This is a genomic window from Vibrio splendidus, from assembly GCF_024347615.1.
GTDB classification, from domain to species: Bacteria; Pseudomonadota; Gammaproteobacteria; order Enterobacterales; family Vibrionaceae; genus Vibrio; species Vibrio splendidus.
In genome coordinates, this window is sequence record NZ_AP025508.1 from 1325575 (window position 1) to 1383245 (window position 57671).

The 57671-nt window shown below is 44.7% G+C and carries 42 protein-coding genes (2 of these 42 only partly in view); 25 read left to right on the forward strand and 17 right to left on the reverse strand.

Going from position 1 to position 57671, the window contains the following annotated elements; genetic code table 11:
- The 4 genes from OCU90_RS05970 to OCU90_RS05985 form a co-directional block, all read left to right on the forward strand.
- On the forward strand, window positions 1-2902 hold the 3' portion of the coding sequence (locus OCU90_RS05970) for an efflux RND transporter permease subunit (protein WP_017079006.1). Its footprint begins 209 nt before the window's first position; 2902 of the gene's 3111 nt are visible here — the last part of the coding sequence; its start codon lies off the left edge, out of view; its stop codon occupies window positions 2900-2902.
- Window positions 2903-2978: 76 nt separating this feature from the next.
- A complete protein-coding gene (locus OCU90_RS05975) occupies window positions 2979-3545 on the forward strand; it encodes a DNA-3-methyladenine glycosylase I (protein ID WP_061022625.1) in 567 nt (188 codons plus the stop codon).
- Window positions 3546-3654: 109 nt separating this feature from the next.
- Window positions 3655-4593 carry a winged helix-turn-helix domain-containing protein gene (locus OCU90_RS05980; RefSeq protein ID WP_061022624.1) on the forward strand — a complete coding sequence of 313 codons (939 nt, stop codon included), beginning with the start codon at window positions 3655-3657 and terminating at the stop codon, window positions 4591-4593.
- Complete coding sequence (locus OCU90_RS05985) at window positions 4584-5054, forward strand: hypothetical protein (RefSeq protein ID WP_004734613.1); 471 nt, start codon at window positions 4584-4586, stop codon at window positions 5052-5054. The genes OCU90_RS05980 and OCU90_RS05985 overlap by 10 nt, the downstream gene beginning before the upstream one ends.
- Before the next feature lie 53 nt (window positions 5055-5107).
- On the opposite strand, the gene OCU90_RS05990 is transcribed toward OCU90_RS05985, so the two are convergent.
- The 3 genes from OCU90_RS05990 to cls form a co-directional block, all read right to left on the reverse strand.
- Window positions 5108-6348, reverse strand: a protein-coding gene (locus tag OCU90_RS05990; RefSeq protein ID WP_372215422.1) for an IS3 family transposase whose coding sequence is annotated in 2 segments (ribosomal slippage) — window positions 5108-5976 and window positions 5976-6348 — 1242 coding nt in all. Because the reading frame shifts where the segments join, the coding sequence is not laid out codon by codon here.
- A 104-nt stretch (window positions 6349-6452) separates the two neighbouring features.
- Window positions 6453-7637 carry a cystathionine beta-lyase gene (locus tag OCU90_RS05995; protein WP_004734614.1) on the reverse strand — a complete coding sequence of 395 codons (1185 nt, stop codon included), beginning with the start codon at window positions 7635-7637 and terminating at the stop codon, window positions 6453-6455.
- A gap of 183 nt (window positions 7638-7820) precedes the next feature.
- The gene (gene cls, locus OCU90_RS06000; protein ID WP_004734615.1) at window positions 7821-9275 is read right to left on the reverse strand and encodes a cardiolipin synthase; all 1455 of its coding nucleotides are present in this window, start codon (window positions 9273-9275) and stop codon (window positions 7821-7823) included.
- A gap of 367 nt (window positions 9276-9642) precedes the next feature.
- Here cls and OCU90_RS06005 point away from each other — a divergent pair, with 367 nt between their 5' ends.
- From OCU90_RS06005 to OCU90_RS06020, 4 genes are all read left to right on the forward strand, one after another.
- Window positions 9643-11076 carry a sodium-dependent transporter gene (locus OCU90_RS06005; protein WP_017093179.1) on the forward strand — a complete coding sequence of 478 codons (1434 nt, stop codon included), beginning with the start codon at window positions 9643-9645 and terminating at the stop codon, window positions 11074-11076.
- 212 nt (window positions 11077-11288) lie between these two features.
- A complete protein-coding gene (locus tag OCU90_RS06010; RefSeq protein ID WP_017090088.1) occupies window positions 11289-12905 on the forward strand; it encodes a methyl-accepting chemotaxis protein in 1617 nt (538 codons plus the stop codon).
- Between the two features lie 179 nt (window positions 12906-13084).
- Entirely contained in the window at window positions 13085-13783 is a 699-nt protein-coding gene (locus OCU90_RS06015) for a TIGR01621 family pseudouridine synthase (protein ID WP_017093180.1), read from the forward strand.
- Window positions 13784-13791: 8 nt separating this feature from the next.
- On the forward strand, window positions 13792-14745 hold the full coding sequence (locus tag OCU90_RS06020) for a class I SAM-dependent methyltransferase (RefSeq protein WP_061022623.1): 954 nt from the start codon (window positions 13792-13794) through the stop codon (window positions 14743-14745).
- Window positions 14746-14828: 83 nt separating this feature from the next.
- Here OCU90_RS06020 and OCU90_RS06025 read toward each other — a convergent pair whose 3' ends face one another.
- The 5 genes from OCU90_RS06025 to OCU90_RS06045 all read right to left on the reverse strand — a co-directional run bounded on the left by OCU90_RS06025 (window position 14829) and on the right by OCU90_RS06045 (window position 19766).
- Window positions 14829-15446, reverse strand: coding sequence for a CDP-alcohol phosphatidyltransferase family protein (locus OCU90_RS06025; RefSeq protein WP_061022622.1), 618 nt, complete (start codon window positions 15444-15446; stop codon window positions 14829-14831).
- On the reverse strand, window positions 15436-16086 hold the full coding sequence (locus OCU90_RS06030) for an ATP-binding cassette domain-containing protein (RefSeq protein WP_061022617.1): 651 nt from the start codon (window positions 16084-16086) through the stop codon (window positions 15436-15438). The genes OCU90_RS06025 and OCU90_RS06030 overlap by 11 nt, the downstream gene beginning before the upstream one ends.
- Window positions 16052-17752 (reverse strand): ABC transporter permease, encoded by a 1701-nt coding sequence (locus tag OCU90_RS06035; protein ID WP_061022616.1) that lies wholly within the window; start codon window positions 17750-17752, stop codon window positions 16052-16054. Before OCU90_RS06035 ends, OCU90_RS06030 begins: the two co-directional genes overlap by 35 nt.
- A gap of 5 nt (window positions 17753-17757) precedes the next feature.
- Entirely contained in the window at window positions 17758-18924 is a 1167-nt protein-coding gene (locus tag OCU90_RS06040; protein WP_061022614.1) for an ABC transporter substrate-binding protein, read from the reverse strand.
- Between the two features lie 395 nt (window positions 18925-19319).
- Complete coding sequence (locus OCU90_RS06045; RefSeq protein WP_004734625.1) at window positions 19320-19766, reverse strand: META domain-containing protein; 447 nt, start codon at window positions 19764-19766, stop codon at window positions 19320-19322.
- Window positions 19767-19953: 187 nt separating this feature from the next.
- On the opposite strand from OCU90_RS06045, the gene OCU90_RS06050 reads away from it, so the two are divergent.
- Both OCU90_RS06050 and OCU90_RS06055 read left to right on the forward strand, forming a co-directional pair.
- Window positions 19954-20217 (forward strand): DUF1289 domain-containing protein, encoded by a 264-nt coding sequence (locus OCU90_RS06050; RefSeq protein ID WP_017079017.1) that lies wholly within the window; start codon window positions 19954-19956, stop codon window positions 20215-20217.
- Between the two features lie 109 nt (window positions 20218-20326).
- The gene (locus OCU90_RS06055; protein WP_017079018.1) at window positions 20327-20494 is read left to right on the forward strand and encodes a hypothetical protein; all 168 of its coding nucleotides are present in this window, start codon (window positions 20327-20329) and stop codon (window positions 20492-20494) included.
- Window positions 20495-20585: 91 nt separating this feature from the next.
- Here the strand turns inward: OCU90_RS06055 and OCU90_RS06060 are convergent, their stop codons facing one another.
- The 3 genes from OCU90_RS06060 to OCU90_RS06070 all read right to left on the reverse strand — a co-directional run bounded on the left by OCU90_RS06060 (window position 20586) and on the right by OCU90_RS06070 (window position 22758).
- The gene (locus OCU90_RS06060) at window positions 20586-20888 is read right to left on the reverse strand and encodes a thiamine-binding protein (protein ID WP_017065764.1); all 303 of its coding nucleotides are present in this window, start codon (window positions 20886-20888) and stop codon (window positions 20586-20588) included.
- A gap of 142 nt (window positions 20889-21030) precedes the next feature.
- Window positions 21031-21252, reverse strand: a complete 222-nt coding sequence (locus tag OCU90_RS06065) for a hypothetical protein (RefSeq protein WP_004734659.1) — start codon at window positions 21250-21252, stop codon at window positions 21031-21033.
- 267 nt (window positions 21253-21519) lie between these two features.
- Window positions 21520-22758, reverse strand: coding sequence for a DEAD/DEAH box helicase (locus OCU90_RS06070; RefSeq protein ID WP_061022612.1), 1239 nt, complete (start codon window positions 22756-22758; stop codon window positions 21520-21522).
- Between the two features lie 258 nt (window positions 22759-23016).
- On the opposite strand from OCU90_RS06070, the gene OCU90_RS06075 reads away from it, so the two are divergent.
- Both OCU90_RS06075 and OCU90_RS06080 read left to right on the forward strand, forming a co-directional pair.
- Window positions 23017-23643: a LysE family translocator gene (locus OCU90_RS06075; protein WP_061022609.1), complete on the forward strand. Its 627-nt coding sequence runs from the start codon at window positions 23017-23019 to the stop codon at window positions 23641-23643.
- Window positions 23644-23861: 218 nt separating this feature from the next.
- Window positions 23862-24218: a hypothetical protein gene (locus OCU90_RS06080; RefSeq protein ID WP_004734656.1), complete on the forward strand. Its 357-nt coding sequence runs from the start codon at window positions 23862-23864 to the stop codon at window positions 24216-24218.
- 154 nt (window positions 24219-24372) lie between these two features.
- On the opposite strand, the gene OCU90_RS06085 is transcribed toward OCU90_RS06080, so the two are convergent.
- Entirely contained in the window at window positions 24373-25497 is a 1125-nt protein-coding gene (locus OCU90_RS06085; protein WP_029406069.1) for a M14 family metallopeptidase, read from the reverse strand.
- 138 nt (window positions 25498-25635) lie between these two features.
- Window positions 25636-25911 carry a nitrogenase-stabilizing/protective protein NifW gene (locus OCU90_RS06090; RefSeq protein ID WP_004734654.1) on the reverse strand — a complete coding sequence of 92 codons (276 nt, stop codon included), beginning with the start codon at window positions 25909-25911 and terminating at the stop codon, window positions 25636-25638.
- A gap of 317 nt (window positions 25912-26228) precedes the next feature.
- Between OCU90_RS06090 and OCU90_RS06095 the strand changes: the two genes are divergently transcribed.
- From OCU90_RS06095 to OCU90_RS06105, 3 genes are all read left to right on the forward strand, one after another.
- On the forward strand, window positions 26229-27323 hold the full coding sequence (locus tag OCU90_RS06095; protein ID WP_061022607.1) for a NapC/NirT family cytochrome c: 1095 nt from the start codon (window positions 26229-26231) through the stop codon (window positions 27321-27323).
- 19 nt (window positions 27324-27342) lie between these two features.
- Window positions 27343-29790, forward strand: a complete 2448-nt coding sequence (locus OCU90_RS06100; protein ID WP_029405185.1) for a molybdopterin guanine dinucleotide-containing S/N-oxide reductase — start codon at window positions 27343-27345, stop codon at window positions 29788-29790.
- Between the two features lie 145 nt (window positions 29791-29935).
- A complete protein-coding gene (locus OCU90_RS06105; protein WP_017093192.1) occupies window positions 29936-30148 on the forward strand; it encodes a TIGR02450 family Trp-rich protein in 213 nt (70 codons plus the stop codon).
- Between the two features lie 40 nt (window positions 30149-30188).
- Here OCU90_RS06105 and OCU90_RS06110 read toward each other — a convergent pair whose 3' ends face one another.
- Window positions 30189-30926 (reverse strand): HAD-IIB family hydrolase, encoded by a 738-nt coding sequence (locus tag OCU90_RS06110; protein ID WP_029405186.1) that lies wholly within the window; start codon window positions 30924-30926, stop codon window positions 30189-30191.
- Between the two features lie 744 nt (window positions 30927-31670).
- Here OCU90_RS06110 and proV point away from each other — a divergent pair.
- The 3 genes from proV to proX are packed head-to-tail and all read left to right on the forward strand — an operon-like array spanning window position 31671 to window position 34956.
- Window positions 31671-32858 (forward strand): glycine betaine/L-proline ABC transporter ATP-binding protein ProV, encoded by a 1188-nt coding sequence (proV, locus tag OCU90_RS06115; protein WP_017086175.1) that lies wholly within the window; start codon window positions 31671-31673, stop codon window positions 32856-32858.
- 3 nt (window positions 32859-32861) lie between these two features.
- Entirely contained in the window at window positions 32862-33956 is a 1095-nt protein-coding gene (gene proW / locus OCU90_RS06120) for a glycine betaine/L-proline ABC transporter permease ProW (protein ID WP_004734649.1), read from the forward strand.
- A complete protein-coding gene (gene proX, locus OCU90_RS06125; RefSeq protein ID WP_017090099.1) occupies window positions 33949-34956 on the forward strand; it encodes a glycine betaine/L-proline ABC transporter substrate-binding protein ProX in 1008 nt (335 codons plus the stop codon). The genes proW and proX overlap by 8 nt, the downstream gene beginning before the upstream one ends.
- 211 nt (window positions 34957-35167) lie before the next feature.
- Here the strand turns inward: proX and OCU90_RS06130 are convergent, their stop codons facing one another.
- Window positions 35168-35542, reverse strand: a complete 375-nt coding sequence (locus OCU90_RS06130) for a YybH family protein (protein ID WP_029222090.1) — start codon at window positions 35540-35542, stop codon at window positions 35168-35170.
- Window positions 35543-35683: 141 nt separating this feature from the next.
- On the opposite strand from OCU90_RS06130, the gene OCU90_RS06135 reads away from it, so the two are divergent.
- The 4 genes from OCU90_RS06135 (at window position 35684) to OCU90_RS06150 (ending at window position 40138) form a co-directional block, all read left to right on the forward strand.
- On the forward strand, window positions 35684-36550 hold the full coding sequence (locus OCU90_RS06135; protein WP_061022604.1) for a LysR family transcriptional regulator: 867 nt from the start codon (window positions 35684-35686) through the stop codon (window positions 36548-36550).
- Between the two features lie 187 nt (window positions 36551-36737).
- Window positions 36738-37985 (forward strand): paraquat-inducible protein A, encoded by a 1248-nt coding sequence (locus OCU90_RS06140; protein ID WP_240513388.1) that lies wholly within the window; start codon window positions 36738-36740, stop codon window positions 37983-37985.
- Window positions 37986-38009: 24 nt separating this feature from the next.
- On the forward strand, window positions 38010-39635 hold the full coding sequence (gene pqiB, locus OCU90_RS06145; RefSeq protein WP_061022601.1) for an intermembrane transport protein PqiB: 1626 nt from the start codon (window positions 38010-38012) through the stop codon (window positions 39633-39635).
- Window positions 39635-40138 (forward strand): PqiC family protein, encoded by a 504-nt coding sequence (locus OCU90_RS06150; protein ID WP_061022599.1) that lies wholly within the window; start codon window positions 39635-39637, stop codon window positions 40136-40138. Before pqiB ends, OCU90_RS06150 begins: the two co-directional genes overlap by 1 nt.
- 137 nt (window positions 40139-40275) lie before the next feature.
- Here the strand turns inward: OCU90_RS06150 and OCU90_RS06155 are convergent, their stop codons facing one another.
- Window positions 40276-42135, reverse strand: coding sequence for a helix-turn-helix domain-containing protein (locus tag OCU90_RS06155; RefSeq protein ID WP_061022597.1), 1860 nt, complete (start codon window positions 42133-42135; stop codon window positions 40276-40278).
- A 306-nt stretch (window positions 42136-42441) separates the two neighbouring features.
- On the opposite strand from OCU90_RS06155, the gene OCU90_RS06160 reads away from it, so the two are divergent.
- The 3 genes from OCU90_RS06160 (at window position 42442) to OCU90_RS06170 (ending at window position 57392) form a co-directional block, all read left to right on the forward strand.
- Window positions 42442-52836, forward strand: a complete 10395-nt coding sequence (locus tag OCU90_RS06160) for a DUF11 domain-containing protein (RefSeq protein WP_061022594.1) — start codon at window positions 42442-42444, stop codon at window positions 52834-52836.
- 27 nt (window positions 52837-52863) lie between these two features.
- A complete protein-coding gene (locus OCU90_RS06165; RefSeq protein WP_061022591.1) occupies window positions 52864-56379 on the forward strand; it encodes a hypothetical protein in 3516 nt (1171 codons plus the stop codon).
- Between the two features lie 62 nt (window positions 56380-56441).
- Window positions 56442-57392: an OmpA family protein gene (locus OCU90_RS06170; RefSeq protein ID WP_061022589.1), complete on the forward strand. Its 951-nt coding sequence runs from the start codon at window positions 56442-56444 to the stop codon at window positions 57390-57392.
- Between the two features lie 102 nt (window positions 57393-57494).
- Here OCU90_RS06170 and OCU90_RS06175 read toward each other — a convergent pair whose 3' ends face one another.
- On the reverse strand, window positions 57495-57671 hold the 3' end of the coding sequence (locus OCU90_RS06175) for a BLUF domain-containing protein (RefSeq protein ID WP_061022587.1). It continues 243 nt past the right edge of the window; the window shows 177 of its 420 coding nt (coding positions 244-420); its start codon lies off the right edge, out of view; the stop codon is at window positions 57495-57497.

Here is a 57671-nt window from a genome sequence, read left to right on the forward strand (position 1 = left end):
CCCAGGGGCCACACCTCAACAAGTTGAAGAAGAAGTTACTTACCCATTAGAAAAAGCGATTCAACAACTTACCTATGTGGACGAAGTGAACTCTATCTCTAGCCGCGGCCTATCACAGGTAACGGTGACGATGAAGAACAACTACGGCCCAGATGATCTTCCGCAAATATGGGATGAACTTCGCCGAAAAGTGAATGATCTCAAGGTTGAACTGCCACCCGGCGTCAATGATCCTCAAGTCATCGATGACTTCGGTGATGTTTACGGTATTTTGCTGGCGGTGACGGGGGATGGCTATAGCTACAAAGAGTTGCTGGATTACATTGATTACCTAAGGCGAGAGCTAGAGTTGGTTGATGGCGTTAGTAAAGTCTCCGTTTCCGGCCAACAACAAGAGCAAGTGTTCATTGAGATATCGATGAAACGGATAAGCTCTCTGGGTCTGTCTCCAAGCACGGTATTTAACCTTTTATCGACTCAAAATATTGTATCAAGTGCAGGAGCGGTAAGGATTGGTGATGAATATATTCGAATCCATCCAACCGGTGAGTTCCAAAACGTTGAACAGCTTGGAGATTTGATTCTTACGGAAGGTGGCGCTCAAGGGCTTATCTATCTAAAAGATGTGGCGAATGTAACTCGTGGTTACGTTGAGGTACCGAGTAACATCATTGGTTATAACGGCGAACTCGCGCTTAACCTGGGTGTCTCTTTTGCGCAAGGCGTGAATGTGGTCGCTGTGGGTGAAGACTTTGATCGAAGACTCGCCGAGCTTAAATATCAACAACCCGTCGGTATCGACATCTCCGAGGTTTATAACCAACCTAAAGAGGTGAACAAGTCGGTAAGCGGATTTGTGGTGAGTTTAGGGCAGGCGGTTGCGATCGTAATCGTGGTGTTACTGTTCTTCATGGGAGTACGATCGGGTCTGTTGATTGGTTTGATACTGCTATTGACCGTATTCGGCACCTTTATTTTCATGCAGTACTTCAAAATCGATCTTCAACGTATTTCACTGGGCGCGTTGGTTATTGCCTTGGGGATGCTGGTGGATAATGCCATTGTGGTGGTGGAGGGGATATTGATCGGCACGCAGAAGGGGCGAACCCGGATGCAGGCCGCCACTGATATCGTGACCCAAACCAAATGGCCACTGCTTGGTGCAACGGTGATTGCGGTCACTGCGTTTGCTCCAATTGGTTTGTCTGAAGATTCAACGGGCGAATACTGTGGCACCTTGTTCACGGTACTATTGATTTCATTGATGCTGAGTTGGTTTACTGCCATCTCGATCACGCCGTTCTTTGCCGATATCTTCTTCAGAGGACAGAAGGTTGATCCCGATAACGAAGGCAAAGACCCATACAACGGGATGGTTTTTGTTATCTATAAAAACTTCCTTGAGTTCTGTATGAAACGCGCGTGGCTAACCATGATCGTTCTGGTGATTGGTTTAGGTGCGAGTGTGTACGGTTTTGGCTTTGTGAAACAAGCATTCTTCCCATCTTCAACTACTCCAATGTTCCAAGTGGATGTTTGGATGCCAGAAGGTACGGATATTCGAGCAACTAATACCAAGTTGAGAGTGCTTGAGAGTTGGTTGTCGGAACAAAGTGAAGTTGAACATATCACGACCACGGCCGGTAAAGGTCTGCAGCGTTTCATGTTGACCTACTCACCCGAGAAGAGTTATAGCGCGTATGGCGAAATCACGGTTCGTGTGAAAGATTATCAGGTGCTTGAGGGGCTGATGCGTCGCTTCCGTGAACACGTTGACAGTCAGTTCCCAGAAATTGATTACAAACTTAAGCAAATTGAATTAGGCCCTGGTGGCGGTGCGAAAATTGAGGCTCGAATCGTCGGTTCAGATCCAACCGTGCTACGTTCAATCGCAGCTCAAGTTATGGACATCATGCGTGCCGATGACGGAGCGTTTAACGTTCGTCATGATTGGCGTGAAAGAACTAAGGTCTTAGAGCCTCAGTTCAATGAAAGCCAAGCGCGTCGTTATGGTATTACCAAGTCTGACGTTGATGATTTCCTAGCGATGTCTTTCTCTGGTAAGTCGATTGGTGTGTATCGTGATGGTACTACGCTGATGCCTATTGTGGCTCGTTTACCTGAAGATGAGCGAGTTGATATTCGCAACATCGAAGGTATGAAGATTTGGAGCCCGGCATTAAGCGAATATATTCCGTTGCAGCAAGTGACGCTTGGCTACGAATTGGAATGGGAAGATCCACTTATCATCCGTAAGAATCGTAAGCGCATGCTGACGGTAATGGCCGACAACGACCTATTGGGTGAAGAAACGGCTTCGACGTTACAGAAACGCTTACAGCCACAAATTGAAGCGATTGAGATGCCTCCGGGTTATTCGTTGGAGTGGGGTGGTGAATATGAGTCATCTGCTGATGCACAAGCGTCACTGTTTACCACTATGCCGATGGGTTACCTGTTCATGTTCTTGATTACCGTGTTCTTGTTCAACTCGGTCAAAGAGCCGCTGATTGTTTGGCTAACGGTTCCATTAGCGCTAATCGGGGTAACGACAGGCTTATTAGCCTTGAATACACCATTTGGCTTCATGGCATTGCTAGGCTTCTTGAGTTTATCCGGGATGCTACTTAAGAACGGTATCGTACTGCTTGATCAAATTGAGATTGAGATGAAGTCCGGTAAAGATCCGTATGTCGCGGTTGTTGATGCGGCACTGAGTCGTGTTCGTCCGGTATGTATGGCAGCGATCACCACCATTCTTGGTATGATCCCTCTACTACCGGATATCTTTTTTAAACCAATGGCAGTAACTATCATGTTTGGTTTAGGCTTTGCGACTGTACTCACGCTAATCGTAGTACCTGTGCTGTATCGTTTATTCCATAAAATTGAAGTGGCTTAACGTCAACTAACCTTTGAAATAATGCCCCTATTTGGGGCATTATTTTTATGTACGATTACTAAAAGAGACTATCGAAATGGAAGCGAATAAAGTGGATAGAACGTGTGCATGGGCGCTTAAACATGAGCTTGAAAGGGAGTACCACGACGCAGAGTGGGGCGTGCCTGTTTATGATGACCAAGTTCTGTTTGAGTTCATTACTTTAGAAGGCGCTCAGGCGGGCCTAAGTTGGATTACGATCCTTAAAAAGCGTGAAGGGTATCGTGCCGCGTTCGATAATTACGATCTAAACAAGCTAGCTGAGTTGAATGAAGACAACGTGCCGCACATCATTGAAAACTTCGATGTGGTTAAGCATAAGGGCAAGATCGCCTCTGTATACGGTAATGCTCGAGCAACACTTGAACTCCAGAAAGAGTTTGGCTCTTTATCAAATGCTTTATGGCAATTTGTCGATAACAAGGTGATAGAAAACAACTGGACTGAGATGTCTCAAGTTCCTGCTTCTACTGAGCGGTCTAAGGCAATGAGTAAGTTTTTGAAAAAAAGAGGCTTTAAGTTTGTAGGGGAAACAATCTGTTACGCGTTTATGCAAGCGACAGGTATGGTTAATGATCATTTAGAAGGTTGTACACACAAATAAAAGTGTTATTTCTCGTCGCGAAATAATTGCGTGAAAATTGGAAAATTTACTGGTCATTTGTAAACTATTCAATATCATATGCGACCGAATTCAAACCTAGAAGACGATAGTGAAACAACAAATCTACCAAATATGTGATGCTCGTTATGATCCCTTGCTTAGGCAGTTTGTGCGTGAAGATGGCCACGTAGAAACTATCGCGCCGTTAGAAGGTAAGGTGTTTCTATTCTTGCTTGAAAATGCCGGTGAGTGCATCGAGCGAGGTCTGATATTTGATAGGTGTTGGGGTAATGTAATTGTTTCAGAGCAAGCGCTGACTAACGTTATCTCAAAGATTCGAAAAACACTGTCTAGGGTAACTTGTGGTTGCGCGACGATTCGTACCGTTAGTAAGACAGGGTATTCTCTTGAAATCGACGAGTTGAGCCGGTTCACAGTCACTGAAGAGGTACCTTCTCAAGCGACTGAGAAGGTATCTAAAACAAACTCTTCGCCTGTCGAGCAAGAAGTGTTGGCTGCGACTGAAATCTCTACAGACGTTAACACGGCAACGGCACCTGATTCAGATCTCAAGACGTTTTCCAACCAAGAACTGAACTCAGCTGAATTAGAACCTTCAAATTCAAAAAGTAATACGCATCTCGCTAAAGCCGGTTATTTACTCGCTTTGGTTTGTGTCGCAGTAACGACGTTCAACCTTTTCCAAACCTACTATACGCCCCTGCCTTATTTTATTGATAAAGCGGAATATCGTGACAGTTATACCGACAATACCAACCACTACTTCTTCCATATTGCTCATAATGACTCCTATTCGTTGCCTGCGGTCACTCAAAAGCTTACAGCGGTGATACCGAGCCACTGTAACATTGATGTCTTTGTCCGTATTTACCCATCAGTCGACCAACCCGAAGATGACGCGTTATACATGTTGATTCAAAGGAAAGATGGTGAGGCTCTGAATTATAGTGCTTCGGTTTTCAATGTAGAGTCGTCTTTTGATTCCTTTGCTCAGTATATGAAGAAGAGGAGTTACTTTTGCGACTAATTGGGTTACTCATTTTGGTGGTAATTGCTGCTGTAAGTTTTTTGCCAGAACAGAACGTATTAGCGGGCACTCGATGGCATTGCAAAACGATTAAAACTGATTTTTTATCTCAGGCATTCCAACCATATCAATCGCTTTATGAGCGTATAAGCCTTACTTTTCAATCTGACCATACCTTTAGCATGAGAGAGTTTGTGACGATTACAGAGCAAGACGGTAAGGAGAGTACTATGGAAAATCTGTATTTCGGGCACTATGAGCTTGATGGGAATAATTTGTCGATGAGCATTATAGATGTGAGAACGGCGACCCCTTTCCATGATCCAATTATTAACAATGAATATAGTGAGTATAAAGGGGTGACGATTGATTACGCTATTGCAGTTAAGGATCAGTCTTTGTACTTGTTCAATGAACACCGCTCTGAAATTTTCAATTGGGCGTGCTTTGACGTTCAGTAGCTTTTTAAAGCGATGTGTCTAATGCTGTCTCGTCCTAAAATACGTTGACGATTTTAGTAAGCCAGTAACGCAAGTTGCTGGCTTTTTTCATGCATCTTATTTGGCGTATTCATACCTAGGCTGAGATGTGGCCTCATTTCGTTGTACGTATATATCGACTCTTCAACAAGTGTTTTCAACTCGCGAAGATCTTTGCACTGAGTAAGCAAGAACTCTTGCTTGAGGATACCATTGACCCGCTCAGCTAAAGCGTTTTGGTAACAGTCATAACCATCTGTCATTGATGGTGTTATGCCATACTTTTTAAGTTTCTCTTGATAGAGGTTTGAGCAATACTGAAGCCCTCTATCTGAGTGATGGATTGTCGCATGACGATAACATCGAGTTTTTACCGTCATATCTAAAGCCTTCACAACATCGCTCGCTTTCATTTCATTGCTGACTTCATACCCCATTATTTTACGGCTGAAAGCATCTGTGACCAATGACAAGTAGTGAACGCCCTCGTTCGATTGAACATAAGTGATGTCGCTCACCAGAACCTCTTCGGGTTTTGAAGGAACAACTTCTTTTAGCAAGTTCGGATGTTTTTTCATCCAGTGCCTGCTGTTCGTTGTTTTGGTATAACTCCGTTTTGGCTTAACGAGTAAGCGCTCTTCTCTGAGGTAATCAAACAAAGCATCACGCCCAAGTTTTATTCCCATAGCTATCAGCTTAGGTTTCAATAAGAAATAGAGCTTACGAGTTCCTAATCGAGGCATGAAGCGTCTTAGTTCAAGGACCATTCCTTTCACTGGAGCAAGCTCAGCCTGACGAGTTTTCTTACGTTTTTCTCTCTGATAGACACATTGACGAGATATATCGAGCAATGAGCAAGCTTTACTTAAGCTTACTTTCCTCTCTTTTTGAAGGCTTCTTGCTCCTTCGCTATATACTTTTTTCTTAGCGACATCCCATGCTCAGCGTCAAGAATATCGACAACTCTGTTGAGAAGAAGGCATCTAAGACGTTCATCTTCGAGCTCTTGTTCAAGCCGTTTTATTTTTTGGGCAGGTGTTTCATTTGCTCTTGGTGATTTAGGCATCGTGTTCTTCCTTGGATTGGTAGTCCAATCCATTTTTCCATGCTTCCTTAACCAAGTAAGAACGGTTGAACGACCTTGTATGCCGTAAATTGATTGGGCTTGTTTATAGGTCATGTCGCCTTTTTCAATGGCGTCTACAACCTGTAATTTAAAGCCTAGTGTGTAATCACGCTGAGTGCGCTTAATGTAGTGTTTATTTGGAATGGTCATCATTAGTCCTCAATGTGTAAACACATTTCAGGACGGGACATGCGCTAATCTGAAAAAGGCAGGAATATCCTGCCTTTTTGGTCTGAGTCTGCTAACGCTTTAAATTAAACGAGCGCGTTGTAACGCTCCAATCCAGCCTCTAGGTCTGCAATCAGATCATCAACGTCTTCTAAGCCGATATGAACACGTACCAAGGTTCCTGTGAAGTTAGGGTTCGCTACTGTTCTTAGGCTATCAAAGCTGTTCGGTTCGTTCGCTAGAATTAAGCTTTCAAAGCCACCCCATGAGTAACCCATACTAAAGTGCGTCATACCATCAAGCAGCGCTGTGGTTGCTTTTGTATTTGAGTTCTTCAGCACGAAAGAGAACAAGCCATTACCACCAGTGAAATCTCGTTTGAAGAATTCATGGCCTGGGCAAGACTCAAGGGCAGGGTGACGAACATGATCAACCTCAGGTCGAGTCTCCAACCATTTTGCGACTTTCAAACTGCTCTCTGCATGTTGGCGTAGTCGAACGTCAAGAGTACGAATACCACGAAGGGCAAGGTAAGCGTCATCTGGTGATACACATTGCCCCATCAAATAGCTCTGTTCTCTTAGTTGATCCCAACACTTCTCGTTGGCAACAGCAGTACCTAACATCACATCAGAGTGACCAACAATGTATTTGGTCGCAGCTTGAATCGAGATATCAACGCCAAAATCAAACGGTGAGAAGTTCACACCAGCAGCCCATGTGTTATCTAGCATCACGATGATGTCGTGTTCATGAGCAATACGCGCTAGCGTTGGAATGTCTTGCACTTCCATGGTGACTGAGCCCGGAGATTCGGTAAACAGCACCTTAGTGTTTGGCTTAATAAGGTCTTGGATGCCTTCACCGATCGTTGGCTCGTAGTAGGTCGTCTCTACACCCATCTTCTTCATGATGGTGTCACAGAAATCACGCGTCGGTTCGTAGCAGGTGTCGACCATCAGAATATGATCGCCTGTTTCTACAAAAGAAAGAATGGCATTTGAAATGGCTGCAGTACCACAAGGGTAAAGTGCACAGCCTGCGCCGCCCTCGACTTCAACCATGGCATCTTGGAAAGCGAAGTGAGTGTTGGTTCCACGGCGTCCGTAAAAAAGCGTTTTATTAGCGCGATTAATCGTAGCTTTACGCTTTTCTTCTACTGAGTTGAACACGACAGTAGAGGCGCGCTGTACTGGTGGGTTAACGACACCATTGGTCCACTTCTTATCACGACCAGCAGTGATCAGTTTAGTGGTTTTGTTCTCGGACATGCTGTGAATTCCTTATCAATCGGTTATGTCCTATTTAAAACATGCCAATAGCATTCAAAGCAAGAGCAGAGGGAGAGTTTTTATGCTTTTCTTTCGCTTTTTAACCTTTCACGTCGTTTATCGTGAAAGGTCAAAAATCTGATAAGCAGAGAGATATGAGTCGCAGTGGGTCCATTGATTGGATTACAGCAGGGGATTGAACAAATAGAACAATCGTTCGAAGAAGCGGTTACGTAAATTTCTCTGCTCCCATTGCTCCAATTCCACTGGATGAGATGATTCAATATAGGATTGCTGCAAATCAAACAGTTGCTTGGTGAAGTGTACGTCATCAACGGCTAGCGTCACTTCGAAGTTTAGCCAAAGGCTACGCATGTCGATATTGACCGTTCCGATTAAGCAAAACTCTTCATCAATCACTACCGATTTGGTGTGAAGAAGGCCACCGTAAAATTCGTAAATCTTAACGCCAGCTTCAAGTAACTCTGTATAGAAAGCGCGAGAAGCCCATTTAACCATCAATGAATCGTTGTTATGCGGAATGATCAGTTCGACGTTTACGCCCCTTTGCGCTGTCATTTTAAGCGTCTCTAACAAGTCGGCACTCGGTACAAAATAAGGCGTAGTGATGCGCACAGAACGATTGGCTTGATTAATGGCAATAGTCAGAACTTGTAGGATCAAATATTCCGGCATACCAGGGCCAGACGGAACGACCTGAACCGGATGGTGCGTCATTATTTCTTCAATCGGGCATTCAGGTAAATCAGGAAGAATGCGTTCGCCTGTTTCTACTTCCCAATCCCAACCATGAATAGCCGAAAGCACGTTAACGGTTGGCCCCGTGACTCGGACCATTACGTCGATCCATTGACCAACGCCTGAACTCTGCTTGAAATGCGCCGGATCCACCATATTCATTGAACCGGTATAGGCGATGGATTCATCAATCACGATGATCTTACGGTGCTGTCTTAAATCAAGGCGACGTAAGAAAATACGCCATGGGCTTACTTCTAATGCTTGCACAACTTGCACACCTGCGTCTTTCATCATTGAACGCCAATGGCTTTTGAAAAAGCGTGGACTACCTGCTGAATCGAGTAAAACCTTAACATCTACGCCACGCTTGGCCGCTCGAATCAGTGCAGAGGCTACGGAGTCGGTTAGACCACCAGGATGCCAAATATAGAAAACCATTTTGATACTGGTTTGTGCGTTTTCTATATCTTCGATAATTGCGTGAAGGATCTCATTGGGTGAAGCTTGCAGTGAAAGTGTGTTTCCACTAAGTGCAGGAATACCCATTCGATTATTACAAAGCTCATCAATCTTGTGGATTGGGGAGCCAACTTTACCTGGGAGGTGAACCTGACAATCATTTAATTGGCGGAACCAATCACCGAACGGAGTAAACATGCGATGTGCGCGCTCAGCCCTCTTTCTACCTAGGTTTAGCTCGCCGAAAAGGAAGTAACAGGCCACGCCAACAATCGGGATAATGTAGATAACCATCAACCACGCGAGAGAAACGCTGACAGAGCGTCGTTTTAGTACGACACGAAAGGTCACACCGGCGACGAGAACCCAGTACAAAGCAACGGAAGCTAAAGTTAAAAAATGGTAGAGCTTTTCCACATTGAATACTCGAAAAAAGAGACACTTAGATAGTAATGCTATTTTGAGGATATGGGAATTTAAGGAATCAACTATTTACAAAATAGAGCAAAAGCTGTAAACAGGTTATAGTTGTTAAGTTTTGGTTAACTTAAGACGAAAACGATTGTTTTGTATAAAAAGACGGCATTTAACCATAAAAATTTACATTGGTAACGAAATATGTACGGTTCGGACTTCCAATTTTATTCTTAAACTGGTTTACTTGCCATACAACGAGCGTCAATCAAATCTTTTAAGTGTGTAAATCTTTTTATACACCTTATCTTTTAAAGACGCCACCCAAAGCAAAACACAACATCACACAACACAAAAGTTTGGAGTACACGTGGCTACTAGTAATACAACCACAACACCCCGCGATACCTGGGGTTCGAAGTTAGGATTCGTAATGGCTGCAGCAGGTTCTGCTGTTGGTCTAGGTAACATCTGGAAATTCCCTTACACAGCAGGCGAAAGTGGCGGCGGTGCATTCGTTGCAATTTACCTGTTTTTTGTAATCTTCATCGGTTTCAGTGTCATGCTGACTGAATTTGCGATTGGCCGTCATACGCAAAAATCAGCAGTAGGTGCATTTAAATCAACTGACCGTCGTTGGACGTTCGCTGGTGTTATCGGCGTAGTCAGTGGTCTACTAATCATGGGTTTCTACCCTGTAGTAGGTGGCTGGTCTATCGCATACATCGGTAAGATTGCTGGTGGTCTACTAGACGCACCTGAAGCAATTGGTGACAGCTTCGGTGGCTTTATCTCAAACCCAGTTCAACCACTTATGTGGATGGGCCTATACCTACTACTTAACGTTGTCATCGTTATGAAAGGTATTTCTGGCGGTATTGAGAAAGCGGGTAAGATTCTGATGCCACTTCTTTTCATCATCCTTATCGTGGTATCAATCAAAGGCCTAATGCTTCCGGGCGCGATGGCTGGTCTTGAATTCCTATTCAGCCCTGACTTCTCTAAAGTAGACAGCGGTGTAATTCTAGCTGCACTAGGTCAAGCATTCTTCTCACTATCTCTTGGTATGGGTTGTATGTTGACTTACGGTTCTTACCTTAAGAAGAAAGAGAACCTAGTTCAAACTACAGCTATGGTTACGGCGATGGATACAGGCGTTGCTATCCTAGCTGGTGTAGCTATGTTCCCTGCAATGTTCGCATTCGGTATGGAACCTGCAGCGGGTCCTGGTCTAGTATTCGTTGTTGTTCCTCAGCTATTCGCTGAAATGGGCGGCGTAGTTGGTCTTCTATTTGCTCTAATGTTCTTCGTTGGTCTAAGTGTTGCGGCACTAACTTCTTCAGTATCTCTACTTGAAGTTGTGGTTTCGTACCTAATCGATGAGAAAGGCATGAAGCGTGTGACTGCAGTACTGTCTGCAAGTGTAGTGATGGCGATTCTATGTATCTTCGCTTCTCTATCACTTGGCGGCTTCGGTCCAACATTGTTTGGTACTGGTGCATTCGATATCTTCGACTTACTAACGGATAAAATCTTCCTAGCAGTTGGCGGTATGTTGGTATGTATCTTCGCTGGTTGGAGACTAAACCGTGCTGACCTAGAGAAAGAAATCACTAACGACGGTGAAGTATCTTTCCCTCTATTCGGTCTATGGTACACACTTGTTAAGTACATCATCCCAGTAGCTATCGCTATCGTAGCGTTCATGGGTATCTCTTCTGGCTTCGACAGCGGTAAAGGTGCAATCATGCTACTAGGTATTGGTATCATTGCTGGCTCTGCGGTCATCTCTAAGAAGTTATAGTTCTAAGAAGCTAAAGCTCTTAGAAACCATAGCTCTTAGTAGCACAATCGCGAGTTAAAGTAAGTTAAGAAACGGGAGCCATTGGCTCCCGTTTTTTTATGCTACTAACTTAATTATCAAAGAAAAATAAATACTTAAAGTTATTGGTCTGGTAGCCGATATAATGAAAAGTAATAGCTGATTGAGCTGTATTTTATTTAAGTAGGTGTTGTGTGAAATTGTCAGTTAGGAAGAAGTTGTACGCCGGGTTTGGCTCTATATTGGCGGTGCTTGTCACGTTAGTCGGTATTGTATGGATAGAAGTCATTGGAGCTCACAAGAGCGCTGATGAAATTAGGATGGATGATGTACCGGGAACGGTGACCTACCTTGTATTGATAGATGAAGCCGGGGATGTTTATCGCGATGCACTTGGTGCGATTACTCAGGCCGACAATGCGCTTAATGATTATCGAACCAACAAGAATGAATTTGCTCAGGCTATTAAAGAAGCAAAACGTTTAGAGAGTCGAGGTTCAGAAGACCATCGCCGTATTGAGCGAATTGAAGACCTGATGGGGCGCTTTACTCAAGAGTTTGAATCTAAGCTTGTACCTATGATCAACGATGAGTCTGCGCTGTTATCGAATATCCAGCAGCTTCGCTCCTTATATGAGAGCAATCTAATCCCGGTTGAAAACTTACTGGACCAAGCGTCTGCAAGTGAGCGTGCCGATACAGAACAATCGCTGCTTGTATTAACCGATTCGTTTACCACCATCGAACGTACCATCATGGTGTTGTCTGCCATTGCGATTGTGTTTGGTTGTGTGATTGCGTTTGTATTATCTAGCTCCATCACTAACCGTCTAACTCGTGTTGAACAAGTTGCGCGACGCGTGGCAAATGGCGACCTTACTGCTGGAGATATTGTTGATGATTCTGGCGATGAACTGGCCGATCTCGCTACGTCGATTAACCAGATGCAGAAATCTTTGGTCGACCTATTGGGTTCAATCTCTTCTGTGACGAACCAAGTTCAATCGGTGACAGGTGAGCTATCATCAATCAGTCAAGACATCGTTTCTGGTGCCTCTGCACAAGCTGATAAAGCTAACCTGATTGCGACTGCCGCAGAAGAGCTAAGCTTGACTATTTCGGAAGTCGCTCAGCAAGGTACTTCTACTTATGAAGAGGCGCGTCGCTCAGAAACGTCAGCAGAAGATGGCCGTAACGTGATTGTTGAAATGGTGGCAAGTATCCAACAAGTGTCGACTCAAATGAGCGACATGTCGGTACAAATGAATACGCTAGGTTCACATGGTGAACAGATTGGCAGCGTTATTAAGGTAATCGAAGACATCGCTGGGCAAACTAACCTACTGGCGCTGAATGCTGCGATTGAAGCGGCACGTGCTGGCGAGTTTGGACGTGGCTTTGCAGTGGTTGCTGATGAAGTACGAGCACTGGCAGAGAGAACGACCAAAGCGACTCAAGAAGTGTCTGGTATCATTCAGTCGATTCAATCTGGTACGCAAGAAGCGGTGACTTACACTCAAGATAACTGTCGTCTAGTTGAGATTGGTGTTGAGCAAAGCTCTGGCGCAGTTTCGGCGCTAGAAGCGATTGTAAGTGGTGCTGGAAACGTACAAAGCATGGTCAATTCTATCGCTACCGCGGCAGAAGAACAGACAGCGGTGACCAAAGAAATTGCAGCGGATATTACGGCGATCAGTGATATTTCTGAGCAGTCTTTGCAATTAGCGACTCGCAGCTCTGAAAATACCTCAGGCTTGAACGCTAAAGTTGCTGAGCTAGAAGCATTAGTCGGTAAGTTCAAACTAGCGTAGGGCGGGTGGCTTTGTTCTATTTTCCGAATGCTAATAGAGTGAAGACCAAGCACTGATCGCTACTTGCTGAAAAGAAGCCCGATGATTCAATATTTATTGAGTGAGTTGGGCTTTTTCGTAGCTGGAATCTGGGTTCAGACACGGTATACTCCACGTTCTACAATGGAGCTAGCCTTTAAATGTTCGACATTCTTCTGAACCACTCTGATTTTTTACTCATAAACAAACATCCTGGCGTCAGCGTCCATAAAGACGATGGCGATACCATGTTGTTGCAAGAAGTTGCTAAGGCAATCAACGAGCCGAAGTTATACCTAGTCCATCGTCTCGATAAAATGACCTCAGGTATTCTACTGCTGGCAAAAAATGCCTCGGCAGCAAGTGAGCTTTCACAGCTATTTGCAAAGCGTGAAGTTGAGAAGTACTACCTTGCGATTGGTTCGAAGAAGCCTAAGAAAAAGCAGGGGCTGATTTCAGGAGATATGGAGCGTTCACGACGCTCGAGCTGGAAGTTACTGACAAGCAAAGAAAACCCAGCGATTACCCAGTTTTTATCTGCAACGGCTGAACCCGGTGAGCGTCTATTTTTATGTAAACCCTATACGGGGCGAACTCACCAGATCCGTGTCGCGATGAAGTCGATCGGCTCAGCCATTGTTGGTGACCCTATTTATAATCCATCGAGTGAGGCTGACAGAGGTTATCTGCATGCCTTCGCGATTCGATTTACCTATCAATCACAAGCCTACGACTATGTCTGCGATCCAAGAAGCCTAAACTCCTTGGGTGAGAAGTGGCATCAAGAGATCGTGTCTAATGGTTTAGACAACTGGCTTGAACCTTGGTCATTAACTTGGCCAAAGCTAAACACTAAGTGAGTGAAATAATGGAAGCATCAGCTTTACCTCTGTTTTTTAGTCATATTGAACAGCAACTTAATGAAGTGCCGAATGAACTACGCCGTATTTTTCACGGTCGTGGTAAGTTTTGGCCAGGCCTAGATCAACTGACATGTGATTGGGTTGATGGGCAGTTATTAGTTAACGTATTCAAAGAAGTGGATGACGAATTCTTATCATCTCTTAAAGCTGGATTGGTTGATTTGACTAATAAAGACATCTGGCAAGCAAAGCAGGGCTCCAGTATTGTTCTGCAACATCGTTATGCCGATGGTGCGCCTTCAGAAGTGTTATGGGGCAAACTTAATGATTCACCCGTTGTGGTTGAGCACGGTCTTAAGTACCAACTAGACATTGGTCGTAATCAGAATTTTGGCTTGTTCCTCGACATGCGTAATGGTCGTCAGTGGGTACAAGACAATGCCAAGGATAAGAATGTTCTTAACCTGTTCGCATACACTTGTGGTTTCTCTGTCGCGGCTATCGCTGGTGGCGCTCGCCAATGCATGAACGTAGATATGTCGCGCGGCTCTCTAAATAAAGGCCGTGATAACCACCGCTTGAATGATCACGACATGCGCTCGGTTAACTTCCTTGGTTACGATATCTTTAAGTCGTGGGGGAAAATCAAGAAGGGCGGCCCTTACGAGCTAGTTATCATTGATCCACCTTCGTTCCAAAAAGGCAGCTTTGCTTTAACTAAAGATTACAAAAAGATCTTACGTCGCTTGCCTGATCTTCTAACAGAAGGTGGAGAAGTGATTGCTTGTGTTAACTCACCAGCAGTATCGCCAAACTTCCTAATTGAGACGATGGTAGAAGAAGCGCCAAGCGTTGAATTCATTGAGCGTCTGGACAACCCACCTGAGTTTGTCGATGTCGACCTTGATTCAAGCTTGAAGGTGTTGAGATTTAAAATTAGCGCTTCTGCAGATGCCTAATTAGGTTTAAGTGTTAGCTAGAATATAAAAACGCCGCTCATATTGAGCGGCGTTTTTGTCTATGAGGGATGCGGAAATTCACACTAGTTGGTTTGATTCTTGAGTGTCTGAAACCCAAAGTAAATACGCATAAACGTAGTCAGCCAACACGCAGCGCCAAAGGTATAAGCGATAACTGCAAAGTGTTGAGGCCAAATACAGAAAGCAATGAAACAAGCGATGGTTTCTGTGCCTTCGGTTAGTCCAGACATGTAATAGAGAGACTTATGTTTATAGACTGGGTTTTCAATGCCTCGCTTACCAGCCATAACCGCAAACGCTAAAAAGCTACTGCCTGTGCCGATAAAAGAGAAAATCAAAAATGCACCGGCAATGGCGTTGTGTTCTGGGTTGGCGATAACAAAGCCAAAGGGGATTAACGAGTAGAAAAGAAAATCGAGGCTAATGTCGAGGAAACCGCCCGCATCACTAATGCCTTGGATTCGAGCCAAGGCTCCATCAAGCCCGTCGCAAACCCTGTTAAATACAATAAACCCTAACGCCCATTCGTATTGTTGAAATGCCAATGCTGGAAACGCTAAACATCCAACCAGAAACCCAAACAGGGTGGTTTGGTTGGCTGTGATACCGAATCTATTAAGTAGTTTGGCTGATTGATTTAATGGCCACTTAATGATCTTAATAGAGTACTTATCCAGCATAATTACTTCTCCATGGCCAAGACAGAACTTTTGCCCCTTGAGGAACATCGGCTTGGTCGTGCGTCACCATTAATGTCGGAATATTCGCTTTAGTGAGTTGCTCAAATACCCAGTCACGAAACTGGGCTCTAAGTTCTTGGTCGAGCTTACTAAACGGCTCATCAAGCAACGCCAATTTCGGTTTCGCCAATAGCATACGAGTTAAGCTAATTCTTGCTCGCTGGCCGCCAGATATTTGGTCGGGAAACGACTCAGCCAAGCGGGTCAGTTCAATGTCTTTTAATGCTTCCATTGCTTGTTGTTGGCGATCTGAACCCTTAACCGAGTTTGGTAACGAAAAGGCCAAGTTCTCCCATACTTTTAGGTGTGGAAACAACAAGTCATCTTGAAACAGAATGCCGACTTCACGCTGATGCGATGGGATCTCGTCTAGCTGAATATCGTTCAAAATAACGGTGCCAGAGTATGAGAACTCGTCATTCAGGTGACCCGCGATGGCATCTAACAAAGTCGATTTTCCGCAGCCGCTTGGCCCCATCAACGCCAATATTTGGCCTGATTCTAATGTTACGTTTAGCGCTGAAAACAGCGAATCACCACCGTTTTTATGGATGGCGAGGTCGTTGAGGTGCAGACTCATTAGTAAGAAAACCTTTAAAAGTAAGACGGCGATATCTAAGTTGAAGTCGGCTGACTAATATCGCTAAAGAGAAAAAGAACAGAGGCAACAAGGCCTGCCAAATGGCATAAATTGCGGTTACCCTGCGGTCGAAACCACTGGTTAGGGCAACGGCTTCTGTGGTGATGGTGCTAATACGACCAGCACCGAGCATCAATGTCGGCAAGTACTGAGCCAAACTCACACTGATCCCAACCGCCCAAGCGAAGGCGATGGCAGGAAGCAAAATGGGCAGTTTGATCGAATACCAACTCTGAAAGGGCGATTTACCTAGGCTAAGCGAGGCTTTAATCAACCCATCATTGAAGCTTTTCCACGGGCCGTCCAAAGACAGATACACAAACGGGAAAGCAAAGAAAACATGCGCCCAAATCACCCAGAACTCATAGGCACTGCTGCCAACGTAGAGGGTTGTGACCTGCATACCAAACAACACCGACAGTTGAGGTATTAACATTGGAATAGCGATAATAAAGCCTGGGACTTGCCACTTGTATTTGATTCTGTATTCGTGAGCAATCAGCGCAAGCAACAAAGCGGTTGAAGCAGCAATCAGACCAATCCATAAGCTTTGACCAACGGTGCTCATGATGCCATCCCACTCGAATTCCCAGAAGCGCATGCTGTAGCGGCTAGGCAGTAAATCAGGGAAGCGCCAGCGCTGAGCAAAACTCCAGATAATCATCAAAGGAATGATCATCAGTGACAAAGCTGCAAGAGCTGTGAATACGGTTTTCCCCGGTAAGTTAGCCCCTGTTCTTCCTGAATACTGCCACGTTCGAAAATATTTAAGAATTGCCCATTCAACTAATCGCGCCAAGGCGATGATCAACGAAGCCAAGCCAAATAAAACGATCGCACCAGCAGCAGCTCGTGGTAGTAGATTAAGATCTGGATCGTTGAACCATTGCCATACTAAAACGGCAAAAGTCGGCGGGTTGGTTGGGCCAATGATCAGAGCTATGTCGACAACCGATACGCTATAGGCGAGCACAGCCAGCATTGGGAAGCGAAGCTTAGTAAACCATTGCGGGAAAATACACTTCCACCAGATCTGAGCGCGGCTGTAACCGAGTGATGCACTCACCTTAGTGATACGTTCTACATCAATTTGTTGAAGTATCGATATGCTCATCAGCAACAAGAAAGGAACTTCTTTGAGTGCGAGCATTATGATTAGGCCAAACGCGTAAGGATCTTTTATCAGCAAAGCCAATTCAGAGCTTGTAGCCGATTCACCAAGTAAGTGATGCACGGCTCTTGCGCCAAGCCCTGTTGGGCTAAACAAAAAAGCAAAGCCGATAGCGAAAGCCACATGCGGAATGGCAAGCATTGGCGATAGCGTTAACTCAATCTTTCTCCAAAACTTGTTTCCCCAAGAGGCTTGAAGAATACAAAAGGTCAAGAAGCAGGCTATATAGCTGCTTGCAATTGCTGAGCCTAGGCTTAAGCCAATAGAGTGCCAAGCCCCTTCCCATTGAAAGACTTGGCTAAACCCGTTGAGTGTTGGCTCGTTTAAACCTAAGGGCGGGATGAAACTCAGTGACGAAGCCACGACTCCCGCTACCCCAGGAATGGTTGGGATGATACATACCGCTATAACAACAAAATATAGAGCGCGAAGCATGGAGGTTAGTTACCGTATCGCTTAAGCCACTCTTTCTCGAGCGCGTTTTGCCAACTAGGATGCGGTTCATCAATCGATTTAAATTGCTGAGTATTTTTAGCGCTGCCGGTTAAGTACTTACTGCTCAATACAGAAGGGTCACCCCAAACATTGAGGTCACCTTTGCGAGATTGTGCTTCTGGGCTCAACAAGAAGTTGATGGTCACTTGAGCACCCGCGGTTGCATTGGCATTCCAAGGAATCGCAAGGAAGTGAATGTTAGACAGAGCGCCGCTTTCTAACGCATAAGCCTTGGTAGTTTCCCCTAGGCGGCCACTTGATTGTGCTGAATATACAGAGTTTGGATTGAACGTAATCGCGAGGTCGATCTGTCCGTCATCCAGAAGCTGGATGCTTTCCGATGTGCCTGCTGGGAATTGTTTGCCACCGCGCCACGCCACTTTATGGAATTTATCTAAGTAGGCCCACAGTGGTTCCGTAACGTCTTGGAAGGTATCTTCTGAAACGGGTTTAGCAAGCGCAGGACTGTTGTTTGTTAGCTCAATCAGTAGAGACTTAATGAAGCTCGTACCGTGAAACTCTGGTGGGCGCGGGTAGCTTAAGCGATTCGGGAAAGCCTGAGCGTAGCTCAACATCTCTGAAAACGATTGTGGCGGATTGTGCAGTGTTTCTTGGTCGTGGATGAAGACCAGTTGCCCAACGCCCCAAGGTGCCTCCAAGCCTTCTGTTGGCTCCGAGAAATCGACATCGATCGGCAAAGACTTATCCACGTACTGCCAGTTTGGAAGTGTTTGAGTGAATGGCCCAAACAACAAGGCATTTTCTTTCATTGAACGGAAATTCTCGCCGTTAATCCAGACGATATCGACACTGCCTTCAGTGTTCTTTCCTGCCGCCTTTTCTGCGAGTAGGCGAGTGGTCGTTTCTGCAATATCGGTTACTTTCACATGTTTTAAGGTAACACCGTACTCACTTTGTAATTTCTTGCCCGCCCACTGTAGGTAACGATTGATTTCTTGGCTACCGCCCCAAGCGTGAAAGTAGACAGTTTGTCCCTCTGCCTGCTGTTCGATTTGGTTCCAGTTATTGGTTGATGTTGCTTCATCAGCATAAATGGTTGCGCTGTATGCAACGGTTGCCATGATTCCTAACGTACTTACTATCTTGTTCATAAACTTTTCCATTTGGTAGTGAACGGGTAAGAGCATTGTTATTTAGAACTCCCTACAGTTATTCTATCTGTTTCTGAAATAAATTCTAATTCAACAGTAAATTCAATCAATTACTTGAGAACAAGCAGGGAGGGCGTGCTGGTCTTTTTTGGTTAAACTTTGTTCGATATGCAATCGTCTCGAAAGCTCGACAGACTCTAGGCTCTTACCATCCTAGCAACAGACCGATAAACCAGTGAATTTATTGCATCTAAATGAGAGATATTTGAGGTTTATTGGAGGTTGGTACGAAAAGTAGGCGATGAGTGTTAATTTTGAAGGTGTTGTGAGGGTAAGCAGGCAATAAAAAAAGAGCCATGAAGGCTCCTTTAATCAATATCTATTTCGAGAACGGATTAGTTTACCCAATCACGAATTGTGTACGTTAGCGTGTGTACATCGTTTTTCAGTACTAGCGTATCGTTTGTTAGGGTTACGTCGCTCCACTCGCTTAGAGTAGCTGAAACCGACTGTTCGATTTCCATTGCTGAACCGTGACACATTTTCATTGTCATGCCCATTTGCTTGATACGGAATTGACCGTCTTTCAGCTCGCCTTGACCGAAGAAGTTGTTACAACCAGCCATGCCGTTTGCAGTCATCTTTTCGCCGATCTCTAGACGAGGAGCTGCTTGGTCTTCGCTTTTCACAATGTCCTTGCCATCAATTTGCGCAAGTTCCCAGTTATGGTGCTGTAGATCGGTTGGTGTTACTTGCATCGCGTTGTCACCTGTTGTTGTGCATGCTGCTAGCATCATAGGTAAAGCGGCTACTGCTAGTAATTTTTTTGAACTAAACTTCATATTATAAGGCTCCAAAGGAAAGAACGAAGTTACCGAATAAGTGTAACTTGATGGGTTCAAAGTATAGTTTACAAAACACTATATGTGTCAGTATAAGGTCATAGTTTAGTATGAATTTCACGAGCTGGGCGACAAATTAATCGCTTATTTTTTAATTAGTAAGCTCGATTTTGATGTGTAAGGAGGCATGGTGGAGCAGTTAGAGTTTTTCCAGGTTCCAAGCCCTTGCGTTGGGGTTTGCTCAAGCGATGATAAAGGCTATTGCAATGGTTGTATGCGCAAGAGAGAAGAGCGCTTTAATTGGATGTCGATGACTCCGTCAGAACAATTGCACGTGATTAAGCTTTGTCGTCAGCGCTATCGGAGAAAGATAATGAAGCAAAAAAACTTGGTTGGTAAGTCGGTCGACGAAGAGGGAAATACAAGTCCCCAAAGAGATCTTTTCGGTTAAAGAGGAAGTATCAAGATTTTATTTAACTCCGAAGTAACTATTACTTTACATAATGGTTGGGGTGTAATATTAAGGTAGGTACCTTTGTACCAGAAGGAGTGATGTCGGTATGAATAAAAAGAACGTAAAACTCAAAAAAGAACCGGTTAAAGCGCTGGATCGAAAAAATATTGGGGCGAAAAATGACCCTGAAGAGAGCCCGCGTGATTGGCATTCGATGTCAGAAGAAGAACGAATGGAAATCCTTTCTCACCTTTCAGACATGCCTTTTCAATAACATCACTGGTTCTTCAGAGTCTTTCTTAAAGCCCTGTTTTCTTAAATAAACAGCTTTCTGAAATAAACAGCTTTCTGAAATAAACATATTGCTAAACAAACATGTGATTCGCTTTCGTTACACCACGATGGTATGTACAAAATGTATCATCGGCCTCGGTGGTTTTACTATGAATCTTAATGTTGGTTATCACTTCTACAGCCCCTGCATCGTAACAAGCTTGCTCTGCCTTTTTAACGATATCGAGTAATTGATTGAGCTCACCTTTCATTGTGGTTTCCATCGCACCAACTTGGAAAGGCACATCGGCTGCTTTCACAACTTCAATGGCTTTATCAACTACTTCGAAGTTGTTGCCTTCTTTGACGCGAGGGATCACTTGGAAGGCAACCATCACTTCTTTTTCTCTTTTTAACTCAGACACTTTCTGCTTACTCAATGATAGGGATTTGTTGCAGATGATAGGTTAATGCGGAGATAAATTCTACAGCGGTTACGCTGCTTTATTTATGACACGAGTGACTGGAGATATCGGACTACTTGCTACCCCAGTGGTCGCTAACCCAACCACCAATATGCTCATCAAAATGACTACCACTGAACCTCTGGTTGCGTTCGACCGAGGTATCACAGTCGTCTTTGTTGTCGATTAGGTTTTGTATGTAGTTTGCCATTGGGTCATTGGAACTCTGACGATCTCGGCGAGTAGCCACTTCCTTAATCAGTTGTAATCGATATGTAGAGCTTGCACGTTTCATTTCAATGACCTCCCGGTTTTTAGACACTAATAGAAAAATTTAGTTGCCAGATATAGGGGCGTCAACGTGATCAGAAAGTATTTTTTTTGAGCAACCAAGAATCAATACCTTGGCATCATAATTCACAAAAGTGTCATTTAAATTGGCATTTTGTCTGAGTCGATAGGTTGTGATTTTACATCTGATTGCATATAAAAAGCCCAGTACAAACTGGGCTAATCGATTTTCTATGGTTATTTTGAAGAGCTGGCTATTTTGAAGAACTGGCTATTTCGAAGAACTTGGCTTGCTCTTAAATTGCTTAGCACTTTTCTTCTTTGCGGTTCTTCGGTTAGCCATTTTGTCTTTAGGTGGACGTTTGCGAGCTGTGGCTTCAGATGCAGGTTTGTCTGTAACAGGGAAACCTTCTAATGCTTGTAGCACAAGAGGCTTATTGGTCAGAGTACGAATCGCATTCAAGTAATCAGTTTCGCTGTGACTAACCAGAGAGATAGCGCAACCAGTGCTTCCTGCTCTTGCTGTGCGACCAACTCGGTGTACGTAAGTTGCGGAGTGTGTCGGCAAATCAAAATTAATCACGACAGGCAGCTGATCAATATGGATGCCGCGAGCCATCACATCAGTCGCGATAAGCACACGGGTCTCGCCATTTTTGAAACTCTCTAATGCTTGCTCTCGTTCTTCTTGGCTCTTATTTCCGTGTAACGCACTCACATTGATTTTGGATTTATTCAATCGCTTGGTTAATGCGTCGGCATTGTCTTTCGCACCAATGAACACCAATACTTGCGGCCATGGGCTCTGATGAAGTAGGGCGATAAGCGCTTGAGCCTTACTGCCTTTGTTCACTAAATACAGAGTTTCTTCAATAGTCGCGACCACGCTGTTTTCTTGGTGTGTCGTGACTTTAACTGGGTTTGAAAGAAGCAGCTCAGCCTGACTAACCAACTCTGGCGGAAGTGTCGCAGAGAACAATAGTGACTGACGTTTGCTCGGTAGTGCTGCAGTAATCGCTTGAATATCGGGCCAAAAACCCATGTCGATCAGGCGGTCGGCTTCATCAAGAACCAATGATACGCACTGAGTTACATCCAGTTCGCTACTTTTGATTAAAGCAAGTAGACGCCCCGGAGTAGCGATTGCTAATTGCGGTTGGGTTAGTAATTGTTGCTGCTGATCATCAGTATTCACGCCACCGGTTAAGGTTACGAATTTGATATCGAGCGCTGTCGCGACCGGCTCTAAAGATTCAGTCACTTGAGACGCGAGTTCACGTGTCGGGACGATGATAAGCGCTTGCAGTCCATTCACATCATGGTTGATGTTGTTCAGCAAGGGTAAGCCGAACGCCAATGTTTTTCCGCTACCCGTTTGAGCCAACGCAAGTACGTCTTTACCCGCAATAATTGATGGAATTACTGCTTGTTGTATCTCAGTCGGTTTGTCGAATTGAGAAGGGATCGCTGTGACGGTTTTTGCGTTAAGGGTGAGGTTATCAAATGACATAAATGAACCAAGTATCAAAATGGAGGTGGAGTCTAACAGGGCTATAAATGTTAGAGAATGAGTTTTGCTGCGTTACAGGATAAACGGGTGAATTATACACGTTAAATTTAAGCGTTATCCATACAACTGAACTAAGGCAAGCGAGCTAAGCCAAGCTAATTATACGTTGGGCATATTGTAATGGTATTGAATGGACGTACAATACCCGCCCTAAAACGATCAAGTATGATTAGGAAGCTTTAAGGAAATGAGAGCGAAATGAGTTGGGAAAGTATCTGGCTGTTTATTGTCATTGTGTTTTTTATTGCCATCATTCCAGGCCCAAATGCTCTGTTGGTATTGAGCACGGCTTTAACTCAAAGAAAGTTGTTTGCGTTTATTAACGTGTTGGGTGTGTCATGCGGGTTCTTGTTTCATGCGTTTGTTTCTGCGAATGGCATGAGCTTACTGTTATCTCAGACTCCAATGGCCTTTGAGGGATTGAAGTGGGCGGGTGTCTTGTACTTAGTCTGGCTTGGTTATAATCACTTTCGAGCGGCACTGCGAGCTCAAGAGGGCGTGCTTGCTATAGTGAGTGCATCGAGTAGTAAGCTTTATAACCAGTTTTTCAAAGGACTCCTCACTAATCTACTGAACCCTAAAATCGTTCTGTTCTACCTTTCGATATTCCCTCAGTTTGTTTCTAAGGATCACATTGTGTCCGACAGTTTAATGTTGGGCGCGATACAGGCGACAGTGGTTGCTACCTGGTTTTTGGTTGTCATTTTGATGGCTGATACGTTTAAGAGATTATTGACGAAAAAGCGCACGTCTCAATGGATGAATATTGTGTGCGGGTTGTTGTTTGTTGGCTTCAGTATTCAGTTGGCGCTGTTTCAGCTTTAGGGGTCATAGCTAACAATCGAACCCCTAGCATATACGACTCATATCTCACTTTTTACTGAATGCTCAGCAATCCTTGTTTCTGTGCATAAATCTCTAAAGCATTAGCTCGTAAAGTCGATATAATGGTCAGCTATCAATTCGGTGAATGTGTTCGTTCGAAATCCAATTGAAGCTAAAGGCTATTGCTTTACCGAATAAACAGAGACAGGGAGTCACAGATGAGTGAAGAGTTATTCACCCAGAAACGCAAATATTACCGCTTGAAGTACCCAAAAAAGGCACGTCCAGTGATGCGAATTAAGGATGAGCTTTTTCATGTGAGTGAAGTGTCTGAAAAGGGTGTGCGCTTGATGATGCGTAACATCATTCCTGTTTATCGAGGCTTCTCAATGGCGGGCAGTTTAAGACTGCACGATAACAACACCATTGATATTAGTGGTGCAGTGCTGCGACAAGAAGGCGATGAAGTGATCGTTCAGTTGTTAGAAGGACCAAGCTTCAAAGATATGGTGTCAGAACAAAGACACATTAGACAAAGATACCCAGTATTTTTTGCTAGCCTCAGAGTGGCATAAAAAGCTTTTAAAGTTAGATGCCTTAAAGCCCAAGTCATTCATTCAGATCCGATATTAAAAAGCCCAGCACTTTCACAAGTGCTGGGCTTTGCTATATATGCAACAAACTAACTATACGGACAAACTAAAGCGCTTAGCCTGTCTATGGTTCGTTTTATAGCTCGTCTACTGTTGCCCAAACCGCTGCTAGCATGTCGTGACCAAATGCAACACTGCGCTCTGGAGACCAGCCGTAAAGTTCGTCAGCGTGGCTGATGTGATCTTTAAACGGCATCTCGACAGTGTAAGCTAGACATTTGAACTGCTCACCGATCCAATTTGTGCCGACGGTCATATTTGCTTTGCCCGGTTCGTCTTTATCGTAACCAAATTCATCTTGGAATTCTGGCGTGATAGTCAGAAGCGCTTGCTTGAAGTGATTCTCCAGTTTTGCAATGCGCTCGTTGTATGAAGGTGTGCCTTCGCTACCTGCAACAAAGTTATATGGAATCGCTTCATCACCGTGAATGTCTAGGCACAGATCAACGCCGGTTTCTAGCATGCGCTCGCGCACAAGGAAAACTTCAGGGCTGCGTTCTAGAGAAGGTGATTGCCATTCGCGGTTAAGGTTTACACCAATCGCATTAGTGCGCAGGTGACCACGGATACTGCCATCTGGGTTCATGTTCGGTACAACACGGAAAACAACACTATCTAGAAGAGAGCGGCCGACCGTATCTGTTTCATCAAGCAGGCGTTGCAGCAGACCTTCGATTAGCCATTCAGCCATAGTCTCGCCTGGGTGTTGGCGACCAATAACCCAGATGTTTTTCTTCTCTTCACTTGGCTCACCGATAGTTAGCAAGGTGATGTCGTTGTTATCTAGCGTGTGACCCAGAGTTTCAAGCTTACATGCTGGGTGCGTTTGAGCACTGTGCAGAAGATCTTGGTGACGATCGTATGAGTATGGCGCGAAGTACGCGAAGTACATTGAATCGTGTTCAGGGATGATATCAAAGTTTAATGTATCGCCATCGAACTGAGATGGAATACGGAACCACTCTTCACGGTCATAAGATGCTACAACATCATAATCTTTCCACCCATCAGGGTAAGCAGATGTTGCCAATTGGCCGATTTCAAAGTGGTGAGCTTGTTGAGCTTCACTTTCTAAACGGAAATGAAACCATTGAGAGATTTCAGTCTGGTTGTCTGCTGGGATAGTCAATTGAATGTTTTGTGGTGAATCTGCTGAAACGACGTGAATGTTGCCGCTTTCGAAATTGCTGAAAATTTTCATTGTAGTTTTTATCTCGTAGTTGAGTTGCCGTAAGACTAGCACACTTTTTTTCGAGCAAACCACTAACTAAATCGTAATGAGATGTTATTTCAATTCTCTATTTTTTGTTATCTACGTTTTAAGCTTTCTGATTTTGAACTAGCGGCGCTGGCAAGTCGTACAGCCACGACAGGCTGATCGTGTGTAGCGATCCAGTTTACTGCGTTGAACCTTACAGTACGCGTTTTTCAGTGCTCTTCTTCCAGAAAACCAATCATCGGGTTTCGAGAGGATCAGATAACCATTAAAGCGCTTCACGAGCTCTATTCTATTTTGGTCGATAAACTTGCTATCAAAGCCAATTTCAAAGTAATCAAGCGCTTGTTCTATGGCGGTGAAACTCGCTATTTTTTGCTGGAATTCTGTTTGGTTCATGTCTATTTCAGTACCGTAAATTTGCAAATATTGTATATGTGTTCGCTACTCCTTATCTTGATTCTAGTACGCTTTTTAATGGGGAAGTACGCCGTTATTTTCAGGTGGATTTTATAAATCAACGCGCCCTTATTTGTTTTGTGAATATAAAACCAAATGGTTGCGCAGTCATGGTTATAAGTGATTTGTATTTAGGTCTCATTGCTCACTTTCTTTATTGTCAATAAAGACAATTTATGACGTGAATCAATAGTGACTAACCCTAAAGTATTATTCTGATCGCAATTGTTACTAATTGTTGAAGATGATTTCTAAATATGTCTATTAAAAAACGATATATCGCTCTTATTGCCGCTGTTGGTATAGGTATTGGCTGGTTAACGCTGGGCGGTACTGCAGCCGTTATGCACTACACATCGAGTACTGAGTTCTGTACTTCTTGCCACACTATGCAAATTCCGTATGAAGAATATGAAGGTTCAATCCACTTCAGCAATGCAAAAGGCATTCGAGCTGAGTGTTCTGACTGTCATATTCCTTCCGATCCAATTGACTACGTAATCACCAAGATTCGTGCGTCTAAAGATATTTATCATGAGTTTGTGACTGGCAAGATTGATACCGAAGACAAGTATGAAGAACACCGTATGGCAATGGCAGAAACCGTGTGGGCGCAACTGCGTGAAAGCGATTCAGCCACGTGTCGTTCTTGTCATACTTTCGATGCGATGGACAGTTACGAGCAATCTGAAGATGCAGCAAAAATGCATGAGTACGGACAAGAGAATAATCAGACTTGTATCGACTGTCACAAAGGTGTTGCTCACTTTGCTCCTGAGCCAGAAATGGACAGCGAAGCCTTTGATAATTTGATGGCATTCACCGAAAAAACAGACCCGAATGCGAAAGTCGTTTACTCAGCAGAAACCATCAGTATTGGTGACCTTGGCACTATCAATCCAACGGCACGCCTAGATGTGAAAAGTGTTGAAGGTACTGAGCGCACAATCGAGTTGCATGCTTACCAGATGAAGGGTGCAGAACAGGTGCTTTACTACGGCGAAGGTCAACGTTCAATCGTTGCGATGCTGACAGACCAAGGGCAACAGAACCTTGAAGTTGGTGATTTTAAAATGGATGCGTACGGCAATGAATGGCGAACGGCGGTGCTAACCGCGAACGTTGATGCGCCTGTACTGGATTCACTCGAGCCAATCTGGGATTACGCTGAAGAACTCGACAATGTTTACTGCTCAACGTGTCACGCAAAAATTGGTGCAAACCACTTCACGGTGAACGCTTGGGGTCCTGTTGCTAAAGGCATGGGCGAACGTACTGATATTTCAGACCAAGATCTAGAACTGCTTACTAAATTCTTCCAGAACCACGCGAAAGATGTGGTTGGCCACTAAGAAACAAAGGGAAATAATTATGACAGATATTACTCGTCGCGGGTTCCTCAAAGGAACGAGCATGGCTGCTGGTGCGCTAGCTTTTACATCATTGACGCCAATGACAGCGTCAGCTGCGAACAAGCGTGGTAAAGGTGTATTAACGGCAGGTCGTATGGGACCTATGTTGTGTGAAGTAAAAGATGGCAAATTGGTTTCAACGACTAATGCTCTCGCACAAACAGTCCCAAATAGCTTGCAAACGACTGGTCCTGATCAGGTTCACACCAAAGCTCGTGTCAAATACCCAATGGTACGTAAAGGCTTCCTAGATAATCCATCAGCTCCAACAGGAACTCGCGGTGATGACGAATACGTTCGCGTATCTTGGGAAGAAGCTTACAAGCTTATCCACGAACAGCAAACGCGCATCCGTAAAGAGAACGGTCCTGAATCCGTATTTGCGGGCTCTTACGGTTGGCGTTCAAGTGGCGTACTGCATAAAGCACAAACGTTGCTGCAACGTTACATGAGCTTGGCTGGTGGTTACTCAGGTCACCTTGGTGATTACTCAACAGGTGCTGCGCAGGTCATTATGCCGCACGTAATGGGTTCTATTGAAGTTTATGAGCAACAAACTACTCACCCGGTTGTATTAGAAAGTTCAGACGTTGTTGTGTTGTGGGGTATGAACCCTATGAACACGCTTAAGATTGCTTGGAGTTCTACAGACGGTTCTGGTCTAGAGTTCTTCCACAAGCTTAAGAAGTCCGGTAAAACAATCATCGCAATCGACCCAATGCGCTCAGAAACGATCGATTTCTTTGGTGATGCAATTCAGTGGATTGCACCGCGCCCAATGACTGATGTGGCAATGATGATGGGTATCGCGCACTCTTTGGTCAAGAAAGGTAAGCACGATGTTGAATTCCTAAGCAAATACACCAGCGGTTACGACAAGTTTGAAGCGTACCTGATGGGTAAAGAAGACGGTGTTGAAAAGACACCAGCATGGGCTGAAGAGATCACAGGCGTTCCTGCGAAACAACTTGAGCTACTTGCAGATATCTTCAGTCAGAACCGCACCATGCTTATGGCAGGTTGGGGCATTCAGCGTCAACAATACGGTGAACAACGTCACTGGATGGTGGTCACTCTAGCTGCAATGCTTGGCCAGATTGGTCTTCCAGGTGGTGGTTTCGGTCTTTCTTACCACTACTCGAACGGCGGTAACCCAACTCGTGATGCGGGTGTATTGCCAGCTATCTCAGCTTCAATTGGTGGCGGTTCTTCTGCGGGTAATGACTGGGCTGTCTCAGGAGCGGTGAACGCATTCCCTGTTGCTCGTATTACAGAAGCTCTAGAAAATCCAGGTAAAACATACATGCATAATGGTCATGAACTGACGTTCCCTGACCTGAAAATGATTTGGTGGGCGGGCGGTGGTAACTTTACTCATCACCAAGATACAAACCGCCTGATCAAAGCGTGGCAAAAACCTGAGCTAGTGGTTATTTCTGAGATCTACTGGACAGCCGCTGCCAAGCACGCCGATATTGTGTTGCCAATTACTACGTCATTTGAACGTAATGATATGACGATGACGGGTGACTACAGTAACCAACACCTAGTGCCAATGAAGAAAGCGGTTGAACCTCAAGGTGAAGCGCGTAATGACTTCGATGTATTTGCAGACATGTCTGAGATGATCAAAGCAGGCGGCCGTGATGTCTTCACTGAAGGCAAAGACGAAATGGCATGGTTGAAAGGCTTCTACGATGCGGCACAAAAAGCAGGCAAATCTGCACGTGTTCGTATGCCTAAATTTGGTAAATTCTGGGACGATAACCAGCTTATTGAAATGAAATACAATAAGAAGGCGGCACAGTTTGTTCGTCATGCTGACTTCCGTAAGGATCCAGTGATGAATCCGCTAGGTACGCCAAGTGGTAAGATTGAGATCTTCTCTAAAACCATCGAAGGCTACAAGCTTGATGATTGTCCCCCACATCCAACATGGATTGAGCCTACTGAGTTCTTCGGTAAAGCGAAAAGTGATGAACTGCAACTGATGACAGCGCACGCCGCGCACCGTCTACACAGCCAGTTCAACTACGCGAAGATCCGCGAAGAGTATGCGATCGGTAACCGTGAGCCTATCTCAATTAACGTAGAAGACGCGAAAGCACGTAGCATCAAAACGGGTGATCTCGTTCGTGCATACAACGATCGTGGACAAGTACTGGTTGGTGCACTAGTGACTGATGGCATCAAGCAAGGCGCTGTATGTATCCACGAAGGCGGTTGGCCTGATTTAGATAAAGATACAGGTCTATGTAAAAACGGTGGCTGTAACGTGCTTACGTTGGATATCCCGACTTCTCGTTTGGCGAATGGCTGTGCTGCGAACTCTGCGCTTGTGAAGATTGAAAAATACACAGGCCCAGCATTAGAACTGACGGCATTTGATCCACCTAAAAATGGTTAATCTCTAACGAGAGAAATAGCCGACAGAATAGAGCCAGCTTAATCGCTGGCTTTTTTTATGATCTTTTTTGTGCCACAGAGACTATTACTCTGTGTCGAGTCGACAACTCATAATAATCAACGACATCACAGCGAGAGATCAGATCATGAACCGGATCAACCCAAAGAAGTTACTTCGCAGTAAATGGACTGCTGTTAGCCCAGTAAAGAAAGAAAAGCACTTTATGGTCACTGAGGTCGAGTTTGAAGAAGGGGAGGTGATTCGTTGCTTGATAGAAGCAGTGATGACCAAACGAGAGGAAGCCATTAATTGGCGAGATCTAACCGACAAGGAGCATTGGCTTCCAGGTTGGAAGTAAGGACGTGAAGTAACGAGGAGATATCTCAACTCCGCCAGTTCTAACTGCCCGCTACCGTTTGCAATTGCCAGTATTTAAGTCCTTCTAACACACCTTCAGCGTGTGTTGCTCTGCTAGTATACACATTGTCTCGATCAGACAAGTGAGCGACCTCAGGATAATGGTTAGCCACTAATATTGAGTTTACGCCCTTTATTGTCAGCATAGAGGTGTCGTTGGCGGAGTCACCGGCAACGCACACTTCTTCAATGCTCAACTCATGTTGTTTAAGTAGATGATGAATCGCTGTGGCCTTATTGACACCTTTAGGCGTGATATCTAGGTACCAATCGTGAGAGTAGGTGAGGTGTACATCTAATCCGTGCAATTCTAAGCTCGATTCGATCAGTTCATGCTGAGGCTCTGAGAGCTTTCCTTCAAAAGTGATTTTGTAATCACCCTGATGGCTCTCTAAGCGTTCGCCCATGAAATCGAGTGGCGCCAGTGCTGACTCTACCTTTGATTTGTTCCAAGAAGCTTCTAATTGGTTGTGCCAAATATGATCAGGCTTTTGGGAGTGATCGTGATGAATTCTGGTGCCCACATCGCTGATAATACTGTGTGGTTTCGGGTAGTTATCTGATGCCAAGCCCACCCGGATTGAGGGCAGAGTTCTACCCGTCGCGATGATAAAGCGGATATCAGGTTGCTCCGCTAAGTAGTCAAATAACTGATTAATCCCATGAGATGAACCCCCATCAAGCGTACCGTCAAAGTCACACACCAGCATTTTTATCATTCGAGCGCCTTGTCCTTTTCTTTAATAATCGCGGAAAGTATGTCGATTTCTACTATAAATAATGGCTCAGCAATGAGGACTCTACAAGTTGTCTTTCGGCTTAGATAATCGACATTCACTAGTTTGCAGTAAGCATCACACTTGGCGTTATGTTTTGGATATTGAAGATAATTCTATCAATTTGACCAGTGCCAAACTTGGTTTATTCCATCGGCTATTTCTATTTTCATATAGTGGCCTTCTGGCCCTCTATTAGTTTAAATGAGCGGTTGTGAATACCTCTGCGTTCTTGCCGAAGCTATACCGATCTTCTTGTTACATCGATAAAGAAGAAGAGGGGAGGTTTTGCTCTCCGTAAAGCGCAAATGTCCAGTTTTTAGATATCGTTAAACTGCAATAAATAGTTTGTATTCGAATTATTTGTGCACGAAGTATTTACGTTGAATCCTAGTCTGTTTCACCCATTAATTGTTTTAATGTGAAATAAATATTCAATAATCTATCAGTAAGTAATAGATAATCTCGAACGCATTTATATTGGTTTAATATCCTTTATTATCAGTGTTTTGATGGTTTTTTCCTGGATGTTGAAACTTGATTTTGGTTGGAGAAATGGTTGTTTTTGATAAGGGTTACCGAACGCAACCCCTTGATTTACAGCTCTACATTGCTTAGAGTGCTAATCGTTTTTCGAGCTTAAATAACCATTTTTAAGTTAAAATAGCTAAGAAAGGATTAGATTATATGGATCCCATACTGGAAGTTAAGGGACTGTACAAGGTGTTTGGTGAAGACACCGACCGTGCTTTTACAATGATTAATGAAGGCGCGGATAAAGACAAAATTTTCGAAGAAACAGGGTTAACGATCGGTGTTAACGATGTTTCTCTTAGTATCCAAGAAGGCGAGATTTTCGTGATTATGGGATTGTCAGGATCTGGCAAATCAACCCTAGTACGCCTTCTTAACCGCTTAATCGAACCTACCAAAGGTAATGTGCTTCTTCGAGGCAAAGACATTGCCCACATCTCAGAAGATGAACTGCGCGAAGTCCGCCGCAACAACATCTCCATGGTTTTCCAAAATTTCGCACTGATGCCGCATATGACAGTTATCGAAAATGCTGCATTTGGCCTTGAGCTGGCAGGTGTTGAAGTAGATAAACGAAAACAGTCAGCATTTGAAGCGTTAGAGCGCGTAGGCCTTGGCGCATACTCAGAATCGTACCCAGATGAATTGTCTGGCGGTATGAAACAACGTGTTGGTCTAGCGCGAGCCTTGGCATGTGACCCAGATATCCTGTTAATGGACGAAGCGTTCTCGGCACTCGATCCTTTGATTCGTACTGAAATGCAAGATGAACTGATTCGTCTTCAAAATGACGATAAACGAACGATTGTATTCATCTCCCATGATTTGGATGAAGCGATGAGAATCGGTGACCGTATTGCCATTATGCAAAACGGTGAAGTGGTTCAAGTGGGCACACCAGACGAAATTCTTAACAACCCAGCGAACGACTATGTCGAAGCCTTTTTCCGTGGTGTAAATGTCGCAAGCGTACTTACTGTGAAAGACATTGCGCGTAAGAAACCAGCTGCGGTATTTAAAAAGTCAGAACACGACGGTCCAGCTTCCGCTCTGCAAATCCTAATGGATAACGACCGTGAATACGGCATCGTTGTTGAGAAGAGCAGCCTCTACTCCGGCATTGTTTCTATTGACTCTCTTCGCAAAGCTCACAAAGAGAACAAATCATTAGTAAGCGCGCAGCTCGATGATGGATTAACGCTGAACCCTGATTTACCAATCAATGACGTGCTTGGCCTTGTTGGTGGTGTGCCTTACTCAGTTCCTGTTGTGGATGAGCAAGGTAATTACTTTGGCGTGGTAACTAAGTCACGTTTGCTACAAACATTGGATAAGGGGTAGATCATGTCGTCTGAACAAACAAATAATGACCCATGGTCACAGTCTGCTCCTGCCGCTCAGCCATCAAGTGATCCTTGGGGTCAAGCCGCTGACACTTCACCATCGGCAGATTGGCTAAGCAGTGAAACCGTAGAAACCATTCCTTTTGATCCTCTTAATCCTTTTGCAGAGGCAGTTTTGCCTGTTGATACTTGGGTTGAGTCTGGATTGAATTGGCTAGTTGAACACGGACGACCATTGTTTCAAGCAATTCGTGTACCTATCGATTTCATTCTAAGTTCATTTGAAACGGCATTGGTGTCTACGCCAGCCCCATTTATGCTCATCATTTTGTTCTTGGTGGCATGGCAGTTTTCAAACCTGAAATTGGGTGTTGCTACGGCAGTATCTCTTACTATGATTGGTTTGATTGGCGCTTGGTCTGAAGCGATGACCACGCTTTCACTGGTGATGACATCTGTATTCTTCTGCCTATTGATAGGTTTACCTATGGGGATATGGCTCGCCCGAAGTAACACGGCGGCTAAATTCGTTCGCCCAATTCTGGACGCTATGCAAACAACGCCAGCCTTCGTTTACTTAGTACCCATCGTAATGCTGTTTGGTATCGGTAACGTTCCAGGTGTGGTGGTGACCATTATATTCGCACTGCCACCGGTGGTACGTTTAACCATTTTGGGTATTCAGCAAGTACCGGAAGATTTGATCGAAGCGGGTCATTCATTCGGTGCAAGCAAAAAGCAGATGCTTTACCGAATTCAACTGCCACTTGCATTACCAACCATTATGGCGGGCGTAAACCAAACACTGATGTTGTCGCTATCTATGGTGGTTATCGCATCAATGATCGCGGTAGGTGGTTTAGGTCAAATGGTACTGAGAGGTATCGGCCGTCTAGATATGGGACTGGCCGCTGTTGGTGGTCTCGGCATCGTTATTCTAGCAATCCTGCTTGACCGCATTACCCAAGTTCTCGGGGTAAATGCAGGTAATACAAAATTACGCTGGTACCACATGGGCCCTGTTTCTCTTGTGCTCAATGCGATAAATCGCGGTAACAAATCAGAACTACAATTAAGGAAAAACACCAATGAATAATTCATGGAAGAGCAAACTTGCAGTTAGCATCGTTTCTACATTAGCAGTATCAACGAACGTGTGGGCAGCAAGCTTACCGGGTGAAGGTGTATCAGTTCAGCCAGTTCAATCGTCTGTAGCGGAAGAAACATTCCAAACGTTGATTGTTAACCGCGCCCTTGAAGAGCTTGGCTACGACGTGAAATCTACGCAAGAAGTGGACTACAACGTAGGTTACACCTCTATCGCAAAAGGTGACGCGACGTTCCTAACAGTAGGTTGGTTCCCGCTTCATGCTGATAAATACAAAATGTCGGGCGGCGATGACAAATTCTACCGCGAAGGCCAATATGTAAGCGGTGCCGCTCAAGGTTACCTAATTGATAAGAAAACGGCTGAAAAATACAACATCACTAACATTGGTCAACTGACGGATCCGAAAATCGCGAAGCTGTTTGATGCTGACGGTGATGGCAAAGCAGACCTTACAGGCTGTAACCCAGGTTGGGGTTGTGAGATGGTGATTGAACATCAACTTTCAGCGTTCAAACTGGACGATACGGTAACTCACAACCAAGGTAACTACGCTGCAATCATTGCAGATACGATTTCTCGTTACCAAAAGGGTGAATCAATTCTTTACTACACGTGGACACCTTACTGGGTAAGTGGCGTATTGGTGCCTAACGAAGATGTAGTTTGGTTAGAAGTTCCTTTCTCAGCACTTCCTGGCGAGCGTTCGAACGTGGACACGACGTTATCTAACGGCAAAAACTACGGCTTCGAAATGAACTCAATGCGCATTATTGCGAACAAAGAGTTTGCTAAGAACAACCCATCAGCAGCGAAGCTTTTCGAGATCATCAAACTTAACATCAATGATGTAAGTGCTCAGAACATGATGATGAGTAAAGGCAAGAACAGCTCTGCGGATATCGAAGCGCACGTAAATGGTTGGATCAAAGCGAACCAAAGCACGTTCGATGGTTGGATTACAGAAGCGAAGAAAGCAGCACTGTAACGTTGACTTGTATTTGCTCTGTCTTACTAGACATTTTGATTTGAAATGATGAGCGTGTTGAGTGATTGTGTAGAGTCACTGAATCACCTTCAAATCAAGTGAAAAGGCGACAGAGTCAAACATTAAAAAGCCAGCAGTCCATTTGGATTGCTGGCTTTTTGTTTTCTGTTTCTATTTTTGAGCTGTGAGCTTCTAGCTTTTAATTACAGCTCTAGCGTTCGCCTTGAACTTCGAAGTCGTCGCTTACTAAGCGAGCGCAGCCATCGGCTTCAAGTGCCCAGTGCTCACGATGTACAACACCAAACGCTTTGTTCATTGTCCAGCTAGCGGTAAGAATGTAGCCGCCTTCTGGGTGCTCTTCCCACTTAACATCGGTGTAATCAACGTCTTTGAAGCCTTGGTCGATGATGTTTTGCCAAAATGCTTGAATCGCTTCACGACCTTCAAAAGTACCAAATGGACGCGCTTCCATTACACAGCTTTCAGTATATTGATCGGCACAACCTTTTGCATCTTGGCTGTTGAATGCTTTCTGCCACGCGTTAATGCCTTGCTTACATGCTTCTAAAATTTGGTTGTCTAACATTGTCTTTCTCCATAACAGTCTTGTTTCGAGCACTGTCTTTTTGATTTGGTATCTCGATAAGTTGAATTGAGTTTAGTCTTGGAAATTGATTTGAAAAACAGAGATAATAGAAAATACTGTTTGTAAAAAGAGAACAATAAGATGAGTAAGCTAAAGCAGATGTCGATTTTCGCTCATATCGTAGAGCAGGGTTCAGTATCAGCTGCGGCTGAAAAGCTAGAGTTGTCTAAATCTGTCGTCAGTCAGCACCTCAAAATTTTAGAACAAGAGCTAGGCGCTTCTCTTCTTAAGCGCACAACACGCAGGCAATCTCTGACCAGTATGGGTGAGCGTTTTTATTTGAGTTGCAAAGACATCAACGTGATCGCTGAATCGGCTTGGGATATGGCGAAAGCTGAGCTAGAAGAGCCCCAAGGTCGGATTCGTATTACGGCGTCGAATGCTCTGATGGACTTGCTCGTCGTACCCGTCATTGCAGATCTAATGAAGCAATATCCGAAGTTAAAGCCAGAACTGATAAGCGACGATCAGCATCTAGACTTCATGGAACACGATATTGATCTCGCAGTACGAGTAGGAACTTCTCGTGACAGTAACTTAAAGCAAAAGCGTTTAGGTGAGTTTAAAGACGTGTTATGTGGTGTTGAAAGCATGCTCTCTCGTGAGCTTGAATCTATTCCTTACATCGCAAACTCTTGGCAGGGAAAACAGGTGACTCATCACTTTAGTTCGCAAAATGAACAAGATTTTATTTACAAACAGCCAGCCAGCTGCATTACGAACTCCTTTCACAGTTGTCTCGCCTTGATCAAATCTGGCGTTGGTATCGGTGTGATTCCAGACTTTTACCTTCATCAGCTATCCGGTGAGGTGGTCGACATGATGCCAGCATTTCAACTACCGACCAACACGGTTTATGCGTTGAACCCATTCGCTTCAAACACACCTATCGCTATCAAGCTGTGTGTTCAAGCGTTGGAAGATAAGCTTAAGCAGAACTTAGTTTAAGCTTTCTAGACACAGCTCTAGGGTTGTGAGGACGTGGCCAATTGGTCATCTCTTCTTTTATCTTTCTACCTCTCATTTCTACGATACTGTATTTGTTTAATTGTGTGCATATTGGCAAAAAATCCAACCCTTACTTATAGTTAGTCTTAGTGTCTAGTTGCTTATCAACCGCTAAGAGGTGCCGTTATTGTCTGATCTTTGTACCAAGTCATGCATCGAATGTGGGTTAGTCAGCCAGTTCCGGGAATTACCTTCGGGCAGTGAGGCGTCGTGCCCTCGTTGTCATCATACATTGTGCAGCATCGGTGCGAGTAAGGGGCAAGGAGTGATGGCCTACGCAGTGGCCAGTTTGATCACACTCGTGATGAGTCTTACTTTTCCCTATATGTCATTTAGCGTCCAAGGTATCAGTCAACAAATAACCCTTTATCAAGCCGTGGATATGATGAATAGGTTAGATAATTCACTGATTGCCGCACTCTTATTTCTTGCCGTTATTTTCTTACCTGCTTATTTTCTGATTAGCGCGATCTGGTTCTATTCGTTGACTGAAAAAAAGCGCACCCACTCGCCGAACCTAAGCCGTTTAGCGATCTTCATTTTAAAGACTTTGAGCTGGGTTAAACCGTGGCTCATGGTGGATGTATTTTTGATTGGTGTGTTGGTTAGTTTGATTAAAATAGCAGCACTAGCCGATGTCTCTATGGGCATATCATTTTGGGCATTTGGTATCTACGCTATGCTGGTGGTCAAAACCATTTCGTTGGTTGATTTTGATTGGATCTGGGACCGATTGATCCCACCTAAGCCGTTGCATGAATCGGTAACGGGTAGCCTTTTTCAAAAGCACGATCATTTGGTTTGTCATGTTTGTGGGCAGGTTCACTTGTACGATGAACAACTTAGTCAATGCTCTCGTTGTCATGTTCACCTACACCGATTTAATCCAACCAAAAACCTTCAGATAGCGTGGGCTCTATTACTCACATCCATTATTTTTTACATCCCGGCAAACCTATACCCAATGATGTATACGTCTGCATTCGGGACGAGTGAAGGTTCAACCATCATCGAAGGTGTCATCATTCTGTGGAATATGGGGTCATACCCAGTCGCTTTGATCATCTTGCTTGCCAGTGTGTTTATACCGATGGCAAAAATGATTGCACTCGCATACTTGTATTGGAATGCAAAAAGGGTTCAGGGTTTACCTGTTGATGAAGCGACTCGATTTCTCAAAATATACCGTGTTACTGAGTTTATTGGTCGGTGGTCAATGATAGATATTTTTGTGGTTGCCATTCTGGTTGCCTTGGTTCAATTAGACGGATTGATGGCGATTTATCCTGGGCCTGCTGCTTTGTCTTTTGCTGCCGTCGTCATTTTCACTATGTTGTCGGCAATGATTTTTGATTCTCGAATTATATGGAAATAATCTCTCGGTAGAGGTGTGGGGTATATGGAAAAACAAAGCGCGTCAGATGCGAAAGTATCAAAAAAAAATGAATTGTCTCCGGTCTGGATTGTGCCCATTATCGCGGTTCTGGTCGGTTGTTGGATGTTGTTTCAGTACTTCAACAATCGCGGACCAGAGATCATTTTGATCTTGCCTGATGCTTCAGGTATCGAAGCTGGAAAGACAGCAATTAAGTCTAAAAATGTACATGTGGGCACTATTACGGATGTCGCGCTGAGTGAAAATTACGAATACATCATAGCCAAAGCTCAGATAGACAAGAAAGCCTCACGCATGATCAATAAAGAAACCCAGTTTTGGGTGGTTGAGCCCCATGTCGGCACCGATGGCATTAGTGGGCTTGAGACCATTTTGTCGGGGTCGTACATTGAGTTGAAGCCGGGTAAATCGAGTGAGTCTCAATTGAAGTTCGATGTATTAGACACACCACCCGTCGCGGGACCAGATACCAAAGGAATTCGTGTGGTGGTTTCACATAATAAGGCCAATCAACTGCGTGTAGGAGAACCTGTCTTGCATCATGGCTTCGTGGTGGGTCGGGTTGAGAAAACAAGCTTTGACTATGAAAAGAAAGAGGGTAAATACCAACTATTTATCTTTGCACCTTATGATGGCCTGATTTTCGAAAAAACGCAGTTTTGGCTATCTTCTGGAATCGATGTGAAGTTTGGTGCGAATGGTTTAGATGTTAACTTTGCATCAATAGAAAGCATCCTGACTGGTGGTGTGAGCTTTGATGTAGCCGAGAGTATTAAGCCTGGATTGCAGATAAAAAAGAACCTTCAAGAGTACACACTGTACGACAATTACGACGCGGTTCTACAAGGTAAGTACACGACATCGATCAAGTATGTGTTGCTATTTGAAGAATCGGTTCGAGGTTTAAGGAAAGGGGCTCCAGTGGAGTATCGTGGTGTCAGGATTGGCACTGTGGATACGGTGCCGTTACAAATTCGCATGGATAAAGATGGTAAGGTCTCGAACCGTATTCCTATCTTAATCAAGCTGGAAATAGAACGAGTTTCTGAAGTCTTTAGAGCCGTGAATGCCGAAGCCTTTGCTGAACGCGTCAAGCTGCAAATGGGCGAAGGGTTAAGAGCAACCTTGAAAACGGGTAACTTGCTCACGGGAGCGCTGTTTGTCGACATTAATTTTTATGAAGATGAGGAGACTTACGAACCCAGAGAGTTTGATGGTTACCCTGTGTTCCCGGTTGTCGCGGGTGGTCTAACCGAAATTCAAAATCAGATCACCGATTTCTTAACCAAGATTAACGAGCTACCGTTAGACGCGACTATCGCCAATTTAAACGGATCGCTTGCATCATTAGATACTACCTTGAAGAGTGTCGATCAACTGATGGGTAGTGAAGGCGCAAAAGCGTTACCACAAGATCTGAGTGACACCATGAAGCAACTTGAGGCGACATTAGAGAGTTACGATGATGACTCCGACGCTTACAAGCAATTGATCAGTGCATCTGAAGAGTTAGAACATGTGTTAAAAGAGCTTCGCCCACTGATTAAAGTGCTGAACGACAAACCGAATGCGTTAGTGTTCGGTAGCGAAGTAGAAGAAGACCCGATTCCAGTTAAGGGAGTGGAATAATGAGAAAGCAATTTATATCACTGGTTGTGTCAGTCGGGCTCTTGGGGTGCGCAGCGCCTACTGATGGTACTAACGCGTACCTCTTGCCTGAAAGTACATTGGATAAACCGATCTTTAAGGTCAAAACTAGTGTTGATTTGCCGGATTACCTCGACACGATAGGAATAGCTTATCGCAAGTCTGAGAATGAATTGGTGTCTGCGCGTAAACACGTTTGGGCGGAAAACCTTGAAGGGTTGCTTGAAGAGCGGGTCAATACTTCTGATACATCAGGAGAGCCCGAAAGAGAGTTGACTATAACCTTTGAGCAGTTCAATGGTTCTTATACCGGAAACGCAGAAGTGAAAGGAACTTGGGTATTGAGCGACCAAGATACAGTACTTGCGCGTGCCGACTTCGAATCCAAAGTACCCTTGAAAGAAGCGGGTTATGAAGCACTTGTTGAAGCCCTAGGTGAAGGGTTAGATACGGTGTTATCTGAGATACAGACGCAATTGCCTTAGGTGTCTGTCAGTGTGAATACCGCTGGTAGTTATCTGGCTAATTGACTTATTCACCCGATTACTATTGGGTAGCCTCTCGGAGAATTAAAAAGCCACCTATTGTTTGGTGGCTGTTTATATCCAGTAAACCTGAGTCGTTAACCATATTTATTAATAAATGCGATAACATTCTTGTTACTCAGTAATTCGATTTTGTCGATAGTCAGTACGCAATAGCGGTAGTTTTTGTTTTTGAAGGTGATGTTCGACTTTTGTTCTGTTGGTTCTGAAAACTTCCATATTTCAAATCCGATGTTCTTCATAAGTTCCAATGCACTTGGGTTCTTTATGATCATGGAATACTTTTTAATCTTAGTATTTCTTGCAAGAAGCTTCATATCGGAAATTAGGTTCGCAATAGATTGTTCGCGCTTTTCAGAGTGACCGCTAACCACAATGTAATTTAAGTTCTGGTTAGAATCTAAAGAGCAAGCTTGCTTAATATGCAGATGTTTATTTTGATATTGCTCGAATACCTCTTCGTTGAAGAAAAAACCTAGGCTATGACTAACAATATCGCCATTAACATCGACCATTTTTCGGCCATGCGCCTTTTTTTCACTGCAATAGAGGAACAGATCGATAGTATCAAGAGCTGAAGGATCCACCTTTGTATATTGTGAAATCAGCTTTATTCTATCTATTACTGCTTTGTCATTCTGATCTGTCATTAGTGGCATGATCTGACAGTCGCAGCCTTCTTCTATTTCCCCTTTAGTGATAGACGATATTCGGCTTTGAAACGAAAAGAACCTCTCACGAAGGAAGTCTTCAAGTAGTGCACGGTCTTCGTTATCTTCTGAATCAAAGGATTTCAACGTTGTATACAAGTCCAGACCAAGGCAGTCCAATAGCTTTAGGGCTTTGTAATTACTTGGCTTTACTTTGCTATTTTCCCATCGATTTATCGTTACGACATCTACAGAGCTGAATTCATCATCTAAGTGATTAATGTATGCCGCAAAATCCTTTTGCGTTAACTTCAATTTCTTGCGCGCTTCGCGCAGTAATTGCGGAAATTTCATCATGGTAGAATATTCATCTTTGATTAGTGACATTACGTTCCGATTCGTCAGATAGTCTATTTTATCAATCGTTAATATACAGTAGCTATAATATTTATTTTTGAATGTAATATTACATTTTTTAGCAGAAGGTTCTGAAAATTTAAATACTTCAAATCCCACACTCTTCAAGAGTCTCATCATATTGGGGTCTTTTACTAAAACAGAATATTTTTTAATGTTTTTGTTCTGAGAAAGTAACTGTATATCTGAAACTATATGCTCAATAACATGATCTTTTGTCTCTGAGTGTGAGCTTATATTAAAATAATTTATGCTTTTGCTTGAATTTAAAGAGCAGGCCATTCTTAGATCTAGCTCTTGAGTTTTTAATGTCTCAAATTGATGGTCTTCAAAGAAAAAGCCTACGTTGTGACTCACAATGTCGCCATCAACATTGATCAGCTTGTGACCATGTGCTTTTTTCTCACAGTAGTAGAGATATAAATCAATTTGGTCCAGTGGCGAAATATCGACTTTTGTGAATTTAGAAAGTAGTTTGATTCTGTCGATAACGCCAGTGTCACACGGCTCTGACATTAAAGGCAGTGACTTAAAGTTGCGTTCGCCTTGTTGTTGATTCAGGCCTGATAGAGCTGAAATTCTACTTTGAAATGAGCCATAGGATTCGTTTAAAAACAGTTCGATTAGTGTGTCTTTTTGTTCGGACTTAAAGCTCTTTATTGTCTCAAACAAATCTCCGCCAAGGTACTGTAATATCTTGAGTGCTTTGTATGTACTAGGTTTTACCTTACTGTTTTCCCAACGATTTATCGTTACGACGTCAACCGCATTAAACTCATCGTCCAGCTGATTTAAGTAGGTTGCAAACTCTGTTTGTGTAAATTGAAGTTCCTTTCTGAAGTTACGTAACAACTGTGAAAACTCACTCATTAAAACATTAACCTTCTGATAATTAACTCAATGTCTTGATTCTAATTTAGACATCAGACTCTCTATTTAACATCTTCAGTAATTTGTTTTTTACGGATGTTAATTGTTCGGATTATTTGAACTGTATGTTGCGCATGTCCCTAACAGGCTAAGTGCCAAATTAGTGACGTCAAATCTATGGCTTTTTGCCTAGACGCTTGTCAATCTACTGTGAAGTGCGCGTTAATGTTCAGATACAATCTTGCCTTTTTCTTATCCATTCTATTGTTTCCATTTGCCTCCTATGCGGACACAACGGGTCTTGTTATGGATCTGTCTGTTGACAGCGCGTCTTACGACAACGACCAAGAGGTGGCTTATACGCTTGTTTTAACGAATGAGTCGGATAAAGCTATCGCTGAGTTGGACGTTAAAGATGAGCTGTTAAATATCTTAACGACAGATGACCAAAGGAATAATGTCAACGCGTTCTCGCAAGTCTCGACTCAAGCGCAATCCTCCTTCCTTTCATCTCCAGGTGATTACAGTCGCTTCGGAAACTTAGATGCATCAGGTGTGCGTATTGCGGCTGGTGGGTCGGTGACCTACACCATGGTCGCCACCGTTTCTGCTGACGCAGCCGGTACGATTGATAACGTCGCAAGTGCGAGCACTGGACTGTTGGATGCTGTTGAATCAAATACAGAATCCATTCAGCGTGGCGTGTATCAACACGATGTTGTTGTTTCGGTCGATAAGGCGAACTATCAACTCAATAACAAACTCACCTATAAGATTAAGGTTTCGAATACTGGCGATACGTTTATTCAGACGCTCGACGTTCAAGATGTCCTTTCAGACATAAAGGCACTCGATATTGAAGGGGCTTTGCAACAAGCCTTTACTGACAACGTTAACTCAGTCAGCAAGGTTGAAGGCAGCAAGAGCGAACCAGGCACCTTCGCCGAATCAGGGGACTTATCAGTAAGTGGTGCGTCGATTGATATAGGCGGATCTGTGACTTACGAAATTCAAGCGACCGTTGCCGACAGTTTAGTCGGCGACATTGTTAATGACGACATAACTGCTGAAACACGCGATGACTTGGTCACAGTTGATGAGGTTATCACTCCGCCCACTGAGCCTAGTATCACCCTGACACATACCTTGAACCAATCGGATAGCTACCTAGTCGACGATGAGTTTTCCTATACGGTCACGGTTGCCAACCAAGCAAACTCCGGTATTGCTTACCATTATTCGGTTCAGCAGTTTCTTGCAGATCTTGAAACCGATCTAGGTAACGATGTCAGCAACGAAAAGAACGCAACTGACACGGTTGGTAATCCTTACGATTTTTGGACCAATGAAGTGACCTCGATTGGTTCTAATAGCCTTTCTGAACTCAATGCATCTGGAAAGGAGTCCAACAAGTCACTAGAAGACAAAGTGTCGATCTATCCCGGTGAGCAGATTGTTTATTCCGTTGTGGTGGACGTTAGCCCTGTGTCTATTGGTCAAATTCCCCAAGTTGCTGCCCGAGTGGTTGATGCTGATGGCCTCGCGGATTCTGGCGATGCTTTGGCTAATATTCTTGATTCGAAAGACGTTCTGACAACGTCATCAAGTCAAATTACACGTAATAAGAACACCACAGATACTACTTATGTTCCGGGGATAGCCGGTGATAACGAAGTGGTCTATGACATTGTTATTTCTAACAAGGACACAGAGTTTTTTGCCAACGATATTGAAGTTGTCGATAAATTTGCTTGTATCGTGACAGAGCAAGCGGATGGCTCTAACGCTTCAGCATTTTCCGAGTGGAAGCTTGAAGTCGCCGATAGAAGTGGTGACGGATCGAACTATGGCTCATTTAATTACAATACTTGGACAACAAACGACATCAATTTGAAAGTCGACCTCGCACCTGAGGGTTTCGTTCATTATAAGCTGACCGCAAAAGTGGCAGACACCAGTGTGGGGCAGATTGTTGATGATGGTACCGATGCGGGCTTGTGCTTAGGGGATAACTTAGGCGAGTCAGGCTCTGGTGTACAAATGCCAAACTCGAAATTAAAAGTCCAAAAGGAAGTGGATTCTCGTTACTACTCAGCTGGCGGTACCCTGAACTACGACATCACGGTAGAGAATAACGGTGACGGCTACGCGATTGATGTACCGGTTTATGATGATTTAGTGTCTGTCATGACTCAGTCTATTAACGATACACCGACGAAAGCATATTTGAGCTGGGTTATTACTGCGAAATCCTATGCCTCTGACGGCTCAATTTCGACAAACAGTGATCCCGGCTTTACTGGTCAAATTGAAGGTAATCAAAGCAATAAACTTATCTTGGACGAGAAGGCTAAGTTGGCCCCACACGATAAGATCGTTTATAGCATTGCAGCGGTCGTAAACCCCATTGCCGATGATGAAATTCGTAATGAAGTGACGGTCGACAGCGTGCTTTATTCCGATAGAGGCTCATACCCACGAGATTACTACTTAGTATTGGATAAGCGTGTTGATGGTCATAACGAACAGAACGCGTATACCGACACCACCAATACTGTCACTTATACGATCAGCATTACCAACCCAGCAGGGAACGGTTTCGCCTCTAACATCAATGTCAAAGATGAAATCAGCACCATAGAAGCTGAGTTACTTCACGAGCCGGATGAAACTAAGCCCGTGTTCTCTTCGTGGACGATCAGTGCAGAAAGAGAGGCAGACTCCCCGTGGGTGAAAGCCGTGACTGACCCTGGATCGTTCTCGGATAATAATGATCTGGATGCCAACGCTCAGATCCCGCCAGGTGCGACGATTACTTATACCATTGTTGGGACACTCGATCGTAGTGTCGACAGTGAGATTCTTTGGGGAGCATTCACCAATACCGCAACAGTGACGGGACCAGATACTAATCTATCGGATACGGTACGTACCTATCCTAGCGAACCGAATCTTGTAGTCGCTAAGACCGCTCAAAATACCGACTTTGTTGTAGGTGAGCGCGCTACGTTCGATATTTATATCTATAACCGAGGCACCGGCTACGCAAATGACGCAACGGTACAAGATAGCATTTCAGCACTTAATTTCTTTGATAGCTGGACAATTGTAGGTTCGACCAACACCGATAAACCGGGTTCTCGTTACGGTGACATTGCTAACGACACTGACATCAATACCGACGTTGATATCACTCCCGGAGGGTGGGTTCACTATGAGGTGAGCGGCATTGTTAAGTCTGACTATGAAGAAGAACAAGTATCGAACCGTGTTGATGTTTACGATCCTATTACAGACCGTGACCACAGCTCTTCCGCTCAGATAGATAACTCACACAGTACCTATGACATCAATGTCTCACTAGCTAAAACGACCGATGTAGTCCGTTACACGCCGGGTGAAGATCTCACCTACACCATCGTTATTGGCAATAACAGCGACACTGATGAGACCGATCTTATCTTCATGGATCGCCTGAGTGAGATCACTACTACGCTAGCGAATGATAAAGATGGTGAAGTAGAAGATGTTCTTAATCAAAACCCGTTTGACTATTGGTCTGTGGATACTGGCGCGGGTTTCGGCCCGAATACCACTGATGATGTGGAGTTCCCAGTTTCAATTCCTGCCAAAGACTTTGTCACGGTGCGCATTAAGGCGCATGTCAAAGACAGTGCGGTGTCTAACGGTGTCGCTGACAGAGACGGCGGCATAATCCGCAACGAAGCAGTGCTGATTCATGACGATAATGCCGGTTGTACTGACGATTGTGAGTATGCCAAACGTGCCGTGGCTGAAAACCATCAAGTGCACAACAGTGGTGGTGTAGTTCGTACAACCAATATTAACCGTTACTCTCCGGGCGATGAGTTGACGTATACCATCAGATACAACTCTCAAGATGGACACGGTTATCGAAACAACGTTGACGTTAACGAACTGATTAATGACATATCAGTAGAGCTACAAGATGGCAATTCGGGTAATCCATTTTTCGATGACTCGGTAGGTTCAAACAAGTTTACGGTAGCAGTTGCTAAGAGTGATCCTGCGAACGCGGGTACAACCGATGGTACCAAAGACGGTGATGTTGCGAACGACACTGACATCGTAACCTCGATTGATATCGATGCTGGCGAAGACGTGACTTACACAGTAACAGGTATAGTAAGACCGGATGCGGTCGGTGATATTCATTACCGAGATACCGTCGTGATTCCCGATGACTACCATTTAGATTTTGATAAAACGACTGATGAAGTGGTGTACGAGCCAGCTCAAACCGTGACCTATCACTTAGTGATTGAGAATGACGGCAAAGGTAACGCTCACGATATTCCAATCGTCGATAACCTCGAAGATATTACGGTCAGCTTAGTGGACGGTAATACAGGGCCAGCGTATTCAGATTGGACCATCACATCGATCGCAACTGGAACCGATTCTGAGTATGTGGATGCGGGCGCAGGTGCTGGCAATGTTTACACATCAACCAACAGCAACCTAAATGTTGAAGCCGATATTCCGATGGGTGCTAAGCTTGAGTACCAAGTTGTCGCGACCATCAATGACAAAGCCAATGGCGATGTTGTTAACGTTCTAACCGTTGATGGCGACACCATTTCTCATGATATTTCGCAAACTGGACGCCAAATTGATTACGAAAAAAACATTCTGGCTTACTACGACACGAATGATAATGAGTTAGTTGGTGCTACCAATTACATGCCTGGCGGCTACATCGAGTATGAAATCCTAATCGAGAACATCGCATCGGCACACGTTGATGACATCAGTTTACGAGATGACATCGACCAAATAACCACACAATATTTCGATGGTAGTCGTGGTCCTGCCTTTGATCGTTGGGAGATTGAAACGTCTTCAGATAGCTCAGGGATTTCTAACCCCGATGTTGATAACTCAATCCAAGACAATAAGCCGATTGATACTCACTTCGATATCTCGGCAGACAACTTTGGCCGAGCTGCATCGTCAGCGTTTGTCCGTTATGTCATAAAAGCCAAGATCAGTCCGAAAGCGGTTGGTTCTTTTACTAATAAAGCTTATATCGATGAAGATGACGGTAACCAATTTATTGCGGTTTCTCCTCCTACGTCGATGGCGGATCCTGAAGTCACGTTCTCTAAAAAAGCCTTTTATGATTCAGGCTTCTCTTCGCAAAAAACTGAATATTCTCAAGCTTCTGGTGAGAGTGAGGTTTATTACCGCGTTGAGATTAAGAATGCGGGTGATGGTATAGAATATGGTTCTCGCCTAGAAGATGCGATTTCGGAAATTCAAACTCGTATTGCAGAAGACAGCACCACCGCAGGTGGTGATCCTGTTGGACAACCGTTCTTGGCTGGCTGGGAAGTTAGCCTAGATAAAACGGCTGCGACAGGCTCTATTACCGACGCGATTGACTTTGTTCCGGGCAATAACATCAATATTGATAACGACATTGTTATCGCGCCTCAAGAAAGCCTAACGTTCACTATTCATGCTCAAATTCGTGAAGATGCATTGGGTGACATTCAAAATAAAGCGACGTATGACGGTAGTGCTCGAACAGCGAATTTAATGCCGCTTGAAAATAATACCAGTGTTGAAAAACGTGTTGTGTCGATCAATGGTAACCCGTTCAATGATGGTGATACCTATCTTCCGGGTGACGAAGTTGAGTATGAATTTGTAGTCACAAACCCGGAAAACGGTTGGGCGAATGATATTCAGATCAAAGACACAATCACAGACATTCAAGTCGAAGTGATTGGAGGTAAAACGGAATCCGCTTTTGTTTCTGGCGATATCACCCATGAAGTCAGCAATGGTATTGATGCCAACGCTGATACTTATGTACCAAGCTACAACACCAGCGGCAACCTTGACATTGAAACCGATATTGCCGCGGGAGAAGTGCTGACCTTTAACTTAACCGGTGTCGTTCGTGATGATGCTTTGGGCACGATTGATGCGAACCAAGTGACCGCAGGAAGTGGCTCTGCAACGTCGCAAGTGATACCACCTAAAGATGCTGAGCTCGATTACTTCAAAACCTTGGTGTATACCGATGGTGAATCGGCAGGGTGTTCTGTTCCTTCAAACGATGGCAGCGGTTGTACTTACGCACCACGTGGTGATGTTGAGTATCAAGTTACGTTAGATAACACAGGCGATAGCATCGCAAATGATGTGAGCGTTATCGATGCGATTCACACCATTAAAACCGAAGATGGCGATGATGCGTTCTCTAGCTGGACAACGGCTATTGCGGTTGAACCTGTTGGCACTTATGACGTGCAAGGTAACTACAACGGTAGCGTCCCATTGAATGCAACTGTCGATCTTCGTCCTGGTGAGCGTATTGTGTTTGACGTGAAAGGCACCGTGTCGACTTCAGCAACAGGCACTATTACCAACACGGCGCAAGTGAACGGTGATAACACCAACGACATCGTACTTGATCCGGGCCGCTCGAATATCCTGATTGATAAATGGACGGATACGCCTGAGTACGTGCCGGGTGGAACAGTGAATTACTACATAGACATCACCAATGACGATGTGGATTCTGGCCTGTTTTCGATTCGTGACATCATCAGCGGCTTTGAAGTCGAAACCGTCGATGGCTCAATGAAAACGGCATTGACAGAATGGACGGTTGATTACGATGTGCTTTATAACTCGGCGCCGTCAGATCTCAACGCTAATGACTTCTCAGAGCTTGATAAGCTAGTTGGTCAAAACAGTCCAGACATCGATTTACCTGTCGAATCGATCAAGATGGCAGGGCGTGACGATGCCGGGACGGGTGGTGGTGATAAGTACACAGCTGTCCGTATTCACGTTCAAGGCAAGGTTCGTGATGATGCGATTGGGCGCTTTACCAATACGGCTTATCTACGACATGGTTTGGACGATTCGAAGATCGCTCGCTTACGAGAAGGCTTTATCACTCCGAAGTCGGGTCAATTGGTTCTAACCAAAGAGACGACGCCAATTGCAGAACCTGATGCCAAATACCAACCGGGTCAACCAATTTCCTACAAGATCACTGTGGCTAACACGGGTGAAGGTTACCTTGTCGATCAGGTTCTAACAGATCGTATCGACACCATCATGACAGAGGTGGCTAACAGCCCAGATCAAGAGCAAGCGTTGACAGGTAATTGGATCATTAGCGACGAACAGCTTGATGGCAGTGGCGATCCAGCCCTGAACGCTCGCAAAGATGTGGTTAATAACGCACAGGGTTATAGTGCGACTTACAGCATTCACCCGGGTGACAGTTATTCATTTGTCGTGACCAACACTGTTAATGATAAGGCCAAAGGCGAGATCACTAACGTCGTTAAAGTTGATAGCGACGACGGTGAGCACTCTGCAGACGCGACCTATATTCCAGAAGACGCGCAAGTTGAGATCACTAAAGAGGTCGATAAAGCAGAGTACCTTCCGGGAGAGGCACTTCAGTACACCGTAACTGTTAAGAACAACGGCTTAGGTTGGGCTGAAGATGTTGCTATTGAAGATGCTCTGAAGTCGGTTGAAACCACGATTGCAGGCGGTAGGACTGAACAAGCTTTTGACCCTGCTTCAATCCAAATATCTGCGGTATCGACAACGGGTGAAACCCCAGTACCGGATGCAACCCGTGGTGAAGACCTCGATGAGACGCTCGATATTGCGCCTCAAGACAGCATTGTTTTCACGATTCAAGTGATGACTAATCCGTTGGCGACAGGCGATATTACTAACATCGCATCAGCGACCTTTGACGGCACAACATTTGATGACAGTGCTACCAGTACACCAGTGTTGGCGACGGTTTCGGTCAAGAAGACGGTTGATACGCCATCGTATGAAGTAACCAAGCTGATTAACTACGACATCACCGTAACCAACAGCTCTGATGCGTTTGCATCTGGTGTTCAACTTCAAGACATCATCAGTGACATTCAAGTCGACACGACGGCTGATAAACAAGAGTCGGCATTCCTGCTTTGGGAAGTGAGCTTTGAAGCTTCCGACGATCGCTCTGTTGTCACTCCCAAGACGTTCGACTTGAGTGAAGACATCGATGTGAGTATGGATGTTGCGCCACAGAGCACTGTGACTTTCCATGTTAAGGCGTTAATTCGCACGACAGCGATTGGTGATATCAGCAATACGGCGACCATCACTTACAACGGTGCCCCACAAGACTCTGTAGTGATTATCACACCGAAAGAGGCGGAGTTTGTTGCGACGAAAACCAACGTGCAAACCGAATATGAGCCGGGTGGTGAGCTTGAGTTCCTGATCACCATTGAAAACACCTCGAACAACTACATCAGTGACTTAAGTGTTGTTGATGATATGGAGTCGATTGAGGTCGCATACTACAACGGATCGACGGGGCCTGCTTTTGTGGTTGGTTCCACTTCTTTGGTGGTCGATTCAACCACAATAGGCACCACTACCGAGCAAGTTAGTCCGACGGAGTACAACGTAGATATCGCGCCGCACGGCACAGTTGTGTTCCGCTCAAAAGGCACCGTAGTCGACACCGCAACTGGACACATCATTAATACCGCGCAAGTGGACGGCGGCGATGTTATCAGTCCTCCAGTTCACACCGTGGCGGCTGTGGTTCAAGCTGAGTTGTTTACCGATGCCCCGTATTACGTACCGGGAGAACAAGTTGAGTATCACTTAGTGGTGCAAAATATTGGTCGTGGTATAGCTAAAGATGTCGCGCTTTACACCCAGTTCTCTGAATCCATGGGTGATCATATTGATGGTGATTTTAGTAATGCGTTTGATAAATGGACACTAACGGCAACATCAGAAGGGGCTGAAACTCAACCGGGCACCTTTGATAACGACAAAGACCTGTTCACCTTGGTCGACATCGCGCCGGGCGGCAATATTGATTACACGTTCACATTGACGGTCAATGAAGACATGCTGACTAACATCGATGTGCTTGGTTACTACCTCGACTTAACCGGTAGTCCAGCGATGCGCGCTCGTTCTAAGGGCATGTTGGCGTCTGAAACCTCGATGCAGGCAGTGGCAGACCAAGTATCTGCTTTGGATTTGCCGCCAGTGGGTGCTGATCTGGTTGTTGAAAAACGTTCTGATAAGCCTGAATACACCGAAGATGACGACAGTGTCACTTATTACTTAGCCGTGACCAACAACGGTCAAGGTAACGCGGCTAATGTTCGTCTAACCGATGAGATCAGTGAACTACAAAACAGCACAGGTAATAAAGTCTTTATCGATTGGACAATTGAAGGTGTGGAAGTCGACGACTCGGGCGCGGTTATTCAGCGTCATTCTTTCCCGTCGAATAAAGACTTAGACACCACAGTTAACCTGAAATCCAACAAACGAAATGCTTACGCGTTTGAGGTCGTGGGTACGCTAGGTAAGGGCTTGGATGACGACATTACCAATACCTTCACGGCGACTGAATCTGACGGTACTGAAACTAGCGACAGCGTAACCAACCATATCAAGAAGATTCCAGATAACTCTGGGGAGTTGGAGCTAACCAAGTCTGCACTGCAAGATACCGCGCAAGTGGGTGATGCGGTTGAGTACGAGATCATCGTTGAGAACAACAATGAATCTTACTTTAAGAACGTGACTGTGGAAGACCGCTACCCAGGTGGTCTGAAATACATCGTGGATACATCAGAAGTTGTTCTGAGCGGCATTGATGGTGAGTTTGGTACGGAAGACGATCAGGTTATCTCTCAAGAACCATCAGATACCGGCAAGTTAATGTTCACATCGTTGAACTTTGATCCGGGCGAGAAGCTGCGTATTCGTTACTTATTGCGTGTTTCGGTAGGTGTCACCTTTGGTGATTACATCAACACCGCAGTAGCGAAGGTTGATGGCTCGGCTGTTTCTAATGAAGACACCGCCAAAGTGACCATTGAGCCGGATAAGGTGTTCGATACCTCGTCAATCATCGGCAAAGTGTTTGAAGATCACAACAAAGATGGATTCCAAGCTGATGCAACGGCTTTTGATGTTGAGTTAACCGCGAACCTAGCAACGCAAGGCTACATCGCTGATTCGACGCACATCATCCGTGATGGTCAGGATGTCGCCATTCAAGATGGTGCGATAACCACTGCACTTGAGCAAGGCTTGGATCTTGGTGACCTTTGGGGACATTCAGTGAACCGCACACTGCCAGAAACCAGCAAAGTGGTGATTCAATTTAGAACTCGCACACAGCAGAGCTTTGATTTCTACGTCACTACTGATGCGGGCTCTCGCATCGAGTTCGACGCACAAGGTCAGATTCAGTTTAAGCATGAATCGGACAAGAAAAAGGGATTGAGCGCGGAAAACCTCAACGTAACCAGAAACCTGTATCGCGATGGCGAGGATTACCTGTGGGAAATCGTTATCGAGAACAAAGGTATTTACGAAGATGGTATTCCGGGCGTTAAGTTGATGACGGTTGAGGGAATCGTTATTTACACAGACCAGTACGGTCGTTACCACGTGCCCGACCAATGGGTACTCAATAAGAAAGGTAAGAACTTCCTCGTGAAGTTGGACACTGATTCGCTCTCCACCTCCATGGAAGTGGTGAGCGAAAACCCAAAAGTGTTGCGAATTACCCCGAACAAGCTCACCAAGTTCAACTTTAGCGTTCATCGCAAAGACCAACAAAGTGAACAGAAGTAAGCCATTGGAACCGTATCTGGAAATTGTATGAAAGTATTTAGTAAGTCTCGTTTAGCGACGTGTGTGTTAACGGCCATTCCTGTGATGGCGGTAGCGAAAGACACAGGTAAGCTTGAAAAACTCGGTTCTGAGACGACTGGCATTGAAATCACTAAGCCGAACCAAGACCAAGACAGCTCGCGTATTTACTTAGAGCAAGGCGCTATTTGGGCAAGCCGTGACATCACTCGCTTTGACCCAGTATTAGATGTCAGTGTCAGCGATGAATTAGAAGTCGAACAAGGCACACTGCGAGACAGTGTCGGTTTCACCATCACGACTAACTATGGTTACTACATCAAAAAGTACCAGTTGGAAGTGTACCGAGTGGGTGACTTTGGCTTGTCTGAGCCAATCGCCGTGCTTGAAGGCGACAAACTGGCGAACGACTCTGACATCAATTGGGATGGTCAAACTGATGTTGATTATCAGTTTGAGGTCGGTGAGCAGCTGATGTTCCGCCTAAAAGCGTGGGACAAAGATGGCAACATGGATGTGACCACCGTTGGTGTGACTGACTTAGTCAAGCCGGACTCTGAAGTCGAGATCGATCGAAACGATAACGACGATGAAGAGAGTAAAGATAAAAGCTACGGCCAAGCTAAGCTGATGCGTCACAACATTCCGACCAATGCGGGTTTAGCGAAATTCATCGGTACTGGCTTAAAGGGCGTTGATAAAGTCATCATCGGTGAAGATGAATTTGATGTAGAAGATGGCAACTTATACGCAGAACAATACTTACCAACAGACTCCTACATTTTCCCAACCAAGGTTGTGTTTGATAACGGTGATGAACGTCGTTACAAGCTGTACGTTCGTATTCCAGATACGTACTACGCACAAACCGGCTTGGCTGATCTTTATGTTGGTAAGAATAATGTGTCTGGTAATAGCGATGCATTAAGTGTCGATGACCAGTACCAAGATGACATCTACAACCAAGGTCGTTTAGCGTACTTTGGTCAGGGTAAATTTGGCGACAAGCTTCGTGTAACGACTCACTTTGATACGCGAGAAAGTGAAATCAAAGACATGTTCAAACATCCGTTCGCCTCGGACGATTCGGATGTGTTTGATATCCTCGAAGACGACGATGAGCTTTATTACGGCAACTATGGCGATAGCTCAAACATCGAAAAAGTGGTCAACACCAAGGGCAAGGTTTACCTCAATGTGGAATACGATAAGTCTCAATACTTGTGGGGTAACTACAACACGGGTTTAACAGGCACCGAGAACAACGATTACAACCGTAGCCTCTATGGTTTCAAAGCTGATTATCGTACTCGCGATACTACACAATATGGTGAAGATCGCTTGAACGTGGTCGGTTTTACCGCAGAAGCAGATTCGTTGTATGCACACGATGAGTTCTTGGGCACAGGCGGCTCTCTGTACTTCCTTCGTCATGGTGAAGCGGTACCGGGAAGTGACAAAGTTTACGTTAAAGTAAAAGATGAATCTGGCCTAGTGCAGAATGAAATCCCGCTTGAGCCGGGCGTCGACTATGATTTTGACCCATACCAAGGTCGAATTATTTTGACCAAGCCACTCGACAACATCCTATCCGATAGCTTTGGTAGCGTGATTGAAAACGGCGATGATTACGAAAACTTTCTGGTTGTCGATTATGAGTATGTTCCACAAGGTTCAGATTCATTAGATGCGATGTCTTACGGTGGTCGTGCTAAAGGTTGGATCAACGATTACGTTGGTGTTGGCGTGACGTATGCGACTCAAGAAAAGGACAATCAAGATTACGAGTCTTATGGAACGGACTTAACGCTACGTGCCACTGAGGGGACCTACATTAAGGCTGAGTTTGCACATAGTGAAGGTAGGCAAACCGAGTCGAATTTCGTCTCTACTGATGGTGGTTTAACCTTTACGCCCATTGGCGACACGTTGGAAGACCGCGAGGGTGATAGTGTCCAAATCACAGCTGTTACCAGTCTTTATGACCTTGCCCCAACCATCTTTGGTGCCGTTGGTAATGACCTGAAACTTTGGTATCGAGACAAAGACGCGGGATACAGCTACGCGAGCAGCAGCGATGACCTTGAACAAGAAGCTTACGGTGCTGAACTTCGTTTACAAGCTACTGATCGCTTGGCGGTTCTCTCTCGCTTCTCGACCAATGAAGAGCGCGATGTCGATGGTAATCTAGAAACAGATACTGAAACGATTGAGATCGAGACTCAAGTTAAAATCACCGAGCACATTAAGGTTTCGGCGGCAGGGCAACAAACTGAAGAGCTTAACCAAAGCGACGAGCACAGTGATGCCACCTTAGCGGGTGTGCGTTTGGAATACATCTGGGACAGTGAGAACAGCGTTTACGTCAAAGGGCAAAAGACCGTCGACCAGTCGGATGACTATGATGAAAACGACAGCGCGTCGATTGGTGCTGAATTCCAAGTGTTGGAAGACTTGTCTCTTGGTGGCGAATACACCGATGGCGACCGAGGCCAAGTAGCAGAAGCGACTGTGACTTACGATGTATCCGATGACCACTCAACCTACGTAACTTATGTAGATGATAACTACGAAGGCCAAAACAACGTGATTGTTGGTCAGCGTGCAGACCTCACCAGCAGTGTCGATTTTTACCAAGAGAACCAGTTTGTTGATGAAAATGATGGTCATGGCCGTATCGACTCGTACGGCTTTGGCTACGATGTGACGGAAGATGTCGAGATGGGGATCGGTTATCAGCTTGGGGAAATTGAAGATGATCAGAGCATCACCACAGAGCGTGAGTCCATCAGCTTCAATGCTTCAATTGACCTAGATGACATCACCCTAAGCCACAAATTTGAATATCGAGTGGATAAGAGTGAAGACGACCCTGACATCGCTCAGCGAGAGCTGCAACAAATCGTGACGACCAACCGTTACACGCATCACTTAACGGAAGAGTACACATTGTTCGGCAAGTACAACTACTCCATTACCGAAAGCGAGACTACGGGCGAAACCATGGCGCAATTTACCGAAGCCACTGGCGGCCTCGCGTATCGTCCGATCTACAACGATCGACTCAATTTACTGAGCCGCTACACCTATATTGCAGATTTCGACCAACTGGATCGCGATGTGGATTATCAAGACGAAACCAGTCAGATCATTGAAGTTGAAGCGATCTATTCGATCGACCAACACTGGGATGTCGGTACTAAGTACGCGCACAAAGACAAACAGCAAGCTTTTGAACGAGCGTCTGGTTCGAATGAGCTGGTTAAAAGCGATATCGACCTATACGGGTTAAGCGCTTCTTACCGCGTGATGAAAGAGTGGGATGTGACGGGTGAATACCACTGGAAAACAGACACTCTCAACGATGAGCTAGAACACGGTGCATTAGTTTCGGTGAACAAGCACATCGGCGAGAACTTCAAAATGGGGATTGGTTATAACTTCTCTGCGTTTGATAGTGACTTAACCAATGATGATGACTACGACGCATCCGGTGTGTTCATTAACTTAGTCGGCAAGATCTAAGCCAGCCCAAAAGTGGGTTGAAAGTTAAGAGTTGAGAATTCGAAGTGACAGTTAAGAGTAAGATGAAAACAATTATTTTCCTAATAAGCGCAGTGATGAGTACCTTGCTGCTGTCCGGCTGTGCAACCGACACGTACGTGAGTCAGGAGAACCGAGACAAGTTTGCTGGCATAGACGTGTCTAAGTTTTTAATCAGCGAGTGTTTGGCGCCAGAGCGTGAAGTACACATCGCCATCGCAGAACATTTTGCGTTTGATAAATATCAATTACGCGATCTCGACAAGATCAACTTAGATACCTTTGTTAAAGAGATCAGAGGCTTAAAAGGGCGCATCACGATTGTCGGCCATACTGATTACAAAGGTTCTCTGGAATACAACGAACGTCTTTCACAGCGCCGTGCTAAATCGGTCGCAGATTATTTGAAAGGGCAACTAGACCCAACGCAATATGATTGGGAAGTGAAACATCTTGGTGAGACTCAACCTCTTCTGTTTGGTAAGACAGATAAAGACCGAGCGGAGAACCGCCGTGCATTTATTGTGTTTGAAGAAGCTCAGAAGTACGAAGATATGCCTTTCTGTGAGCCACCAAAACCAGAACGTAAAGTTTATATGGCAATGACGCCGTACTTCGATTTCGACAAATCAGTACTCAAGCAAGAAGATCTAACTCAGTTAGATGACTTCACAACTAAATTGAGCGGCCTGCAAGGTAGTATTATGGTGGCAGGGCACACCGACCAATCGGGTTCACTTTCTTACAATGAAAAGCTGGCAGAGCGCCGCGCAGAAACGGTGGTTGAATACCTCAAAACCAAACTCGACCCTAAGCAGTTCATCTGGGAAGTGAAGTCATTTGGTAAGTTGCAGCCTGCGATTAATGAACGCTCTGAAAAAGCCGATGCATTAAACCGCCGCGCGTTCATTGTGTTCAAAGAGTCTGATATTACCGCAGAACAGCAAGCTCTTTCTGGCAGTGAACAAGAGGCGTCGAGCAGCGAGAGTGAGTAGAAATTACTGAAGAATAACAAATAGATGCCTCTATAAAACGCAAAAAGCCCCTACGTTGGGGCTTTTTGTTGCTCGCTCTAGGGATTAAGTCGGGTCGAATATCTATTCAGATGGCAAATTTTGCTTTAACTCTAAAAGCATTCGATAAGCACTTTCGCCAGACATTTCGTACGGGTTAAATTGATCAGATGTTGAAAACTGTAAGTTCAACAGCTCGGTTAAATTGGACTGCGGAATGTCTCCCATCGACCAATCTCCAAATTCTCTGCTATCAATCTC

What these genes read in the sequence shown, in the direction of transcription:
- OCU90_RS05975 (WP_061022625.1), top strand. Translation starts at nt 2,979, where the DNA reads ATGGAAGCGAATAAAGTGGATAGAACGTGTGCATGGGCGCTTAAACAT.
- OCU90_RS05995 (WP_004734614.1), bottom strand. Translation starts at nt 7,637, where the DNA reads ATGTCCGAGAACAAAACCACTAAACTGATCACTGCTGGTCGTGATAAG.
- OCU90_RS06015 (WP_017093180.1), top strand. Translation starts at nt 13,085, where the DNA reads ATGTTCGACATTCTTCTGAACCACTCTGATTTTTTACTCATAAACAAA.
- OCU90_RS06020 (WP_061022623.1), top strand. Translation starts at nt 13,792, where the DNA reads ATGGAAGCATCAGCTTTACCTCTGTTTTTTAGTCATATTGAACAGCAA.
- OCU90_RS06025 (WP_061022622.1), bottom strand. Translation starts at nt 15,446, where the DNA reads ATGCTGGATAAGTACTCTATTAAGATCATTAAGTGGCCATTAAATCAA.
- OCU90_RS06030 (WP_061022617.1), bottom strand. Translation starts at nt 16,086, where the DNA reads ATGAGTCTGCACCTCAACGACCTCGCCATCCATAAAAACGGTGGTGAT.
- OCU90_RS06035 (WP_061022616.1), bottom strand. Translation starts at nt 17,752, where the DNA reads ATGCTTCGCGCTCTATATTTTGTTGTTATAGCGGTATGTATCATCCCA.
- OCU90_RS06040 (WP_061022614.1), bottom strand. Translation starts at nt 18,924, where the DNA reads ATGAACAAGATAGTAAGTACGTTAGGAATCATGGCAACCGTTGCATAC.
- OCU90_RS06045 (WP_004734625.1), bottom strand. Translation starts at nt 19,766, where the DNA reads ATGAAGTTTAGTTCAAAAAAATTACTAGCAGTAGCCGCTTTACCTATG.
- OCU90_RS06050 (WP_017079017.1), top strand. Translation starts at nt 19,954, where the DNA reads ATGGTGGAGCAGTTAGAGTTTTTCCAGGTTCCAAGCCCTTGCGTTGGG.
- OCU90_RS06055 (WP_017079018.1), top strand. Translation starts at nt 20,327, where the DNA reads ATGAATAAAAAGAACGTAAAACTCAAAAAAGAACCGGTTAAAGCGCTG.
- OCU90_RS06060 (WP_017065764.1), bottom strand. Translation starts at nt 20,888, where the DNA reads ATGGTTGCCTTCCAAGTGATCCCTCGCGTCAAAGAAGGCAACAACTTC.
- OCU90_RS06065 (WP_004734659.1), bottom strand. Translation starts at nt 21,252, where the DNA reads ATGAAACGTGCAAGCTCTACATATCGATTACAACTGATTAAGGAAGTG.
- OCU90_RS06070 (WP_061022612.1), bottom strand. Translation starts at nt 22,758, where the DNA reads ATGTCATTTGATAACCTCACCCTTAACGCAAAAACCGTCACAGCGATC.
- OCU90_RS06075 (WP_061022609.1), top strand. Translation starts at nt 23,017, where the DNA reads ATGAGTTGGGAAAGTATCTGGCTGTTTATTGTCATTGTGTTTTTTATT.
- OCU90_RS06080 (WP_004734656.1), top strand. Translation starts at nt 23,862, where the DNA reads ATGAGTGAAGAGTTATTCACCCAGAAACGCAAATATTACCGCTTGAAG.
- OCU90_RS06085 (WP_029406069.1), bottom strand. Translation starts at nt 25,497, where the DNA reads ATGAAAATTTTCAGCAATTTCGAAAGCGGCAACATTCACGTCGTTTCA.
- OCU90_RS06090 (WP_004734654.1), bottom strand. Translation starts at nt 25,911, where the DNA reads ATGAACCAAACAGAATTCCAGCAAAAAATAGCGAGTTTCACCGCCATA.
- OCU90_RS06095 (WP_061022607.1), top strand. Translation starts at nt 26,229, where the DNA reads ATGTCTATTAAAAAACGATATATCGCTCTTATTGCCGCTGTTGGTATA.
- OCU90_RS06100 (WP_029405185.1), top strand. Translation starts at nt 27,343, where the DNA reads ATGACAGATATTACTCGTCGCGGGTTCCTCAAAGGAACGAGCATGGCT.
- OCU90_RS06105 (WP_017093192.1), top strand. Translation starts at nt 29,936, where the DNA reads ATGAACCGGATCAACCCAAAGAAGTTACTTCGCAGTAAATGGACTGCT.
- OCU90_RS06110 (WP_029405186.1), bottom strand. Translation starts at nt 30,926, where the DNA reads ATGATAAAAATGCTGGTGTGTGACTTTGACGGTACGCTTGATGGGGGT.
- proV (WP_017086175.1), top strand. Translation starts at nt 31,671, where the DNA reads ATGGATCCCATACTGGAAGTTAAGGGACTGTACAAGGTGTTTGGTGAA.
- proW (WP_004734649.1), top strand. Translation starts at nt 32,862, where the DNA reads ATGTCGTCTGAACAAACAAATAATGACCCATGGTCACAGTCTGCTCCT.
- proX (WP_017090099.1), top strand. Translation starts at nt 33,949, where the DNA reads ATGAATAATTCATGGAAGAGCAAACTTGCAGTTAGCATCGTTTCTACA.
- OCU90_RS06130 (WP_029222090.1), bottom strand. Translation starts at nt 35,542, where the DNA reads ATGTTAGACAACCAAATTTTAGAAGCATGTAAGCAAGGCATTAACGCG.
- OCU90_RS06135 (WP_061022604.1), top strand. Translation starts at nt 35,684, where the DNA reads ATGAGTAAGCTAAAGCAGATGTCGATTTTCGCTCATATCGTAGAGCAG.
- pqiB (WP_061022601.1), top strand. Translation starts at nt 38,010, where the DNA reads ATGGAAAAACAAAGCGCGTCAGATGCGAAAGTATCAAAAAAAAATGAA.
- OCU90_RS06150 (WP_061022599.1), top strand. Translation starts at nt 39,635, where the DNA reads ATGAGAAAGCAATTTATATCACTGGTTGTGTCAGTCGGGCTCTTGGGG.
- OCU90_RS06155 (WP_061022597.1), bottom strand. Translation starts at nt 42,135, where the DNA reads ATGAGTGAGTTTTCACAGTTGTTACGTAACTTCAGAAAGGAACTTCAA.
- OCU90_RS06160 (WP_061022594.1), top strand. Translation starts at nt 42,442, where the DNA reads ATGGATCTGTCTGTTGACAGCGCGTCTTACGACAACGACCAAGAGGTG.
- OCU90_RS06165 (WP_061022591.1), top strand. Translation starts at nt 52,864, where the DNA reads ATGAAAGTATTTAGTAAGTCTCGTTTAGCGACGTGTGTGTTAACGGCC.
- OCU90_RS06170 (WP_061022589.1), top strand. Translation starts at nt 56,442, where the DNA reads ATGAAAACAATTATTTTCCTAATAAGCGCAGTGATGAGTACCTTGCTG.